The sequence below is a fragment of the Methylosinus sporium genome (assembly GCF_003113265.1).
Taxonomy (GTDB): Bacteria; Pseudomonadota; Alphaproteobacteria; order Rhizobiales; family Beijerinckiaceae; genus Methylosinus; species Methylosinus sporium.
The window spans coordinates 1-56,702 of sequence record NZ_PUIV01000022.1 but is presented as its reverse complement, the minus strand read 5'-3'; the positions used below and the strand labels follow the sequence as shown (position 1 = coordinate 56,702).

General features: G+C 65.8%; 48 protein-coding genes and 1 other RNA gene (1 of these 49 running past the window's edge). 19 read left to right on the top strand and 30 right to left on the bottom strand.

Annotated features, from left to right (window positions below; translation table 11 throughout):
• The 7 genes from mraY to rnpB all read right to left on the bottom strand — a co-directional run.
• Window positions 1–887, bottom strand: the 5' portion of a protein-coding gene (gene mraY / locus C5689_RS13375; RefSeq protein ID WP_108917772.1) for a phospho-N-acetylmuramoyl-pentapeptide-transferase. It extends 196 nt beyond the left edge of the window; the window shows 887 of its 1,083 coding nt (coding positions 1–887); its start codon is at window positions 885–887; its stop codon lies off the left edge, out of view.
• Between the two features lie 12 nt (window positions 888–899).
• Window positions 900–2,318 (bottom strand): UDP-N-acetylmuramoylalanyl-D-glutamyl-2,6-diaminopimelate--D-alanyl-D-alanine ligase, encoded by a 1,419-nt coding sequence (locus C5689_RS13370; RefSeq protein ID WP_108917771.1) that lies wholly within the window; start codon window positions 2,316–2,318, stop codon window positions 900–902.
• Window positions 2,315–3,766 carry a UDP-N-acetylmuramoyl-L-alanyl-D-glutamate--2,6-diaminopimelate ligase gene (locus C5689_RS13365; RefSeq protein WP_108917770.1) on the bottom strand — a complete coding sequence of 484 codons (1,452 nt, stop codon included), beginning with the start codon at window positions 3,764–3,766 and terminating at the stop codon, window positions 2,315–2,317. Before C5689_RS13365 ends, C5689_RS13370 begins: the two co-directional genes overlap by 4 nt.
• On the bottom strand, window positions 3,766–5,544 hold the full coding sequence (locus C5689_RS13360; protein WP_108917769.1) for a peptidoglycan D,D-transpeptidase FtsI family protein: 1,779 nt from the start codon (window positions 5,542–5,544) through the stop codon (window positions 3,766–3,768). Before C5689_RS13360 ends, C5689_RS13365 begins: the two co-directional genes overlap by 1 nt.
• Window positions 5,541–5,927, bottom strand: coding sequence for a cell division protein FtsL (gene ftsL / locus C5689_RS13355; protein WP_108917768.1), 387 nt, complete (start codon window positions 5,925–5,927; stop codon window positions 5,541–5,543). The genes C5689_RS13360 and ftsL overlap by 4 nt, the downstream gene beginning before the upstream one ends.
• On the bottom strand, window positions 5,927–6,937 hold the full coding sequence (gene rsmH / locus C5689_RS13350; RefSeq protein ID WP_108917767.1) for a 16S rRNA (cytosine(1402)-N(4))-methyltransferase RsmH: 1,011 nt from the start codon (window positions 6,935–6,937) through the stop codon (window positions 5,927–5,929). Before rsmH ends, ftsL begins: the two co-directional genes overlap by 1 nt.
• Window positions 6,938–7,336: 399 nt before the next feature.
• Window positions 7,337–7,729: RNase P RNA component class A (gene rnpB, locus C5689_RS13345), an RNA gene on the bottom strand.
• A 349-nt stretch (window positions 7,730–8,078) separates the two neighbouring features.
• Here rnpB and C5689_RS13340 point away from each other — a divergent pair.
• Window positions 8,079–9,308 (top strand): beta-ketoacyl-[acyl-carrier-protein] synthase family protein, encoded by a 1,230-nt coding sequence (locus C5689_RS13340; RefSeq protein ID WP_108917766.1) that lies wholly within the window; start codon window positions 8,079–8,081, stop codon window positions 9,306–9,308.
• A gap of 4 nt (window positions 9,309–9,312) precedes the next feature.
• Here the strand turns inward: C5689_RS13340 and C5689_RS13335 are convergent, their stop codons facing one another.
• Window positions 9,313–10,236 carry an alpha/beta fold hydrolase gene (locus C5689_RS13335; RefSeq protein ID WP_244594695.1) on the bottom strand — a complete coding sequence of 308 codons (924 nt, stop codon included), beginning with the start codon at window positions 10,234–10,236 and terminating at the stop codon, window positions 9,313–9,315.
• 101 nt (window positions 10,237–10,337) lie between these two features.
• On the opposite strand from C5689_RS13335, the gene C5689_RS13330 reads away from it, so the two are divergent.
• Entirely contained in the window at window positions 10,338–11,237 is a 900-nt protein-coding gene (locus C5689_RS13330) for a LysR family transcriptional regulator (RefSeq protein ID WP_108917764.1), read from the top strand.
• On the opposite strand, the gene C5689_RS13325 is transcribed toward C5689_RS13330, so the two are convergent.
• Both C5689_RS13325 and C5689_RS13320 read right to left on the bottom strand, forming a co-directional pair.
• Window positions 11,147–11,572 carry a TfoX/Sxy family protein gene (locus C5689_RS13325; RefSeq protein ID WP_158271809.1) on the bottom strand — a complete coding sequence of 142 codons (426 nt, stop codon included), beginning with the start codon at window positions 11,570–11,572 and terminating at the stop codon, window positions 11,147–11,149. The two genes, C5689_RS13330 and C5689_RS13325, sit on opposite strands and share 91 nt — an antisense overlap.
• An 82-nt stretch (window positions 11,573–11,654) precedes the next feature.
• Window positions 11,655–12,146, bottom strand: a complete 492-nt coding sequence (locus tag C5689_RS13320) for a hypothetical protein (protein WP_244594694.1) — start codon at window positions 12,144–12,146, stop codon at window positions 11,655–11,657.
• Between the two features lie 84 nt (window positions 12,147–12,230).
• Between C5689_RS13320 and C5689_RS13315 the strand changes: the two genes are divergently transcribed.
• From C5689_RS13315 to C5689_RS13300, 4 genes are all read left to right on the top strand, one after another.
• Window positions 12,231–12,629 carry a carboxymuconolactone decarboxylase family protein gene (locus C5689_RS13315; protein ID WP_108917762.1) on the top strand — a complete coding sequence of 133 codons (399 nt, stop codon included), beginning with the start codon at window positions 12,231–12,233 and terminating at the stop codon, window positions 12,627–12,629.
• Between the two features lie 36 nt (window positions 12,630–12,665).
• A complete protein-coding gene (locus C5689_RS13310) occupies window positions 12,666–13,202 on the top strand; it encodes a P-loop nucleotide/nucleoside kinase family protein (RefSeq protein ID WP_108917761.1) in 537 nt (178 codons plus the stop codon).
• Complete coding sequence (locus tag C5689_RS13305; protein ID WP_108917760.1) at window positions 13,199–13,414, top strand: hypothetical protein; 216 nt, start codon at window positions 13,199–13,201, stop codon at window positions 13,412–13,414. The genes C5689_RS13310 and C5689_RS13305 overlap by 4 nt, the downstream gene beginning before the upstream one ends.
• Window positions 13,415–13,645: 231 nt before the next feature.
• Window positions 13,646–14,788 (top strand): acyltransferase family protein, encoded by a 1,143-nt coding sequence (locus C5689_RS13300; protein WP_108917759.1) that lies wholly within the window; start codon window positions 13,646–13,648, stop codon window positions 14,786–14,788.
• A 395-nt stretch (window positions 14,789–15,183) separates the two neighbouring features.
• Here the strand turns inward: C5689_RS13300 and C5689_RS13295 are convergent, their stop codons facing one another.
• The 11 genes from C5689_RS13295 to C5689_RS13245 all read right to left on the bottom strand — a co-directional run bounded on the left by C5689_RS13295 (window position 15,184) and on the right by C5689_RS13245 (window position 27,119).
• Window positions 15,184–17,430, bottom strand: coding sequence for a primosomal protein N' (locus C5689_RS13295; protein WP_108917758.1), 2,247 nt, complete (start codon window positions 17,428–17,430; stop codon window positions 15,184–15,186).
• 74 nt (window positions 17,431–17,504) lie between these two features.
• Entirely contained in the window at window positions 17,505–18,197 is a 693-nt protein-coding gene (locus C5689_RS13290) for a hypothetical protein (RefSeq protein WP_108917757.1), read from the bottom strand.
• A gap of 117 nt (window positions 18,198–18,314) precedes the next feature.
• Window positions 18,315–18,656 carry a hypothetical protein gene (locus C5689_RS13285; RefSeq protein WP_108917756.1) on the bottom strand — a complete coding sequence of 114 codons (342 nt, stop codon included), beginning with the start codon at window positions 18,654–18,656 and terminating at the stop codon, window positions 18,315–18,317.
• 255 nt (window positions 18,657–18,911) lie between these two features.
• On the bottom strand, window positions 18,912–19,883 hold the full coding sequence (locus C5689_RS13280; protein WP_108917755.1) for a 2-oxo acid dehydrogenase subunit E2: 972 nt from the start codon (window positions 19,881–19,883) through the stop codon (window positions 18,912–18,914).
• Window positions 19,884–19,887: 4 nt separating this feature from the next.
• A complete protein-coding gene (locus tag C5689_RS13275) occupies window positions 19,888–21,327 on the bottom strand; it encodes a pyruvate dehydrogenase complex E1 component subunit beta (RefSeq protein WP_108917754.1) in 1,440 nt (479 codons plus the stop codon).
• Between the two features lie 268 nt (window positions 21,328–21,595).
• Complete coding sequence (pdhA, locus tag C5689_RS13270) at window positions 21,596–22,633, bottom strand: pyruvate dehydrogenase (acetyl-transferring) E1 component subunit alpha (protein WP_108917753.1); 1,038 nt, start codon at window positions 22,631–22,633, stop codon at window positions 21,596–21,598.
• A 150-nt stretch (window positions 22,634–22,783) separates the two neighbouring features.
• The gene (locus C5689_RS13265) at window positions 22,784–23,137 is read right to left on the bottom strand and encodes an FtsB family cell division protein (RefSeq protein ID WP_108917752.1); all 354 of its coding nucleotides are present in this window, start codon (window positions 23,135–23,137) and stop codon (window positions 22,784–22,786) included.
• Window positions 23,138–23,181: 44 nt separating this feature from the next.
• Window positions 23,182–23,934, bottom strand: a complete 753-nt coding sequence (locus C5689_RS13260) for a PopZ family protein (RefSeq protein WP_108917751.1) — start codon at window positions 23,932–23,934, stop codon at window positions 23,182–23,184.
• 188 nt (window positions 23,935–24,122) lie between these two features.
• On the bottom strand, window positions 24,123–25,547 hold the full coding sequence (locus C5689_RS13255) for a TolC family outer membrane protein (RefSeq protein WP_108917750.1): 1,425 nt from the start codon (window positions 25,545–25,547) through the stop codon (window positions 24,123–24,125).
• 143 nt (window positions 25,548–25,690) lie between these two features.
• The gene (locus C5689_RS13250; protein WP_108917749.1) at window positions 25,691–26,413 is read right to left on the bottom strand and encodes a protein-L-isoaspartate O-methyltransferase family protein; all 723 of its coding nucleotides are present in this window, start codon (window positions 26,411–26,413) and stop codon (window positions 25,691–25,693) included.
• A gap of 244 nt (window positions 26,414–26,657) precedes the next feature.
• The gene (locus C5689_RS13245; RefSeq protein WP_108917748.1) at window positions 26,658–27,119 is read right to left on the bottom strand and encodes an RrF2 family transcriptional regulator; all 462 of its coding nucleotides are present in this window, start codon (window positions 27,117–27,119) and stop codon (window positions 26,658–26,660) included.
• 350 nt (window positions 27,120–27,469) lie between these two features.
• Between C5689_RS13245 and C5689_RS13240 the strand changes: the two genes are divergently transcribed.
• Entirely contained in the window at window positions 27,470–27,982 is a 513-nt protein-coding gene (locus C5689_RS13240; protein ID WP_108917747.1) for an Lrp/AsnC family transcriptional regulator, read from the top strand.
• 47 nt (window positions 27,983–28,029) lie between these two features.
• Window positions 28,030–29,019: a cysteine synthase A gene (gene cysK / locus C5689_RS13235; protein ID WP_108917746.1), complete on the top strand. Its 990-nt coding sequence runs from the start codon at window positions 28,030–28,032 to the stop codon at window positions 29,017–29,019.
• Between the two features lie 86 nt (window positions 29,020–29,105).
• Here the strand turns inward: cysK and C5689_RS13230 are convergent, their stop codons facing one another.
• Entirely contained in the window at window positions 29,106–29,960 is an 855-nt protein-coding gene (locus C5689_RS13230; protein WP_108917745.1) for a ChbG/HpnK family deacetylase, read from the bottom strand.
• Window positions 29,961–30,064: 104 nt separating this feature from the next.
• On the opposite strand from C5689_RS13230, the gene C5689_RS13225 reads away from it, so the two are divergent.
• Complete coding sequence (locus tag C5689_RS13225; RefSeq protein ID WP_108917744.1) at window positions 30,065–31,045, top strand: glycosyltransferase family 2 protein; 981 nt, start codon at window positions 30,065–30,067, stop codon at window positions 31,043–31,045.
• A gap of 151 nt (window positions 31,046–31,196) precedes the next feature.
• Window positions 31,197–32,735 (top strand): murein biosynthesis integral membrane protein MurJ, encoded by a 1,539-nt coding sequence (gene murJ, locus C5689_RS13220; RefSeq protein ID WP_108917743.1) that lies wholly within the window; start codon window positions 31,197–31,199, stop codon window positions 32,733–32,735.
• 8 nt (window positions 32,736–32,743) lie between these two features.
• On the opposite strand, the gene ubiG is transcribed toward murJ, so the two are convergent.
• Window positions 32,744–33,517 carry a bifunctional 2-polyprenyl-6-hydroxyphenol methylase/3-demethylubiquinol 3-O-methyltransferase UbiG gene (gene ubiG, locus C5689_RS13215; protein ID WP_108917742.1) on the bottom strand — a complete coding sequence of 258 codons (774 nt, stop codon included), beginning with the start codon at window positions 33,515–33,517 and terminating at the stop codon, window positions 32,744–32,746.
• Between the two features lie 321 nt (window positions 33,518–33,838).
• Here ubiG and C5689_RS13210 point away from each other — a divergent pair, with 321 nt between their 5' ends.
• The 3 genes from C5689_RS13210 to C5689_RS13200 all read left to right on the top strand — a co-directional run bounded on the left by C5689_RS13210 (window position 33,839) and on the right by C5689_RS13200 (window position 37,185).
• Complete coding sequence (locus tag C5689_RS13210; RefSeq protein WP_108917741.1) at window positions 33,839–35,071, top strand: aspartate kinase; 1,233 nt, start codon at window positions 33,839–33,841, stop codon at window positions 35,069–35,071.
• A gap of 72 nt (window positions 35,072–35,143) precedes the next feature.
• Window positions 35,144–35,554, top strand: a complete 411-nt coding sequence (locus tag C5689_RS13205; protein ID WP_108917740.1) for a DUF2267 domain-containing protein — start codon at window positions 35,144–35,146, stop codon at window positions 35,552–35,554.
• Between the two features lie 134 nt (window positions 35,555–35,688).
• A complete protein-coding gene (locus tag C5689_RS13200; protein WP_108917739.1) occupies window positions 35,689–37,185 on the top strand; it encodes a methyltransferase domain-containing protein in 1,497 nt (498 codons plus the stop codon).
• 2 nt (window positions 37,186–37,187) lie between these two features.
• On the opposite strand, the gene C5689_RS13195 is transcribed toward C5689_RS13200, so the two are convergent.
• Window positions 37,188–37,607 (bottom strand): hypothetical protein, encoded by a 420-nt coding sequence (locus C5689_RS13195; RefSeq protein WP_108917778.1) that lies wholly within the window; start codon window positions 37,605–37,607, stop codon window positions 37,188–37,190.
• A 125-nt stretch (window positions 37,608–37,732) separates the two neighbouring features.
• Here C5689_RS13195 and C5689_RS13190 point away from each other — a divergent pair, with 125 nt between their 5' ends.
• On the top strand, window positions 37,733–38,587 hold the full coding sequence (locus C5689_RS13190) for an invasion associated locus B family protein (RefSeq protein ID WP_108917738.1): 855 nt from the start codon (window positions 37,733–37,735) through the stop codon (window positions 38,585–38,587).
• A 31-nt stretch (window positions 38,588–38,618) separates the two neighbouring features.
• On the opposite strand, the gene C5689_RS13185 is transcribed toward C5689_RS13190, so the two are convergent.
• The 3 genes from C5689_RS13185 to C5689_RS13175 all read right to left on the bottom strand — a co-directional run bounded on the left by C5689_RS13185 (window position 38,619) and on the right by C5689_RS13175 (window position 45,178).
• Window positions 38,619–39,626, bottom strand: coding sequence for a methyltransferase (locus C5689_RS13185; protein ID WP_108917737.1), 1,008 nt, complete (start codon window positions 39,624–39,626; stop codon window positions 38,619–38,621).
• 303 nt (window positions 39,627–39,929) lie between these two features.
• Window positions 39,930–42,068, bottom strand: a complete 2,139-nt coding sequence (gene ligA, locus C5689_RS13180; protein ID WP_108917736.1) for an NAD-dependent DNA ligase LigA — start codon at window positions 42,066–42,068, stop codon at window positions 39,930–39,932.
• A gap of 239 nt (window positions 42,069–42,307) precedes the next feature.
• Window positions 42,308–45,178 carry an EAL domain-containing protein gene (locus C5689_RS13175; protein ID WP_108917735.1) on the bottom strand — a complete coding sequence of 957 codons (2,871 nt, stop codon included), beginning with the start codon at window positions 45,176–45,178 and terminating at the stop codon, window positions 42,308–42,310.
• A 299-nt stretch (window positions 45,179–45,477) separates the two neighbouring features.
• Between C5689_RS13175 and ptsP the strand changes: the two genes are divergently transcribed.
• The 4 genes from ptsP (at window position 45,478) to C5689_RS13155 (ending at window position 51,201) form a co-directional block, all read left to right on the top strand.
• A complete protein-coding gene (ptsP, locus tag C5689_RS13170; RefSeq protein WP_108917734.1) occupies window positions 45,478–47,745 on the top strand; it encodes a phosphoenolpyruvate--protein phosphotransferase in 2,268 nt (755 codons plus the stop codon).
• Window positions 47,746–47,940: 195 nt separating this feature from the next.
• Complete coding sequence (gene prfA, locus C5689_RS13165; protein ID WP_108917733.1) at window positions 47,941–49,011, top strand: peptide chain release factor 1; 1,071 nt, start codon at window positions 47,941–47,943, stop codon at window positions 49,009–49,011.
• A gap of 122 nt (window positions 49,012–49,133) precedes the next feature.
• Complete coding sequence (locus C5689_RS13160) at window positions 49,134–50,786, top strand: outer membrane protein (RefSeq protein ID WP_108917732.1); 1,653 nt, start codon at window positions 49,134–49,136, stop codon at window positions 50,784–50,786.
• A 145-nt stretch (window positions 50,787–50,931) separates the two neighbouring features.
• Window positions 50,932–51,201, top strand: a complete 270-nt coding sequence (locus C5689_RS13155) for a hypothetical protein (protein WP_146188385.1) — start codon at window positions 50,932–50,934, stop codon at window positions 51,199–51,201.
• A 59-nt stretch (window positions 51,202–51,260) separates the two neighbouring features.
• Here the strand turns inward: C5689_RS13155 and C5689_RS13150 are convergent, their stop codons facing one another.
• The 3 genes from C5689_RS13150 to purH form a co-directional block, all read right to left on the bottom strand.
• A complete protein-coding gene (locus tag C5689_RS13150; RefSeq protein ID WP_108917730.1) occupies window positions 51,261–52,376 on the bottom strand; it encodes a sigma-54-dependent Fis family transcriptional regulator in 1,116 nt (371 codons plus the stop codon).
• 142 nt (window positions 52,377–52,518) lie between these two features.
• The gene (locus tag C5689_RS13145; protein ID WP_244594693.1) at window positions 52,519–54,042 is read right to left on the bottom strand and encodes a porin; all 1,524 of its coding nucleotides are present in this window, start codon (window positions 54,040–54,042) and stop codon (window positions 52,519–52,521) included.
• Window positions 54,043–54,648: 606 nt separating this feature from the next.
• Complete coding sequence (purH, locus tag C5689_RS13140; protein ID WP_108917729.1) at window positions 54,649–56,241, bottom strand: bifunctional phosphoribosylaminoimidazolecarboxamide formyltransferase/IMP cyclohydrolase; 1,593 nt, start codon at window positions 56,239–56,241, stop codon at window positions 54,649–54,651.
• A 202-nt stretch (window positions 56,242–56,443) separates the two neighbouring features.
• Between purH and C5689_RS19125 the strand changes: the two genes are divergently transcribed.
• Window positions 56,444–56,659, top strand: a complete 216-nt coding sequence (locus C5689_RS19125; RefSeq protein WP_108917728.1) for a GIY-YIG nuclease family protein — start codon at window positions 56,444–56,446, stop codon at window positions 56,657–56,659.
• Window positions 56,660–56,702: the final 43 nt, after the last annotated feature.

Here is a 56,702-nt window from a genome sequence, read left to right as displayed (position 1 = left end):
AGGCCGCCGATGATGACGAGCACGAATTCCTGCTTGATGGCGACCGATATGGTTCCGAGCATTCCGCCGAGCGCGAGCGAGCCGGTGTCGCCCATGAATATCTGCGCCGGCGGCGCGTTGAACCACAGAAAGCCGAGGCCGGAGCCGATCAGCGCCGCGCAGACGATCGTGAGCTCGCCGGTGCCGGCGACATGATTGACGCCGAGATAATCGGAGAAGATCGAATTGCCGACGAGATAGGCGATGATGGCGAAGGCCGCCGCCGCGATCATCGACGGCACGATGGCGAGTCCGTCGAGACCATCGGTGAGATTGACGCAATTGCCCGCCGCCACGATGACGAAGGCGCCGAAGGGAATGAACAGCCAGCCGAGCGAGAAAGCGTAGCCTTTCAGCAGCGGCAGCGCGAGCTTCGACATATTGTCGCCGCCGACCGTGGTGAGCGCATAGCAGGCGAGGCCGGCGACGGCGAATTCGAGCGCAAGCCGCGCCTTGCCGGAAAAGCCTTTGTGCGACTGCTTCGTCACTTTCAGATAATCGTCGTAGAAGCCGATCGCGCCGAAGGAGGCGGTGACGAGAATGACGATCCACACATAGGAGTTTTTCAAATTCGCCCATAGCAATGTGGCGACGAGCAGCCCCGAGAGGATCATGAGCCCGCCCATGGTCGGCGTGCCCTTTTTGGTGAGGAGATGCGAGGCCGGCCCGTCCTCGCGAATGGGCTGGCCCTTGCCTTGCTTGATGCGCAGCGCATCGATGATGGAGGGGCCGAAGAAGAAGACGAAGAACAGCGCCGTCGCCGCCGCGCCGGCGGCGCGGAAGGTGATGTAGCGGAAGAGATTCAGCGGACCGAAGAGATGCGAGTAGTCCGCGAGCAGCGTCAGCATTCGTATTTTCCTTTACGAGGCCGCTTCGGAGTCGGCCGGGAATTTCGTTCTGATCGCCTCGACGATGCGCGCCATGCGCGAGCCGTTCGAGCCCTTGATCATGACGACGTCGCCGGGCGCGAGAGCAAAGAGCACGGCCTCCTCGAGCTCGGCGGCGTTGGCGCGATGCGCGCCGCGCATATGCTCGGGCGCGGCGTAATAGAGCCGCGCCATCAGCGGGCCGGCGGTGAAGAGGAGATCGACGCCCGCCGCCTCGAGGTCCTTGGCGAGGCCGGCGTGCAATTCGGCGGCGCTCGGCCCGAGCTCGAGCATGTCGCCGAGCACGGCGATGCGCCGCCGCGCGCTTCTCTCGGCGCCGATCAGCTCGAAGGCCGCGCGCATGGACGTCGGATTGGCGTTGTAGCTCTCGTCGACGAGGGTGAGACGCCCGTCGCCGATCGCGAGCGTTTCGCGACGGCCGCGCCCCTTGGGCGGCGCGAAATCGGCGAGCGTCTCCGCCGCCTGCTCCAGATCGATGTCGAAGACATGGGCGATGGTCAGCACGGCGAGCGAATTGACTGCGAAATGCTTGCCTGGCGCGCCGATGCGATAACGCAGGCGGCGGCCGAAAATCTCCGCCTCGGCGACATGTTCCTCGCCGTCATAGGAGAGCAGCCGCGCCTGCGCGGCCTCGCTCTCGCCGAAGGAGAAGACATGCGCGGCTTTGGAGGCGGCGGCGCCTTCGAGCAGCGCCTCATAGGTCTCGTCGTCGCGATTGATGATGGCGACGCCGCCGTCGACGAGGCCGGAGAAAATCTCCGCCTTGGCCGCGGCTATGGCGTCGAGCGACTCGAAATGTTCGAGATGCACGGGCGCGACGCGCGTCACCACGGCGACATGCGGCTCGACGAAACGCACGAGCGAAGCGATCTCGCCCGCGTGATTCATGCCGATCTCGAAGAGACCGAAACGCGCCGAGGCCGGCATTCGCGCGAGCGACAGCGGCACGCCCCATTGATTATTGTAGGAGGCGGCAGAGGCGTGCGTCTCGCCGAAATGCGAGAACATCGTCTTCGCCATGTCCTTAGTCGAGGTCTTGCCGACCGAGCCGGTGATCGCCGCGACATAGGCGCCGGAGCGCTCGCGCGCGCGGGTGCCGAGATATTCCAACGATTCCTGCACATCGCGCACGACATAGAGCGGCGAAAGATCGCGAAATTCTCCGGCGTGCGCGTCGTCGATCACCGCGCCCGCCGCGCCGCGCTCGAACGCCATGCGCACGAAATCATGACCGTCGCGCGCCTCGCCCTTTATGGCGAAGAAGAGATCGCCCGGCGCCAGCGTGCGCGTGTCGATGGAGACGCCGGTGACATCGCGCGGCAGGCCGCCGCTGATGCGCGCGCGCAGCGCGCCGATCAGCCCGAGCCCGCTCCATAGCGCTTGCTGCTTCATTCGCTCTCACCCTGCAAGGCCGCCTCGACCGCCGCCCGGTCTGAGAATGGCAGGACCTGATCGCCGATGATCTGGCCGGTTTCATGGCCCTTTCCGGCGACCACCAGCGCATCGCCCGCGCGCAGCCAGGAGACCGCGGCGCGGATCGCCGCGGTGCGGTCGCCGATCTCATGCACCTGCGCCGCGCCGACGCCGCGCGCCGCCTCCAATATCGCCGCGCGGATCGTCGCCGGCTCCTCGCTGCGCGGATTGTCGTCGGTGACGACGACGACATCGGCCGCGCGGGCCGCGATCTCGCCCATCAATGGGCGCTTGCCTCGGTCGCGATCGCCGCCGGCGCCGAAGACGACGACGAGCCGTCCTTTCGCCAGCGGCCGCAGCGCAGCGAGCACCTTGTCCAGCGCATCGGGCTTATGCGCATAATCGACGAAGACCGGAGCGCCCGCGCGCGCGCCGATGAATTCGAGCCGCCCCGGCGCGCCGCGCAATTTTTCCAGCGCCGCGAAAACCTGCGCCGGCTCCTCGCCGCAAGCGATGGCCATGCCGGCGGCGACCAGCGCATTGGAGATTTGAAACGCCCCGGCGAGCGGCAGAGCGACGGCGAAAGTCTCGTCGCCGCAGCGCAGCCGCAGCTGCGAGCCGAGCGCATCGGCCTTCGCCTCCAGCAGCGATATGGCGCGGCCCTTTTCGCCGACGTCGAAAATCGTCAGCCCGCGCTTCTCGCAAATCTCGATCACCCGCGCCGCGACGGAACTGTCGGCGTCGATCACCGCAGTCCGGCCGGGCGCCAGCAGCGTGTCGAAGAGCCGCATTTTGGCGACGAAATACTCCTCGAGATCGCGATGATGATCGAGATGGTCGCGCGAGAAATTGGTGAAGGCGCCGACTGTCAGACGCACGCCGTCGAGGCGGCGTTGGTCTATGCCGAGCGAGGACGCCTCCATGGCGAGATGGGTGACGCCGCGCGCGGCGAGCGCATCGAGAGACTGATGCAGCGCCACCGGCCCCGGCGTCGTCAGCGAGCCGTAATGCGCGCCGTTTTTATCGACGATCCCGATCGTGCCGAGCGAGGCCGCGTCGCGGCCGAGCGTCAGCCAGATCTGGCGTAGGAAATCGACGACCGAGCTCTTGCCGCTGGTACCCGTCACCGCCGCGACGATGTCCGGCTGGCGTGGGAAAAACCGCGCCGCCGCGCGCGCCAGCGCCGCGCGCACGTCGGCGACGACGACGAGCGGCAGCCCGACCTCGGCCGCGCGCGGCGCCACGATGACGCGCGCCCCGCGCGCGCGCGCATCGGCGGCGTAAGCGAGACCGTCGCCGGCATGGCCCGGCACGGCGAAGAAAGCATAGGCTTCGCGCACGTCGCGGCTGTCCGCGGTGACGCCGGCGATATCGAGATCGTCGCAATCCGCCGCCGTCGCTTCGTCGAGAAGCTCGGAAAGTCGCATCAATGCCCTCCCCCGCCATGGGCGGGACTATTGGCTATGCCGTAGCCGAGCCTGGCGAGCAGCGGGAAAGGCTGCGTCGGCAATTCGAAGCGCGGCGGCAGGCCGAGCAGCGGGCCGACGCGCTCGATGATCTGCGCCGTCACCTGGCCCGAATTATAGGCGGCCGTGGCGTAGCCTCCGGTCTCCGGCAGGCCTTGCGGCTCGTCCATTATGGTGAGGAACAGATACTTCGGTTTGTCCGAGGGCGCCACCGCCATGAAAGTGGTGAAGAGGCGCGTCTTGGAATAGCGGCCGCCGATCACCTTCTCCGCCGTGCCGGTCTTGCCGCCTACATAATAGCCGTTGATATTGACCTTCTTGGCGGTGCCGATCTCGGCGTTGAGCCGCATGAGATAGCGCATCGCCTCGCTGGTCTCGGGCTTCACCACTTGCACGGCGCTCTTGCGCGCTTCTTCCTCGCTGCGCTTCAGAAAAGTCGGCGCCATCAGATAGCCGCCATTCATCAGCGCGGAAACGGCCATCATCGCCTGCAGCGGCGCGACGGCGAGGCCGTGGCCGAAGGCGATGGTCATCGTGTTGAGCTCGCCCCAATTCTTCGGCACGATCGGCTCGGCGCTCTCGGGCAGCTCGGTGCGCATACGCGAAAGCTGGCCCATCTTGCGCAAGAACGCCTTGTGGCGTTCGACGCCCTGGCCAAGGGCCATGCGCGCGGTGCCGATGTTGGACGAATAGGTGAACACTTCCGGCACGGTGAGCGCGCGGTTCTGCGCGTGATAATCGTGAATGCGGAAGCGACCGAAGCTCAAGGCGCCGCGCGCGTCGAGACGCGAGCCGAGATTGACCTTGCCGGAGTCGAGCGCCATCGCGATGGTCAGCGCCTTGAAGGTGGAGCCCATCTCATAGACGCCGACATTCATGCGATTGATGATCGACGGATCGCGCATGTCGCCGGGCATGTTGGGATCGTAATCCGGCAGCGAGGCGAGCGCGATCACCTCGCCCGTATCGACGTCCATGATCGCCGCGGCGCCGGCCTTGGCCTTGTAATGCGTGACGCCTTTTTCCAGCTCGTCGCGCACCGCATGGGTCGCCTTTATGTCGATCGAGAGCGAGATAGGCTTCAGATCCTCGGGCGTGAGGCTGAAACCCGCATCATGCAGATCGGCGAGGCCCTGCCCGTCGATATATTTCTCGATTCCGGCGATGCCGCCATTGTCGATATTGACATAGCCGAGCACATGCGCGCCCGCTGGCCCGTTGGGATAGACGCGCTTGTTCTCCGGCGCGAGGCCGACGCCAGGCAGGCCGAGGTGAAACACCTCGTCGCGCTGCTTGGGCGTCACCGAGCGCTTCACCCACACGAAGCCCTTCTTCGAGGCGAGCTTGTCGCGCAGATCGCGCGCGTCGACATTGGGCAGAACCGCCGTGAGCAATTCCGTCGCCTCGTCCTTGTCGATGAGACGGCGCGGCTCGGCGAAAACGGAGACGGTCTTCACATCCGTCGCGAGAATTTCGCCATTGCGGTCGAGCACGTCGGGACGCGAGGCGGCGATGGTCTCGCCGGAGGCGCGGCGCATCGTCGTCGGATCGGGCTTGAAGCCGATGACGACGAGCCGCGCGCCGATGCCGACATAGAGGCAGACGAATCCGGCCGCGACCATGCGCATACGCGCGCCGGTCTTGCCGAGCGAGGTGGAGAACAGCCCGTCGAGCCGGCGGCGCAGGCCTTTCTTCGAGCCTTTGCTCGCGTCTCGCGTCACAGTGTCGGCGGCGGTCATCGCGGCTTTCCTTTCGGCGTCGTCGGCGCTTCGCTCGCGGCCGGCGTCGTCGCCGCGCCGCCGAGGCCGAGCGCGTCCAGCTTGCGGCCGATCGAGTCGATGCGCTCGGGCTTTTCCGGCAGCGACTGCGCCGTCGCGATCTGCGTCACGGCGAGCGGCTTCAAATCGAGATATTTGTCGGCGAGATCCTGCACGCGCTCGGGTCGCGTCAAAAAGGCCCATTCGGCGCGCAGCACGGCGATGGCGTCGCGCTCGCTCTTGGCCTCGCGCGTCATCTTGCTGATTTGCTCGGCGCGCAGCATGGTCTGATATTTGATCGAATAGGCGTAGAAGCCCGAGCCGATCAGCGCGAGAATGGCGACGACATTGAGAAAGCGCAGCATCAGCGTCTCCCTTTGACGCGTTCCGGCAGGCGCGCGAGACGCGCCAGCGCTTCGTCCATGGCGCGCGCCGGCGCCTCCGTGCGCGTCGCATAGCGCAGCTTGGCGGAGCGCGCGCGCGGATTTGCGGCGATTTCGCGGTCCGAAGGCGTCACCGGCTGGCGCCCTTCGCTGACGAAAGTCGGCGGCGGCGGAATCGGCTCGCCCGGCAGGCGGCGCGAGCGCGTCTCGCCGCGACCCGAGCGCTCGGCCAGGAATTGCTTCACGATGCGGTCTTCCAGCGAATGAAACGTCACCACGGCGAGCCGCCCGCCGGCTTTCAGCGCGCGCTCGGCGGCGCCCAGCGCCGCGACCAATTGGCCGAGCTCGTCATTGACGGCGATGCGCAGCGCCTGAAAGCTCTTCGTCGCCGGGTGAATGTCGCCCGGCTTTCCGGGCGCGGCGCGCTCGATGATCTGCGCCAGCGCGCGCGTCGTCTCTATGCGACCGGCCTCGCGCGCCTTCACGATGGCGCGGGCGATGCGGCGCGAGGCGCGCTCCTCGCCGTAATGATACAGAATATCGGCGAGCGCCTCTTCCTCGGCATCCGCGATAATGTCGGCGGCGCTCGGCCCGCGCCCCTCCATGCGCATGTCGAGCGGCCCGTCGTTGCGGAAGGAGAAGCCGCGCGCCGCCTCGTCGAATTGCATGGAGGAGACGCCGATATCGGCGACCACGCCATCGAGCGGCGTGAGCTCCATGCGCTCGGCCACCTCGGCCAGCTCGGAAAAGCGCGCCTCGACCAGCGTCAGCCGCCCGCCCGCCGCCTCCACCAGAGCATAGCCGGCGCGTATGGCGCTCGGATCGCGGTCCAGCGCCAGCACGCGCGTCCCCTCACGCGCCAGCAAGGCGCGCGTGTAGCCACCGGCGCCGAAAGTGGCGTCGAGATAGACTCCACCCGCACAGGGCGCGAGGGCGGCGACCGCCTCCTCGAGCAGCACGGGAACATGCCGCTCGGCGCCGCTCGTCGTCATCTCGCCTCCGATTCGAAATTTGCGTCGCATGGCCGCGCAGCGCCCGCTGGACGCGCCCGCCGCAGCCGATATTTGGCGTCGTCGCGGCCGTCCGCCGAGCCCCCGCGCGCGCGAGAAATCGCCGGCGCGCGCGAGGCGCGGGCGCGCCTTGTCCCTGAAAGACGTGTCATCGCTCTGAACAACAACGCATATCATGAAGAACCACGGGCGACGGAGCGGCGCGGGCGGCGCGGCGCTGGCGATTATTAGCCGTCGTCAGGGTTAAGGGAGCGTTGACGCGGGCGCGGGCCGCGCATCGCGCGTTAGGCAAGGCGGAGGCGGAGGTGATGAATAATGCGTCCGAGCGGGGGATAGACGACCCGCTCCCTACTCCCCACTGCCCGCCCCTCACGCGATAAAATCGCCAGTCGGCCTATAAGCCGGGTTCTGTATGGCGCGGCTTGGTTTCCCCGCCCACGCGCGATGGCCATTCCTCTGGGACGACGCTTGCGCGCCGCCTCTAGCGACCAACCCGGGCGACGGCCCGGAGACGGGCCGGGAAATATCGCTATTTCCAGTCGCCCCTATTCGGTCTTGCTCCCGGCGGGGCTTGCCATGCCTCGAACGTCGCCGCCCGAGCGGTGCGCTCTTACCGCACCCTTTCACCCTTGCCGCGGGCCCGAGGGTCGCGGCGGTTTGCTTTCTGTGGCGCTTTCCCTGGGGTCGCCCCCGCCGGACATTATCCGGCGCCGTGTCTCCGTGGAGCCCGGACTTTCCTCTATCCCGAAGGACAGCGGCCATCCAGCCGACTGGCTGATGAGGGAATAGGTAGCCGAGGGGGGAAGGTCAAGACAGCCGCCGCCGCACGAGAAGGATGCTCGATAGACCACTACGCGGGAGAGTGTGGGCCCCTTCGGGGTCTCGATTTCGAATGACGCAGGCGGGCCGAGGGGCGCGCAAGGACCGTAGACATACGTAACGCAGCGAAAAAGTTCCTGCAAATCTATCACTTACGCGCCTGTGCGACGCCGCGCCGCGCGCCTTTGCGGGGAAAATGCCGGCCTCCGGCTTGCGCCCGAGGCGACGGTGACGGCAAAAAGAGCTATCGTCCGAGCTGTCGGATAACAGGCCGGGCGCGGCCGCAGCGGAGCGACTATCCACATTGGCCACAGCGGTGAGACAGGATGTGAGACGCGTCGTCGTCTCGGGCATGGGCGCAGTTTCGGCCGCCGGCGTCGGCGCGCAGCCGCTCTGGGAAGCGGCCCGCGACGGCCAATGCCAGGTCCGTCCTCTTAAGCTCGAGCGCCCCTATGGCGGGCGCATCAAAATCGCCGCGCAAGCGATGAATTTCGACCCGCTCGCCTATCTCGAGCCCGATATCCTGCCCTATTGCGACCCCTTCACCCAATATGCCATCGTCGCCGCCGACGAGGCCATGGCGCAGGCGGGCTTCGGCCGCAAGGATATCGCCGGGCCGCGCACGGCGGTCGTCATCGGCTCCGGCATAGGCGGCTCCAAGACGATCGATGACGAGGCCCATAAGGAATACAACTCCCGCGAGCGCGCCGATCCGCTGACCGTGCCGCGCCTCATTCCGAGCGCCGCGCCGACCATGCTCGGAATGCGCTATTCCTGCAACGGGCCCACTTTCGCCATCGCCAGCGCCTGCTCCTCGGCGAGCCAGGCGATCGGCGTCGGCCTCGAGATGATCCGCTCCGGCGCGGCCGATCGCGCCATCGTCGGCGGGGCGGAGGCGGCCGTCATCAATGGCTCGCTGCGCTCCTGGGAGGCGCTGCGCGTGCTGACGCCGGATTTCTGTCGCCCCTTCTCGGCCGGCCGCAACGGCATCGTGCTCGGCGAAGGCGCGGGAATTTTCGTGCTGGAGACCGAGGAGCTCGCCCATGCGCGCGGTCACGCGCCTTTGTGCGAGCTCGCCGGTTATGGCACGTCGAGCGACGCTTTCGATCCGCTGCGGCCCAATGTCGAGGGTCCCTCGGCCGCCATGCGGCAGGCGCTGGAGAGCGCCGGCCTCTCGCCCGACGATATCGACTATCTCAACGCCCATGGCACCGGCACCTACGCCAATGACATCACCGAGTCGGAGGCGATTCTGCGCGTCTTCGGCGAGCGCGGCGGGCGTCTGCCGGTCTCCTCGACCAAGCCGATCCACGGCCATGCGCTGGGCTCCTCCGGCGCGCTCGAGCTCGTCATCACGATAAACGCGCTGCGCGCCCAGCTCGCCCCGCCGACGATCCATTTCAAGGGCCCGGACCCCAAATGTCCGATCGACCCGGTGCCGCACGAGGCGCGCCGCGTCGCGATCCGCGCGGCCATGTCCAACTCCTTCGCCTTCGGCGGCATCAACGCCGTGCTGGTTGTGCGCCAGGCCTGACGCGTCACGCGGAGAGAAACCGCTCCGCCTCGCGCCAAAAAACCTCCGGCGCCTCGTCGGCGACGAAATGGCCGCTCTCCTCCACGATGATCGAGGAGAGCGCGCGCGCCTTCGGCCGCAGCGCCTCGGCGAGCCGCTCGCCGACGCCATGACGGCCGGCGATCGCCAGAACCGGCATATCGAGCCGGCGATCGGCCAGCGCGGCGACCGATCGCGCATCCTCCGGCAGCGCGCGATAATATTCGAAGCCCGCGGTCATGCCGCCCGGCGTCGCATAATGACGCGCGAATTCGTCGATCGCCGCCGCGCTCACCGCATCCTCGCGAAACGACCACGCCCGGATCTGCGCGGCGATATAATCGCGCTCGCGCCCTTTGGTCAGCAGTTCGGGAATCTCGCGCGCCATGTGAAATCCGTAATGCCAGGCGCCGCCGCGCCGGGCGTCCATATTCTCGGTCCCTGGAACGAGGCAATCGACCAGGACGAGCCGAGCCACTTTCTCGGGATGCAGCAGCGCCAGCATGAAGGCCGCCTTGCCGCCCATGTCATGGCCGACCACATACGCCCGCCCGCCCGCGGCGCGATCGATGAGCGCGGCGATATCCTCGGCAATTCGACGCTTGTCATAGCCGGAAGGCGGACGGTCCGATAATCCGACGCCGCGCAGATCGGGCGCGATGACGGTGAAGCGGCGCGCCAGCCGCTCCATCGTCGCGGCCCAGGCGAACCATGTTTGCGGCCATCCATGCAGCAGCACGACCGCAGGCCCGGCGCCGAGCGTGACGAAATGCAGCCGCAGCCCGTCGACCTCGAGGAAGCGGCTCTCCGCGCCCGCCGGCGGCAGCCTCGCCGCGCGCGCCCGCTCCGAAATCCCCTGCGTCGCGGCCGCCCCGGCGGCGGCCAGAAATGCACGCCTGTCGATCGTCATCCTCACCTCCCGAGCCGAAACCATCGCTCGGGAGAGTTGCCGATCGCCCGCCATGCGTCTATCGACAGGAATGACAAGCTTATCATAACCAATGGTTATAGATGGACCTCGCCGCCGCGCTTCGCGCCTTCCTCCGCATCGTCGAGCGCGGCTCGATGACGGCGGCGGCCGCCGATCTCGGCGTCTCACAACCGGCCGTCAGCAAGCTGCTACGCAATCTCGAGGCGCATGTCGGCGCGCGCCTCCTGGAACGCGGCCCACGCGCGCTGCGCCCGACGGCGCGCGGCCTCGCGCTCTATGAGGCCGCCGGCGGCCCGCTCGCAGCCATAGACGCGGCGCTCGAGAACCAGCGCGGCGAAGGCGCCGAGATCGCCGGCGAATTGCGCCTGCACGGGCCGAGCTGCATCGGCGAAGTCCATTTGCGCCGCATAGTGACCGCGTTTCAGGACGCGCATCCTCACGTCTGCGTGTCTCTTTCGCTCGAAAATCGCCCGGTCGATCTCATTTTCGAGAATATAGACGTCGCGCTGCGCATGGGCCGGCCGAGCGAGCGCTCGCTCATCCAAAAGCGCATCGGCTTCAGCCGGCGCATTCTCGTCGCTTCGCCCTCTTACCTGTCGCGCAGCGCGCCTCTGCGCGACGCCGCCGATCTTTCCGCGCATGACCTTCTCGTCACCGACGCCTCGCTGCGCAATGGCGCGCTGCGCCTGCGCAAGGGCGAGACGGCCGAAGATATTCCGGTGCGGCCCAAGCTCGTCACCAATAGCGCGCAGGTTCTCGTCTCGGCGCTGCGAGAAGGACGCGGAATCGCCACGGCGCAATTGCTGCTCGTCGCCGAGGAGCTGCGCAGCGGCGCGCTGGTCCGCGTGCTGCCCGATCACGAGATCGAGCCGAGCGAATTCTTCCTCGTCTATCCTTCGGCGCGTTTTCTACGCCCCGTCGTGCGCGCCTTCGTCGATTTCGCCGCGCCGGCCCTTCGCCGCGTCGAGGGGATTTTCTGATCCGCCGCGGCTCGCTGGAGCGTCTCGACGAAAGCGACCGCGAGGCCGACCAATTCGGCCAGCGCCGCATCGCTGCGCAGCGCCGCGGGCGCGGCCGTCGCCCAGCCTTTCATGACGCGCCCGCCGAGAATCGCCGGCGCCACATGCTCCCGCGTCGCCGCCAGCCGCGCGCCCTCCTCGCCGAGACGCAGGATGAGGCTGTCGCCCCGCACGGCGACGCACATATTACCCTTCAGCAGGAAGCAGAGGCCGCCGAACATGCGGCGCGGCTCGACATCATCACGCGCCGCGAAGAGCGCATGAAGCCGCGAGACGAGATCGGGATCATAAGCCATGTGCGGTCTCCTTTCGCCGCCTCGCATCGGCGCCTGCGCTCCGGCTATGATAGACCCGGCGCGCAGACGAAAAGCTCGAAGCTCACTTCTTCCTGCAAGCCTCGACGAATTTCTCGACCTTGCCCGCGACGCCTTTCAGCGGCGCGGATTGCTTCGAGCCGCCGATCGTCACGACGAGCGTCTCGCCGCGCGCCATGGCGGCGAAGATCGGATCGTCGGCGGCGATCCGCCCCTCGAAGCTCGGAACGCCCGCCTCCTCATTCGGCGCGAGCTTTCCGGCGATCTTCGTCTGCGTCTCGCCCACGGCGAAAATCGCCGTCGCGGCCTTGCCGGCCTTCTGCTTGCCGTCGGTTTCCGAAATAAAGACCGTCACCGCGCCGCTATGCGCTGCGCAGTGAAAGCCGCCGAGCGAATCGTCGGTTTCGGGAACGCCATAGTCGAGATAGGCCATCGGCGGCTCACCTGCGTCGAATCTGTAGTCCCACACGCGCCCCTGCGCCGTAGCTGGCGACGCCGCGCCCGAGAGAGCGGCGAAGAGCGCGGCCGTCCTCGCCCGAAGCATTGCGCTGATCATCTCTCTCTCCTTTTCGAGCCATGCGGAAAGCGCGCGCGCGATCTATGATAGGCCGAGCGCAACCAAAAGAGAAAGCGACACGCCATGGCCACTGTGACATTGCTCGCCGACGACGAGCTCTCCGACGAAGCCCGCGCGGTCTTCGACGACATACGCGCGACGCGCAAAAGCGATTTCGTCAATAATTTCTGGCGCGCCCTGGCGCATGATCCGGTCACGCTGAAACGCACATGGGAGAGCATAAAGGCGGTGATGGGCCCCGGCGCGCTCGACCCCAAAATGAAGGAAATGCTCTATATCGCCGTCTCCATCGCGCATGGCTGCTCTTATTGCATCCACTCCCACACGGCGAGCGCCCGCGCCAAGGGCATGAGCGAGGCGGAGTTCCACGAGCTTCTCGCCATCGTCGGCATGGCCTCGGAGACGAACCGCCTCGTCACCGCGCTCGGCGTCGAGGTGGATGCGGAATATGAGGTGAGGTGAAGGCGAGAGCCCAAACAGCGATCGGGAGACGAGGGCATGACGATAAAGCCGGCAGCCTTCCTGCTTCACGGTTTCCTCGGCGCGGGCAAAACCACACTCGCGAAGCGACTGGAGCTGGAGCAAAATGCGCTTCGCTTCACCCATGACGAATGGATGAGCCGGCTCTACGGCGCCGACCCTCCGGAGGCCGAATTCGAGGAGCGCGCCCGCCGCGTCTACGCGGTGATGGAAGACCTTTGGACGCGCAGCATCGATCTCGGGACGAATGTCGTTCTCGATTTCGGTTTCTGGTCGCGAGCCGAGCGAACGCGCGTGCGCGAGCTTGTCGCCTCGCGCGGCGGCAAGCCGGTTCTTTGCCGCCTGAGCTGTCCCGACGATGTCGCCTGGCGGCGGATCGCGCAGCGCAACGAACAGCCGGCGGGAAGTCTCTACATCGCTCCCGCCACGTTCCAGTTGCTGAAAAGCCGGTTCGAATCGCTCGAGCCGGACGAGGATCGCGTGGAGATCGCATCGACGACCGCCGACGGGCGGAGCGCATCGCGGCCGACGAGGCCGCCGCACCCCGCTATATGAAGCTCATTCGCGCCCTCGTCGCCGAGGCGGGCCAGCGGCTCGACCGCGTGACCGCCGGCGATCCGACGCACGAATTCGCCGGCGCGCTCACGACCGCTTGGTATTTCCTTACCGATCAGGGCCTGTTCCACATGGTCGACGCCGGCGGCAAAGCCATCATGTTCCGCGGCCGTTCGACCACCGATCACGTCTGCGAGATCGACGCGCCGTGAGCGACGGGAGCATGGAGTCTCACGCGACGACAATCCCCGTCGAAATGGCGTGGGATGGCCGTATCGCGCACAAGTGACAGGCCGGGAAATCGCGGCGTAGGATCGTATATGGCGGGCGTGGCGGTCTTGAATCGCGCGAGTCGGCTCGGACACGAAACCCTACGCTAAATCAGACCTTTGTACCGCTTCCGCCAGCCAACCGTGCATTTCTCGGGCTAAAGGCGGCTCCAAATGACGAGCTTTAAGAAAGACATTGACCGCTTTGGATATCACAATAATATTTTTGGCTTTATCAGACTTCTATTCGCGTCTTTTGTCATCATCGCCCATACTCCCGAATTGATAGACGGCGACAATAGCCGAGAATTGCTCAACCGCCTCTTCGGAACCATATCGTTTGGAACCTTGGCGGTCGACGGTTTTTTCATCGTGAGCGGATACCTCATCGTTGGAAGCTTTTTGAAAAATCCGCATCCAATACCTTATCTAAAAAAACGTATCGCAAGAATATATCCGGCTTTTATAGCGTCAACTTTGTTTTGTATTATCATTGTCGCGCCATTGGCAGGCGCTACGGCCGCCGACATATGGTCATCATTAGGCGGCAACCTTCGTGGAATAATAATATTGCGACCGCCTTCAGTGCCCAATGTATTTTCTGGCTCCCCATATGCGGCCTTGAATGGCGCGATGTGGACGATAAGCTATGAATTTCAGTGCTATCTTCTCGTCTTGATTCTCGGCCTGATCGGAGCGCTCCGTCGTCCCTGGATGCTCTCGGCGCTGGCGGTCATATGCTTGATCGGCTATGAGCAAAGCTATATACACGGCCAGAATCAGCAGTTGCGTCTTACAGGCATTTTTCTGTTCGGATCGCTATTTTATCTTTGGCGTGATCGGATTGTTCTTACCCCTGCGTATACGGCGATGGCGCTCGCCGCTCTGCTCGGCTTCCTGTTCATTCCGACTTTAGCCGAGCCGGCAATCGCAATATTCGGCTCTTACGTTATTTTTTCAATCGCATCCTTCGGCGGCTCTTGGGCGATCGCTCGGATCAACAACAGCGACGACATTTCCTATGGCGTCTATTTATATGCTTGGCCGATCGAGAAATTGATTTTGTGGTATTTTCCATCAGCGAATCCGCTCCTGGCCGGAACCGCGACGTTTCTTATCGCCTGCGGCTTCGGCTGGCTGAGCTGGCGCGGACTCGAGAAACGCGTCATGCGCCTGAGCGAAAGCTGGAACCCGCCACTTTTATTGGAGCGTAAAGGCGCCGAAATCCTCCGCGCGCTCGGTTCGAGGCAAAATCAAGCGGCAACTCCAATCGAGCGGAATATTCGACCAAACCGTCGCCACCTTGATAATGTCTGAAAATATTCCCATATCCCTGCCACTCCCTCCCACGAATGGCGCGTTCCTCGGGTTGTGGGGCGCGGGCGGCTCCATCCGGGATGGCGATCCCCGTCCCTGGACAGGCAGCGCCTCGCGGGGCGGCGTTCTTCTCCCGTCCATAGGGAGAAAAAAGAACCGCTCCGTGATCCCAGGCCGTCGGACTCGATCGCGTCTTGATCGAGAAACCCCAGGATTCGCGGGTTCGACCAAGCCTCGGGATGTCGACGAGAACGACAACCGCGTTTCGGAACGCTCTGGACCCGATCGAATTTTTTCGCGCAACGGCCGTAAGGGGCCGGAGCGTCCCGAAACGCCCTTTACCATCCCCCGCGCAGCAAAGCGCCGGGACGCGCTCGCGCGCTCTGAATACTTTCTTACCAAAAGCTCTGCGGATCGACATCCACCGCCACGCGCACGCCGCCGCGCTCTTTGGGCGCCGCCGCCAGCATGGCGCGCAGATAGGCCTGCAGATCGGCGCTCTTGGGCGCCTTCACCAGCAGGCGGAAACGATAGCGCCCGCGAATGAGCGAGATGGGCGCCTCGGCTGGGCCGAGCACCACGATCTCGTCGGCCTCCGGCAGGCCGCCGGCCGGGGCGACGCGATAGCGATCGGTCGAGGGCAGCGAATGCCCCGCCCGCGCCAGAGCGCGCGCATGGGTCTCGGCGGCGCCGGCGTCCTTGGCCGAGACGATCAGCGCCGCGAGGCGCCCGAAGGGCGGCAGGCCGGCGCGCTCGCGTAATCGCGTTTCTTGCGCGTAGAACGCCTCCGCCTCGCCGGAGAGAATGGCGCGAATGACCGGATGGTCGGCCTGCCAGCTCTGGATCAGCGCACGGCCTGGCTTGTCGCCGCGGCCGGCGCGGCCGGTCACCTGATTGAGCAGCTGAAAGGTGCGCTCGGCGGCGCGGGGATCGCCGCTGCCGAGCCCGCTGTCGGCGTCCACCACGCCGACCAGAGTGAGAAAGGGGAAATTATGCCCCTTCGCCACCAATTGCGTGCCGATGACGATATCGAAAGCGCCAGCCGCGATCTCGGCGAGCTCGCGGCGCAAGCGCTCCTGCCCGCCCGGAAAATCCGAGGAGAGCACCAGAGTGCGGGCCTCGGGAAAGAGGATCGCCGCCTCTTCGGCGAGCCGCTCGACGCCCGGCCCGCAGGCGGTGAGCGAATCCTCCGCCTCGCATTCCGGGCAGATGTGCGGGCGGCGCTCGACATGGCCGCAGTGATGGCAGACCAGCGCGCGGCGAAAGCGATGCTCGACCAGCCAGGCGTCGCAATTCTCGCAGCGGAAGCGATGGCCGCAGCTGCGGCACAGAGTGAGCGGCGCATAGCCGCGCCGATTGAGGAAGAACAGCACCTGCTCGCCGCGCGCGATCGTCTCCTGCGCCTCCGCCACGAGGCGCGGCGCGAGCCAGCGTCCGCGCTCCGGCCCATTGGCGCGCATGTCGATCGCCTCTATGCGCGGCATTGGCCTCGCGTTGGCGCGGGCGGTGAGGCGCAAATAGCCATAGCGGCCGGTCTGCGCATTGACGCGCGTTTCAATGGAAGGAGTAGCCGAGGCGAGCACGATGGTCGCGCCCTCGAGCCGCGCGCGCACCACCGCCATGTCGCGGGCGTGATAGGCGACGCCGTCCTCCTGCTTATAGGCGGCCTCATGCTCCTCATCGACGACGATGAGCCGCAAATTCGAGAATGGCAGGAACAGCGCCGAGCGCGCGCCGGCGACGACCTTCACCTCGCCCATGGCGACGCCGCGCCACAGCCGCGCGCGCTTGCGCTCGGAGACGCCGGAATGCCATTCGGCGGGCTTGGCCCCGAAACGCGCGGCAAAACGCTCGAGGAATTGCGCGGTGAGCGCGATCTCCGGCATCAAGACCAGCGCCTGCCCGCCAGCGCGCAGAGCCGCCGCGACGGCCTCGAAATAGACCTCCGTCTTGCCGGCGCCGGTGACGCCCTCCAGCAGAAAGGGCCGATAGCCGCCCTGCTCCACCGCGCTCGTCAGCGCCTCGGCGCCCGCGAGCTGCTCGGCCTCCAGCGGCGCGCGCGCGAAATCGGGATCCAGCGCGCCGGCGACGGGCTCCGGCGGCAGAGCGACGGCCTCGAGCGCACCGGCGTCGACCAGCGCATCGACGACGCCATTGGAGCAGGCCGCCGCGCGGGCGAGCTCGCCCTTGGAAAATGTGAGGCCGCCCTCCGCCGCCTCTATGACGCGCGCCCGCGCCGCCGTCATGCGCTCGGGCGGCGGGCCGGCGAGCCGATAGCCGACGCGGGGCGTCTCCGGCGCCGCCTCCTCCACCGCGCGGGTGGCGAGGCGCAGCGCCATGCCGCGCGGCGCCAAGGTCCAGCGCGCCACCCAATCGACGAAGCCGCGCAATGTCTCGCCCAGCGGCGGCCGGTCATATTTGGCGATGACGGATTTGAGATTGCCCGGCCCGGCGCCGCCCGCCGGCGCGACCGACCAGACGACGCCAAAAGATTTGCGCGTCGCCAGCGGAACCTCGACGCAATCTCCCGGCGAAAGCCGCAGCGCCGGCGGCGCGTAATAGGAATAGGCCATATCGACGGCAACCGGCAGCAGGATCTCGACGATCTGCGCCCCTTCCCTCGTGTCCGCCTCGCCGCTCATGGGCGCTGTCTTAAAGTGTTTTCGAGCGAGGTGGGAATTGGTTCGCGTGAAGAAAACACGATTTTCGTGAGCGCTCAGCGGGCGGCGATCCGCTCCACCGCGTCGCGGCGGGGCTGGGCGAATTTCGTCCGGCTCCTCTCGCTCACCGGCCTCTCGCTCACAGGCTCGACGGCGGCCGGAGCCGTTCCCACATCCAGCTCGCTGATGAAATAGCGAGTCAATTCGGAGACGATCATCGACTTCACATCGGCGCCGAGCGCGGTGACGACCGCACGATAGCAGGCGCTCGGAGGGCCATAGACCTCATGCGTCTTTTGATCGATCAGATCGTCGCGCCGCGTGATCTCGATCAGCTTTTTCTCTTCCAGCGATTTGTCGATGACGGCGAAGAGGCGCGTTCGCGCATCGGCTTTGCCGTAGTCGCATTTGATCGCATCGGCGCCGAGCTTGTCCATGCTGGCGGCGTCGAGCGGAAGGAGATGGATCAGCCGCTCCACCTCGCGCGGTCCGAGCTTTCGCGCGAGGGCGGCGAAATCGTCCGTGGAATTCTTTTTCGCGCCGAGATCGGGATTGATCTCGAAAGCCTTTTGTCCGAGCGCGAGCTTGAAATCGCCGATCTCGACCGACTGCACTCTGGAGAGAAGCATCAGCGCCGAGTCGGGCCGCTGATAGACGATGACCCCGGCTGCGGCGCTCGGCGCGCCGATCGCCGTCGCCAGGGTCGCAGTCTTGAGAAAATCGAACAGTTTCTTGGCAAAATCGCTCATCGCAATGCTCCGTCCCAAAATTTCCGAGCGTTCGATCGCTCGCTTCCAACGCCGAGAATATTGCGGGACGGAGCGGCGCGTTTCTGTGTGTCGACGCACAAGTCGATGAACAATTCGTCAACAAATCTCCGCGGGCCGGCGGACGGCGGCGGGATCGCGCGAGAGCCGCGCGCGCAGGAGATCGATCTCCTTCGACAGCGGACCGGCGCGATCGAAAGCGAGCTGGCCGAGCGGCGCGATGACGGTCTGATGGGCGCCGCCGACGGCGAATTGCGTGACGCACATCACGGCTTCTCCCGTCTCGAATATGGAGGTGACGATACAGTCCGGCGAAAGATCGCCTCGGTGAACGAGGGATTGAGCCTTGCGTCGCAATGTGGGGCGCATCCGCGCCCGGGCCGGAAGAAAATGCGACAGGTCGCGCCAGGCCCCCTGGACGCCGCGCGAAACATTGTCCATCTCGAAATCTCCTCTGCGCAAAATTTTCGTGATTCGGCCGTAGTCGCCGACTGTATGGCGACGATCATAGGCCGAAAAGTCTGCCGCCGTCCTGACGGCAAAACGTCTCGGTCGGGGATTTTTTGGAAAAAACAAACAAAAAAGCATGTTACGCCGAGGTTACGCGACCTTCGTGTGACCTTCATGAAATATTCGCGTTATGTATTATGTATTTATACAAACCGAGGGGAGAGATCGCGGGGGCGAATCCGCCGCTCATGCGAGCATGGCGGCGGGATGCTCGATCAGCCGCTTGAATTCCGCGAGCAGGGTCGCGCCGAGCGCGCCGTCGACGGCGCGATGATCGACCGAGAGGGTGACGCTCATGATCGTCGCGACGACGGGCGCGCCATTTCTGGCGACGATGCGCTCCTCGCCGGCGCCGACAGCGAGAATAGTCGCGTGCGGCGGATTGATCACGGCGGCGAAATTCTTGACGCCGAACATTCCGAGATTGGAGACGGCGGTGGTTCCGCCCTCATATTCATTGGGCTTCAACTTGCGCTCGCGGGCGCGCCGCGCCAAATCCTTTAGCTCGATCGCGATCTCGCGGAAATTCTTGGTCTCGGCGTTGCGCACGATGGGCGTCACCAGCCCGCCGGGGATGGAGACGGCGACGCCGACATCGGAAGATGTATGCTTCAGCATCGCCGTCTGCGTGAAGGTGACATTGGCGTCGGGAACCTTCTGCAGCGCCAACGCCATGGCCTTGACGATGATGTCGTTGACCGAGACCTTCCACTCGGGCTCGCCATTCGCGCTCTTGGGCGCGGCGCTATTGTAATCCTCGCGCAGACGCAGCAGCGCGTCGATCTCGCAATCTGTCTGCAGCGCGAAATGCGGAATCGTGCGCACCGCCTCGACCATGCGCCGCGCGATCGCCTTGCGCATCGAATCGTGCGGGATTTCGGTGAAGGAGCCAGGCGCGAAGAGCTGACGCACCACAGCATCCGACATTCCGACCGGCGCCTCGATCACTGGGGCGGAGGACGCCGTCGCCACGGGCCGCGCGCCGGAGCCGAGCGCCGATTTCACATCGCGCTCTATGATGCGGCCATGCGGGCCGGAACCCTTCAGCGCGGAAAGATCGAGTCCGCCTTCCTTGGCCAGCCTGCGCGCCAAAGGGGAAGCGAAGATGCGTCCGTCGGCTCCGCCCGGGGCGAGCCGCTCGTCTCCAGAGAGCGCCATGAGGTCACCTATAGAGAACGGCCTTCGCCGCCGCGATCACATCGGCGACGGAAGGCAGAGCCAGCTTCTCGAGATTGGCGGCATAGGGCATGGGTACGTCCCTGCCGGTGACGCGCAGCACGGGTGCGTCGAGATAATCGAACGCCTCCTCCTGCACGCGGGCGGCGATCTCCGCGCCTATGCCGCATTGCGGCCAGCCCTCCTCCACCGCGACGCAACGGCCGGTCTTCTTCACCGATTCGATGATGGCGGGAACATCCATCGGCCGCAGCGTGCGCAGATCGACGACCTCTGCCTCTATCCCCTCCTTGGCCAGCGCCTCGGCGGCCGAAAGACAATGTGTGACGCCGATGGAGAAGGACACGAGCGTCACATCCGTTCCCGGCCGGGCGATGCGCGCCTTGCCGATGGGAATGAGGAAATCCTCGAGCATGGGTGTGTCCCATTGCTTGCCGTAGAGAATCTCGTTCTCGAGGAAGACGACGGGATTGGGATCGCGAATGGCGCTCTTCAAGAGCCCCTTGGCGTCGGAGGCGTTGGAGGGTGCGACGACCTTCAGCCCCGGCACTTGCGAGAACCAGGCCGCGTAATCCTGGCTGTGCTGCGCGGCGACACGGGCGGCGGCGCCATTGGGGCCGCGAAAGACGATGGGGCAATTGATCTGCCCGCCGGACATATAGAGCGTCTTGGCCGCGGAATTGACGATGTGGTCGATCGCCTGCATGGCGAAATTGAAGGTCATAAACTCGCAGATCGGCCGCAGCCCAGCGAAGGCGGCGCCGACGGCGAGGCCGGCGAAGCCATATTCGGTGATCGGCGTGTCGACGACGCGGCGCGGACCGAATTCCTGCAGCAGGCCCTGCGTGACCTTATACGCCCCCTGATATTCCGCGACCTCCTCGCCGATGACGAAGACATTTTGGTCGCGGCGCATCTCCTCGGCCATGGCGTCGCGCAGAGCTTCGCGCATGGTCATGGGGAGGAGCGTCGTATCGGCGGGAATTTCGGGGACGGCGACTGCGGGCGAAGGAGCGGCGGGCTCGGCCGCAGTCGCGGCCGGCGCAGCGGGGACGGCGGCGGCAGCCGCCTCCTGCGGAGCGGAGGCTGGAATATCCGGCGCCTTGGCGGGCGCAGGCGCGGCGTTCTCGGTGGGGGCGGCGGCCGGCGTCGAAGGCGGAGCCTCCGCGGGGCCGATCTCCTCGCCCTCCTCGGTGATGACGGCGATGGGCGTGTTGACGGCGACATTCTCGGCGCCGCCCGGCACGAGGATGCGGGCGAGCACGCCCTCGTCCACGGCCTCCACCTCCATCGTCGCCTTATCGGTCTCGATCTCGGCGATGACATCGCCGGCCTTGACCTTGTCGCCTTCGTTCTTGAGCCATTTGGCGAGCTTGCCCTGCTCCATCGTGGGCGATAGCGCGGGCATGAGGACATTCACGGTCATGGATTTATCCGCCGGGTGAAAGGCGCGGGCTCTTCCTTCTCCCACTCGTGGGAGAAGGTGGCCTCGCCATAGGGCGTCCGAGAGGACGCCCGTCGCGGGCGCAGGGCTAATGGCGAGGTCGGATGAGGGCTGTCGCTACGACGACCGGCTCTGAGCATGTGTCTCGAACGAGCAAAAGAACTATGGACCCTCATCCGACCCGGCTGCGCCGGGCCAACTTCTCCCGCACGCGGGAGAAGGAGAAGAGCGCGATGAGCCCGCCCCTCCCTCATAGAACCACATCCGTCCACAATTCGCTCGGATCGGGCTCTGGATCATTGGTCGCGAAATCCGCCGCCTCGGACACGATGCGGCGCACGGCCGCGTCGATCTGCTTCAGTTCGTCCTCGCCGATCCCGCCGGCCAGCAGACGGGCGCGCACCTGCTCGATCGGATCATGTTCCTCGCGCACGCGCTGAACTTCTTCCTTGGAGCGATATTTCGCGGGATCGGACATTGAATGGCCGCGATAGCGATAGGTCTGCGCCTCTATGAGGAAAGGCCCCTTGCCGGCGCGGCACCAGTCGAGCGCCTCGCGCGCGGCGGCGGCGACGGCGCGCACATCCATGCCGTCGATCTGCCGGCCGGGAATGTTGAAGGCTGTGCCGCGCATCGAAAAATTCGACTGCGCAGAGGAGCGCTCCACCGACGTCCCCATGGCGTAGCGGTTGTTCTCGACGATGAAGACGATGGGCAGCTTCCAGAGCTCCGCCATGTTGAAGCTCTCATAGACCTGGCCCTGATTGGCGGCGCCGTCGCCGAAGAAGGTCAGCGAGACGGAGCCGTCGCCGCGATAGAGATCGGCGAAAGCGAGGCCGACGCCGAGCGGGGCCGGCGCGCCGACGATGCCATGGCCGCCATAAAAATTCTTCTCGCGCGAGAACATGTGCATCGAGCCGCCCTTCCCCTTGGAATAGCCGCCCCTCCGCCCGGTGAGCTCGGCCATCACGCGCCTCGGCTCCATGCCGCAGGCGAGCATATGGCCGTGGTCGCGATAGCCGGTGATGAATTGATCTGTGGATTTCGCCGACATTCGCGCGCCGACGACGACCGCCTCCTGGCCGATGTAGAGATGGCAGAAGCCGCCGACGAGACCCATGCCATACATCTGGCCGGCCTTCTCCTCGAAGCGGCGGATCAGCAGCATGGCCCGATAGGCGGAAAGCTCCTGCTCGCGCGTGAAGGCCAAGATGCCGCCCTCGGCCTGCGCGCCTTCGGCCGCGCCGGCGACATCGGCGAGTTTCGCATTCTTATCCGCTGCCGGCATGTCCGCCCGTCCTCGTGGTCGTTCGACACTATCTGGGAGCGCGTGAGGCGAAGAGCGAGCCCTCGTCCCTCCCGCGTCGCGGCAAGGGCTCCGCCTCCGGCAGAATAGCTCGAGCACGCGCCGAAAACGAGCCGTCTCGCAGCGCTGTCCTCAGCGGCGCGTGGACGGCGCAGGCGGCGTGAGAATGACGATGTCGTTGCGATGCGCGCGCCCGAGCACCAGACGCGCCTCCTCGTCCAGAATATCGGCGTCGACGACGTCGCCGCGCACCAGCGCCAGCTTACGCTCCCATTGCGCGCGCTCGGCCTTCAGCCCGGCGAGCTCGCCGCGCAATTCGGCGATGCGCTGCTCATATTCGACGCCGGCCTTGAGTCCGCGCTGACCGTTGACGCCGTGCCAGACGAAATAGCTCGCCACGAGCCCCGCCGCTCCGTAGAGCAGCAGGGGGATCACAAAGGAGCGCAGAACATGACGAGCGAACATGCCGCCACTTTGCGCGAACATTGTATAAGCGCCGTTAACGGCCTGGGTCTCGCCGAATCGGGCTGTCAGCGCCGCCCGCGCGCGACCCGCTCGATCTCCGCGCGCACGAGGCGCTCGACGAGATGCGGCAGATTGTCGTCGAGCCATTGCTTCAGCATCGGCCGCAGCATGTCCTGCGCATAGCGCTCGATGAGATCGGCCTCGCTGATGACGATGCTCGCCGCCAGCGCCTGGAAATGCGCGCCGATGGACATGGCCGCGTCGGTCGAGACGAGCGGCGTCGGCTCGCTGTCATTGGCCGGCTCGGCCGGGCTCGGCTCGATGCTCGCCGTCATGGGCTCGTCCTCGGCGCCCTCCTCGTCCATATCCTGAACATAGGGCTCCTCGGCCGCCGCGAGAGGTTCGTCGAGCGTTTCGTCCACCGCTTCCTCGGCCGTATCTTCCGACCAGCGGCTCTGATCCGCGGATACGGGCGCGGACGCCTCCGGCTCGGGAGCAGCGCTCGGCCGCAGCCAGAAATCGGCGGGCTTCGCCGGCTCCACCGCCGGGATGGGAGCGGGAGCGGCGACGACAGGCGAAGGCGCGGCCGGACGCGCGGCCACAGGCGCGCGCGCGGCGGGCGCAGGCGGCGTCTCTTCGTGCTGCTGCGGCTCGGCCGGACGCTTCTCCTTGTCGCGCTCGCGCCTCGCGGCCGGCAAAGCGTCGTCATCGGCGATAATGCGCCGGATCGATGCGAGGATTTCCTCCATCGACGGCTCGTGCGACCTGCGCTCGGCGTCGAGCGCCGGCGCGGTGATCGAAGCGTTCACTGCGCTCATGAGATGTGCTGCTTCCCGTCTCGCGGCGACGGCTTTCGCGATATCGTCGCCGCTCGCTCTCCTCTCCGCTCTTTGCGAGCGTCGATTCGCATCATCGGACGATTCCCCCTTTGGGTAAAACCGCGGGGGTTGTGCGTACGGGAGTTTTCACACGAATTTTTAACGATCGGCGCCGCGCGGCGCTCCGCTCAATGCGCAGCGGACGCGTCGAGGCCGAGCCACATGCCTCTCACTTGCTCGAAATGCGCCGTCGGATCATAGGCGACGACATCGAGCTTCAGATTCGCGGCCGACAATCGGCCGATCGCGCCGAGCGCAGCGTAAGAAGCGACGACGCGGTCGCGTTGCGCGATGATCAGAGCGACGCGCGCATTGAGCAGCGCATATTGCGCATTGAGCACGTCGAGCGTCGTGCGCTGGCCGACCTGCGCCTCCTCGCGCACGCCGCGCAGAGCGATTTCCGCCGCTTTGACAGCGGCTTGGCCGGAGAGAATCGAAGCGCGCGCCGTGTCGAGCTGCGCATAGCTGGAGACGACGCTGGCGCGCACGCTGTCGCGCTGCAGATCGGCGTTGAAGCGCGCCTGGCCCAATTGCTCTTTGGCCTGGCGGATAGAGGCGTATTCGGCGCCGCCCTGATAGATCGGCACGTCGAGCCGTCCGCTCGCGCCGGCGGAGAATTGCCGCGTCGCCGGCGAACCGAGAAAGGAATCGTATTGCTGCGAGAGCTGCGCGGCGACAGAGAGCGTCGGCGCCAGCGCGCCCTCCGCCACTTTCACCGCGGAGGCGGCGACATCCACCTGATGCTGCGCGGCGACGACGCCCGGATGCTCGACGATGGCGACTGTGATCGCCTGATCGAGCGACTTCGGCAGCAGCGCCTCGACCGATTGCGCCGGCTGCAGATTTTTCGCCTCGACGCCGATGATCTGCCGATAATTGGCGACGCTGGTCTTCAATTGGCCTTGCGCGCCATAGAGTTCCGTACGCGCCTGGGCGAGCGTCGATTCGGCCTGCGCGACATCGGTGCGCGTCACCTCGCCCACTGCGAATCGGTCGCGCGTGCGCAGAAGCTGCTGCTCCAGCACGGCGACATTGTTCTTGCGCAGATCGAGCACCGCCGTGTCGCGCAGCACATTCATATAAGCGGCGGCGCCATTCTGCAGCGTCGCCTGTTCGGTGAGGCGCATAGCCTCGCGCGCGGCGTAGACGCCCGATTCGGCCTGCCGCACGGAATTGCCGGTGCGGCCGCCGTCATAGACCGTCTGCGAGAGGCTGAGCGTCGCGCCGCGCGGATAGCCGACATATTCGTCGTACATATAGGTGCGCTGGCCGGTCAGCTGGCTGCGGCCCGCCGGGATCTTGATGTTGGAGTTCTGCGGCCCGACGCTCGCCGAAATGCTCGCCTTGGGACGCATTCCGGCGGCGGCCTTGGGCGCCTCCTCATCTCTGACGCGCACATTGGCGCGCTGCTGATTCATGTCGGGATTGCCGTGGTAGGCGCGCGCCAGCGCCTCTTTCAGAGTCTCCGCCGCGGCCGACGACGAATGAGCGAGGCCCATGACCAAAAGCCACAGCCCGAGCCAGAACGACGGACGCAATTCGACGATACGCATTCCACAAAGACCCGCTCTGCGACACGGCGCGCTCGGCGCTCGACGAGCCCTACGGCCTACTCACGGAACACGACGCTCGAAACAGGGAATCCGAGCCAGAAGATCGAAGACTTGGATATCGTCGACTTGGGAAATCGCCGCCGTCAGAATACGAAGCCGGGCGCCTTCTCGAAGCCTTCGAGAACGGGCGCAGAGGCGTCGAACAAAGCGCGCGCGCCGGCCGGAGCGCCGCCGGAACGATCGTAACGGGTGACGGCCCAGCCGGCGTCCGGCTCCGCCTTGGCGATGGCGAGAAGACGGCCTTCGGGGGCGAGCTGCTCGAAAAGACGCTCGAGACCGGCCTCCACCGCGCCTTGCACGAGGATGACGTCGAAGGGCGCAGCCGAGGGAACGCCGGCGGCGAGCGGGCCGATCTCGACGCGGACATTCCCGACGCCGACGAATTGCAGATAGGAGCGCGCCGTCGCGGCGAGGCGGGCGTCGTCCTCGAGGGCGACGATCTCGCGCGCCAGCGGCGCGAGCAGCGCCGAGGAGTAGAAAGTGCCTCCGGCGATATCGAGCACGCGGTCGGTCTCGCGGATCTCGGCGTCCTGGAGCAGACGCGCGAGCACCAGCGGCGGCAACAGCGCGCGCGCAAGGCGGCCGTGCTCGTCCTTGAGGGTCAGCGCGAGATCGGAATAGGCGAGCGGGGCGAGATCGTGCGGCAGGAAAATCTCGCGCGGCACGGCGAGGAAGCGCCGCAGCAGCGGCAGATCCGTCACATCGAATGTGCGCAACTGCCGCTCGACCATCGTCTGGCGCAGGGCGGCGGTCGCCGCGCCTTGTTGCGAATTCGTCTCTGCGTGGAGCTCAGCAGCTTCGGCCATCGACCTTCCGGCGTCGCGCCGGCCTCTCGCGGGGTCTCGACGACGGCCGCCGGTCCGCCGCGGGCGCCCCGCATATTGAAAAGACGCCAAAATTCCAAAGAAGGCGTTCGGACGGGCCGGCTCCTCTCGCCGAACGCTTTCGCTCGCGCCGCGCTGCAAGAGCTCGGCCGTGCGCTTTATAGGTTCGCGCCGCGCGCATGTCCATGGCGACCGGACGCCCTCCCCCGATTCCGCGCGAGCGCCGTCAGTTTCGCTCGAGTTCGGACACGAGCGCGCCGGCCGGGCCGTCCTCGCCGAGCGCCCGCATCTGCGCGAGCGTGCAATTGTCGAGCACGCTGGCGATGGCGTCGCGCGCCTCGAGCATCAGGAGCCGCACCGTGCAATGGGCCTCGTCCTCGCAATCGTCGCAGCGGCGATAGACGGTGCGGCTGGCGCATTGGATCGGCGCGAGCGGTCCGTCCAGCACTCTGATGACGGCGCCGACGCGTATCTCCTGCGCAGAACGGGCCAGCGTGTAGCCGCCGCCCTTGCCCTTCTTGGAGTGGACGAAGCCGGCGTTGCGCAGCTCGCCGAGAATGGCGTCGAGAAACTTCTTGGGGATCTGATTCGCCGCGGCGATATCGGTGACGAGCGAGGTCCGCCCCGGCTCGAAACCGGCCAGATAGACCATCGCCTTCAATCCGTATTTCGCTTTCTTCGTCAACATGAAGCGGCGTCTCCTCGGGTCCGCATAGCCGGCGTGTAGGGTGAAATTTTCTCCGGCGAGCAGATTCTACAGCAAATTGGCGCCATTTTGCGCCGCTTGTCCACTGGCGGCCCGGCGGCCCTCGACGCCGCGCAAAGCGGCGAGTTTCTTCTACAGCCTATGTTATTCGTAGACAAATCAGCGATTAAGCCGCGCTCACCGCAGCGCGGCGGGCAATTCGACCGCGGTCGCGCCATTTCCCGCCGTCATGGCCGTCGGGCCGCGAGCCGCCTCGGCCGTCGCTTCTATCTTGACATGTTATAGTATTTTTGTGGACTATAGGAAAATCTTTCTCGAACGCCGGAAGCGCCATGGACGCCATCGACCGCCACATTCTCTCGATTCTCCAGGAGGACGCCTCTCTCTCCATCGCCGACATAGCGGCGCAGGTCGGGCTGTCGCAGACGCCCTGCTGGAAGCGCATCCAGCGGCTGGAGGCGAGCGGCGTTCTGCAGGGGCGGGTCGCTCTGCTCTCGCCCGAGAAGCTCGGTCTCGGCCTCAGCGTCTATGTCTCCATCGTCGCCGGCGAGCATTCCGACGCCTGGCTCGATCGCTTCACCCGTTCCGTCGCCGCCATGCCGGAGGTGGTGGAGTTCTATCGCATGGCGGGCGACGTCGATTACATGCTGAGGGTGGTCGTCTCCGACATGATCGCCTTCGACGAATTCTATAAGCGCCTCATCGCGGTCGCGCCTCTGCGCAATGTGGTGTCGCGCTTCGCCATGGAGCGAATCAAGGCGACGACGGCTCTGCCGCTCGAAACCGCTCCGCCGATCGCCTTTCCCCGCGCGCGCCGGGTGGCCGAAGAGGCCGTTGCAGGATAAGCTCGCGACAAGCGCGTCAGCGACCGACATAATTCGAGGAGCAACCCATGTCTGAGGCAGTAGCAGCGCCGATTTTCATCCGATCGGAAAAACCCGGCCGCGGCCGTATCTATGATTCGATCACGCAGACGATCGGCGATACGCCGCTCGTGCGTTTCGACCGTCTCGCCAAGGAGAAGGGCGTCAAAGCCAATCTTCTCGGCAAGCTCGAATTCTTCAATCCGCTCGCCAGCGTCAAGGATCGCATCGGCGTCAATCTGATCGACTCGCTGGAAAAGAGCGGCCGCATCGCGCCCGGTCGCAATCTCTTGATCGAGCCGACCTCCGGCAATACGGGCATTGCGCTCGCCTTCGTCGCCGCCGCGCGCGGCTATCGCCTCGTTCTGGTGATGCCGGAATCCATGTCGATCGAGCGTCGGCGCATTCTCGCCGTGCTCGGCGCCGAGCTGGTGCTGACGCCGGCCGCGCAGGGCATGAAGGGCGCCGTGGCCAAGGCCACCGAGCTCGCCGCGGAAAATCCCGACGCGGTCATTCCGCAGCAGTTCGAGAATCCGGCCAATCCCGAAATCCATCGCGTCACCACGGCCGAAGAGATTTGGAACGACACCAAGGGCGAAATCGATTATTTCGTCTCCGGCGTCGGCACGGGCGGCACCATCACCGGCGTCGGCCAGGTGCTGAAGCCGCGCCGCCCCAGCCTCAAGGTCGTCGCCGTGGAGCCCGAGGATTCGGCGGTGCTCTCCGGCCGTCCGCCGGGACCGCATAAGATTCAGGGCATCGGCCCCGGCTTCGTGCCGCCGATCCTCGACCGCACGATCATCGACGAGATCGTCACCATCGGCAATCAGACCGCTTTCGAGACCGCGCGTCAGCTCGCCAAATTCGAAGGCATTCCGGTCGGCATCTCGTCGGGCGCAGCCGTCGCCGCCGCGCTCGAAATCGCCGCGCGTCCAGAGGCCGAGGGCAAGAATATCGTGCTGATCATCCCCGACTTCGCCGAGCGCTATCTCTCGACCGCTCTGTTCGAAGGCGTCTGACATAATTGCATCGCGGGACCGGCTTCTGTTCGCATCGGAAGCCGGTCTTTTCGCTCGTGATCAGCTTTGCCGCCGACGAAGCTGTTTCACGCTTCCCGTCTCAACCGGCCGAGCGCGGCGCTGCGAACGAGCAGCACCTCTTCGAAACGCGGCGAGAGCAAAAAGGCGAGCTCCTGCTCGCGTGTCACGGTCACCGGATCTTGCGCGCGCAAATCCTCGTCGACACGGCCGGGATGGCACATCACGAGATGCCGCTCGCCGGGCGCGCGCAAATAGGTTTCGAATTGCGCGGCGTAATCGCTCTGCGGATCGAAATCGGAAAAGCCAGCGAAGCCTTCGTTGAGCAGAAAGCCGCGCGCCACCGCCTCGCGCCGATAGCCGCGCCCGATGGCGCGCACCGCCAGAGCCTTGCGCATGTCCGAGCCGCGAATCACGATGCGATGCATTCGATCGCCGGCGTCGCGCAGCCACAGCTTCTCGCCGGTGAGGCCGCGCTTCTCCAGCGCGTCGAACAGCGCCGTGCGCACGCCGGGCAGCGCATGAACATGCTGATGCCCGTCGAGATGGTCCGGCGCGCGGCTCATCACCGCATAGAATCGGTCGATCTGGCGGTCGATCTCGGCGCGGATCTCCTCCATCGGCAGCTTTCCGCGCATGGCGGCGCGAATCACCTCGCGCAAAGGCGGAAACACGCCGCCCGGAGCGAATTTCGGCATATTGGCGAGCGGACGCCCGAGGGTCAGATTGAAATGCACGCCGATATCGGCGTCATGGCGGCGGCGCGCCAGCTCCCGCCCCATGGCCGGCCAGCGATCGACATTGGTGAGCGCGGAGACCGCCGTCAGCCGCCCGGCGTCCAGCGCCTCGAGAATGCCGAGGCTGACGCCCATGGAGAGACCATAATCGTCCGCGCAGAGCGCGACCGCACGTTGCGCCGCCATCTTCTGTCCTGCCCTTCCCACGCCGCGGCGCGCTTGCGCATTTTCGCGCGCCCGCCTAGGTCTTGCCCGTTTCTCTTGCCCGGTTCGAACCTATAAGGCGAGCGATGGACGATAAAGCCGAAAATCCGCCTCCGGAGATATCCGTAGCCATTCCGGTCTTCAATGAGGCGGCCAATCTTCGCCCGCTCGTCGCCAGGCTGAAGCCCGTGCTGGAGCGCTGCGCCACCTCTTTCGAGATCGTCTTCGTCGACGACGGCTCCTCCGACGAAACGCTCGCGGGATTGCGCGAATTGCATGAGGAGGACCCCCGCGTCAAAGCAGTCTCCTTCAGTCGCAATTTCGGCAAGGAGATCGCTATCGCCGCCGCTCTCGACCACTCCCGCGGCGCAGCCGTGGCGCTGATGGACGCCGACCTCCAGCATCCGCCGGAGACGATCGCCGAATTCGTCGCCAAATGGCGCGAGGGCTATAAGAACGTCTATGGCGTGCGCCGCGACCGCGCCGGCGAGCCGCTGCTGCGAACGCTCTTCGCCAATCTCTTCTATGGCCTGTTCGATCGTTTCGGCGAGACGCCTCTGCCGCGCGGCGCCGGCGATTTCCGCCTGCTCGACCGCCAGGCGATCGACGCGCTCTCGCGAATGCGCGAGCGGGCGCGCTTCTCCAAGGGCCTTTTCGCCTGGATCGGCTTCAAATCGATCGGCGTGCCCTTCGAGGTGGAGGAGCGCGCCTCCGGCCGCTCCAAATTCAATTACGCCAAGCTCATCCGCTTCGCGCTCGACGGGCTGATGTCCTTCTCCTCCGTGCCGCTGAAGGTCTGGGCCGTGGTGGGGATCATCGTCTCGACCTTCGCGCTCGCCATGGCGGCCTATTATTTCTGGCGCACGGTGTTCTATGGCGTGGATGTGCCCGGCTACGCCTCGCTGATCGTCTCCATCGCCTTTCTCGGCGGAATGCAGCTGTTCTCGCTCGGCGTGCTCGGAGAGTATATCGCGCTCATTTTCGCCGAGGTGAAAGGACGTCCGCTCTATCTCGTCGCCGAACGAGTGGGCGTGGAAGACGATGAGCCTGCGAGACCACTCAAATGAATATAGGGCTCCCGAGTCACCCTCATGCTGAGGAGCGCCTGAAAGACGCGTCTCGAAGCACGCCGCATCCCACGGTTCCGCCTTCTGGAGCCCCTCGTGCTTCGAGACGCGGCCTGCGGCCGCTCCTCAGCATGAGGAGTGTGGTTGCTCCATGATTCGTAATCTCCTCTCCGTCGGCGGCTTCACGCTGCTCTCGCGCATCACGGGCTTTCTGCGCGATGTGATGCTGTCGGGCATTCTCGGCGCCGGACTCGCGGCGGACGCTTTCTTCATCGCCTTTCGACTGCCCAATCATTTCCGCGCCATTTTCGGCGAGGGCGCCTTCAACGCCGCCTATGTCCCCTGCTATTCCAAGGCGCTCGAGCAGCAGGGAAAAGACTCGGCGAAAGAATTTTCGAGCGAGGTGTTCACGCTTCTGCTCGCCTCGCAGATTCTGCTGCTCATCCTCGCTTACGCCTTCATGCCGCAATTCGTCGCCCTGCTCGCGCCGGGCCTCGACGATCGGCCGGAAAAATTCGCGCTCGCCGTTTCGCTGACGCGCATCACCTTTCCCTATCTGCTCTGCATGACTCTGGTGACGCTGCATCAAGGCACGCTCAACGCCAATGGCCGTTTCGCCGCGCCCGCCTTCGCGCCCAATCTGCTCAATCTTTCCATGATGGCGGCGCTCGCCGTCGCCTTCCTGTTTCCGAGCGCGGCTTTCGCCGCCGCCTGGGGCGTGACGATCTCCGGCGTCTTGCAGCTCGCGCTGCTGATGGCCAACGCACGCTTGATCGGCGTGATGGAAGGCCTCGCGCGGCCGCATTGGAATCGCGTGCGCGAATTCTTCCTGATGCTGGGGCCGGCGGTGATCGGCTCGGCGAGCGGGCAGATCGCCATTTTCGCCGATACAATCATCGCCTCCATGCTCCCGGACGGCGGCGTCTCCTCGATCAATTACGCCGACCGCATCTATCAGCTGCCCAATGGCGTCATCGGCCTCGCCGCCGGCACAGTGCTGCTGCCGGAGATGAGCCGCCGCATCGCCGCTGGCGACGAGGACGGCGCCCATGCGGCGCAAAATCGCGTGATGGCGCTGACCATCGCGCTGGCCGCGCCTTTCTTCATTGCTTTTGTGACGATCCCCGAACTCATCATGAGCGGCGTCTTCCTGCGCGGCGCCTTCACCCACGCTGACGCCGCCGCGTCGGCGGATGTGCTCACGGCCTATGGCGGCGGGCTGATGGCGCTCGTGCTGATCGCCTCGGCGCGCGCCAGCTTTCAGGCGCATGGCGACACCAAGACGCCCATGTATGTCGCGCTCGGCGCCGTCGTGGTGAATGTGGGGCTGAAGATCGCGCTCTATGAGCCCATGGGCGCGCCGGGCCTCGCCACCGCGACCTCCGTCGGCCTCTGGCTCAATCTCGCTGCGCTGATCGGCCTCGCGCTGCATCGCGGGGCGATGCGCTTCGACGAGACGTTTTTGCGCGTCTCGATCGCAAGTCTTTGCGCAAGCGCGCCCCTGCTGGCGACGGCCATCTATGGCTATGGGCCGGCGATGGCGCTGGCGGGGCGCCTCGGCCCCTTGCGCGATATCGCCGCTCTGCTGCTGCTGGGCGCGGCGGGAGCACTCGTCTATGGAAGCGTTCTCGCCGTCTGCCTGCGCCTCTTCGGCCTGCGCCTGTCGCAGCTGAGACGGGCAAAACGCTGATCTGCGCGTCAGCCGGACTTTTTCGCCGCCATCATATAATTCACATCGGTGTCGTGGCTCTTGCGCCAGCTGCGCGTCAGCGGCTGGAAGCTCATGCCGGAGCGGTCGATCTCGCGCAATCCGACGCGGCGCAGCCAGGCGGACAATTCGTCGGGCCGGACGAATTTGTCGTGGTCGTGCGTGCCGCGCGGCACCCAGCCCAGCACATATTCGGCGCCGAGAATCGCCAGCGCATAGCTCTTCAGCGTGCGGTCTATGGTCGCGAGAAACAGCATTCCGCCGGGCTCGACCAGCGAGGCGAGCGTCGCGACGAAATCGCTCTGTCCTTCGACATGCTCCAGCACCTCCATGGCGACGACGATATCGAAGCGCGCGCCTTCCGCAGCCAGCGCCTCGGCGGTGCTGTTGCGATAGGCGATGTCGAGGCCAGAGCGCTCCGCATGGCGACGCGCCACCTCTATATTATTGGGCGCGGGATCGACGGCCGTGACCTTCGCGCCCAGTTCGGCCAGCGATTCGCTCAATATGCCGCCGCCGCAGCCGATATCGACGAGTCGCAGCCCTTCGAGCGGTCGCGCGTCATGACGGTCGCGGGCCGCGCCGTCCGCGCGGAAATGACGGCAGGCGAGATCGCGGATGTAATGGACTCGGACCGGATTGATCTCGTGCAAAATGCCCATCTTGCCCGTGGCGTCCCACCACAGCTCGCCGAGCCGGTCGAAACGTTCGACGTCTTTCGGGTCGACGCTGGCGGAATGGGGGCGGTCATGATGCTGCGGCACGCTTGTCCTCTTTTGTTCGGCCTTCCGGGCTCCGAACCGCAGGCCGGAGGTTTCCTCATCCTGAGGAGCCTGCGAAGCAGGCGTCTCGAAGGACGAGGAAACCGTCGGCCCCCGCCTTCTGGAGCCCTCGCGCTTCGAGACGCGCCTTTCAGGCGCTCCTCAGCATGAGGGGTAGCGGGGTTTCGGTTCGCCTAGAGTCCCGTCCCCGCCGCGGCGTTGACACCGGCGGCGGGGGCGTCACATATACGCCCGCTTTTGGTCGGATGCGAGCGGCCATCCGGCTCGCCCGAGCCGGGCCCGTGTTTCCAATCTAGGTCGGTCATGGCTCGTCTGGTGATGAAATTCGGCGGCACCTCGGTCGCCAATGTGGAGCGCATCCGCAATGTCGCGCTCCATGTGAAGCGCGAGGTGGAGGCGGGATATAAGGTCGCCGTCGTGGTCTCGGCCATGTCCGGCAAGACCAATGAGCTGGTCGCCTGGTGCAAGGACGCCGCCGCCCTGCACGATCAGCGCGAATATGACGCTGTCGTCGCCTCCGGCGAGCAGGTGACGGCCGGTCTTCTCGCCATTGCCCTGCAGAATATCGGCCTGTCCGCGCGCTCCTGGCAGGGGTGGCAAATCCCGATCCTGACCAGCGACGCCCATGGCTCTGCGCGCATCCAATCGATCGACGGCTCCGCTCTGCGCGCCGGCTTCGATCGCGGCGAGGTCGCCGTCATCGCCGGCTTTCAGGGAATTCACCAGCCGAGCGGCCGCATCACCACGCTCGGCCGCGGAGGCTCGGACACCAGCGCCGTCGCCGTCGCCGCCGCCATAGAAGCGGATCGCTGCGACATTTATACGGATGTCGACGGCGTCTACACCACCGATCCGCGCGTCGTGCCCAAGGCGCGGCGCATGGAGCGCATCGCCTTCGAGGAGATGCTGGAGATGGCCTCGCTCGGCGCCAAGGTGCTGCAGGTGCGCTCCGTGGAGGTGGCCATGGTGCATGGGGTCCGCACCTTCGTCCGTTCGTCCTTCGACGATCCGGCCCGTCCCAACAGCGGCACGCTGATCTGCAAAGAGGAGGATATTGTGGAAGCCCAGGTCGTGACCGGCATCGCCTTCTCGCGCGACGAGGCGCAGATCACCCTTCGCGGCGTCGCCGACAAGCCGGGCGTGGCGGCCGCGGTCTTCGTGCCGCTGGCCGAGGCCGGCGTCAATGTCGATATGATCGTGCAGGTCGCTTCCGACGCGACCATGACCGACATGACCTTCACCGTGCCGGCGGCCGAATATGAGCGCTGCCTCTCCATTCTCGAGAAGGCGAGGCCTTCGATCGGTTATGCCGGGCTCGCCGGCGCCAAGGATGTGGCGAAGGTCTCGGCCATCGGCATCGGAATGCGAAGCCACGCCGGCGTCGCCGCCCGCGCCTTCAAGGCGCTGGCCGAGAAGGGCGTGAACATTCGCGCCATCACCACTTCGGAGATCAAATTCTCCGTGCTGATCGACGCCGCCTATACCGAGCTCGCAGTGCGCACGCTGCATTCGCTCTATGGCCTCGACGCCGAGTGAGGCCGCTGCGAAGTCGTCGCAATCGCCGCGTAACTGTCGAGACCGAGCATATTTTAAAAGTAGGAGCCGAGCATGGATGAATTGATCGCCCGCATTTCCGCAACGCTCGGCGTCGAGCCCGAGACGGCGCGCCTCGCCGCCGGCCATGTGCTCGGCTTTTTCCGCAAGGAGTTCCCGGACGGTCCGGCGGCCGATCTCATCGCCAAGCTGCCCGGCGCCGAGGAAGCGATCGCCGCGGCCGAGGCGGCTCCGGCGGCGGATGGCGGGCTGCTCGGCGGTCTGTTGGGCGGGCTCGGCGGCCTCGTCGGCGGCTCCAAGGGCGATCTGATGGCGCTCGCTGGACGGCTCTCCAGCGTCGGCCTCTCCATGGATCAGAGCCAGGCGTTGGCCAAGGAGTTCTTCGCCCATGCCGAGGGGCTGGTCGGCAAGGAAAAGCTGAAGCAAATCACCGATTCCGTGCCGGGGCTGTCGCAGTTTTTATGAGGTCGTTTTCGTCCGGCGGACAGACGCGAACCTTCCGGCTCGCACTTCGGCTCCGATGAAGGAGACCGCCAGGCAAGCCTGACGACAGCTCGGCGCGGCAAAACATGTCCCGTTTGTTTCGGGAGCATAGCCGCATGAGTCTGCATATTTCCCCTCCGTCGCCGCCGGACCTCGTCGACACGCTCGCTGTCTGGCGCGCGCGCTTTCCTCGTTTCGCTGAAATGATGGACGCCGGCGAATCGCCGGTCAAAGCTTTGCGCTATCTCGGCCTCGGCCTCTGGCAGGAGGGCGATGTGACCGGCGCCGTCGCCGCTCTGACGACGGCGGCCTCGCTGACGCCCGAGGACGCCGATCTCCTCGCCGATCTCGGCGCTGTGCTCTGGCTCGACGGCCGCAAGGCCGACGCGCTGCAATGTTTCATCGCCTCGCTGGAGCGCGATCCGAGCCGCACTCAGGTCTGGCTCACCGTCGCCAGCCTCTGCAACGAGATCGGCGAGACCGCCACCGCCGAGCATTCCTATCTCGCGGCGCTCGATCTCGACCCCGCCTGCACAGAGGCGGCGACCGGGCTCGGGCTCATCTGCCTCGAGAGCCGCCGCTATGACGAAGCCGTCACGCTGCTGCGCGGCGCGCTGGATCGTGGCGTCGCCACCCCGGGCCTCTACGCCTGCTATGGTCAGGCGCTCTATCTGATCGGCGAGTTCGCGGCCGCGCGCGCGGCATTGCAGCGCGCCGCCGAGGCGCTGCCCGAAGAAGCGCCGATCGTGCGCAAATATGCGCTCGCGGCTTTTGTGGAAACGACGATCGCAGCGTCGCCGGAAGAGGCCTTCGCCGCCTATCGGCGCGCCGCCGGCCTCCACGCGGAGGAGGACGAGCGCGTCGCTCGCTCGGGCTTCCAGGCGCTCTGCGGCTTCGGCCGAAAGGAAGCGGCGATCCGCCTCGGCGAAGCGCTGCTGCGCGGGGCGCCGGACGATCCGATCATCCCCCATCATCTCGCCGCATTGCGCGGATTGCGGAGCGAGCGCGCGTCGCGCGCCTATATCGCCGCCTGCTTCGACAAATATGCGCCGGACTTCGATCGGCATCTCGTCGAGACGCTGGGCTATCGCCTGCCCACGACATTACAGCCGCTGCTGGCCGAGACCGCGCGCGCTTTCCCGCGCATTCTCGATCTCGGATGCGGCACCGGCCTCGCCGCCGAAATGCTCGCCGGCTTCGGCGAGGAGATCGTCGGCGTCGACCTCTCCCCGCGCATGTTGGAGAAGGCGCGCGAACGCCGGATCTATGCGCGGCTGGCGGAGCAGGATGTCGAGGATTTCCTGGTAGCCGATGGCGAGCGCTTCGATCTCGTCGTCGCGCTCGACCTGCTGATCTATTTCGGCGACCTCTCCGCTCTGTTCGCCAGCGTCGCGGCGCGCCTCGCCCCGGGCGGGGTCTTCGCGTTCAGCATAGAGACCGGGATCGAGGCCGATTATACGCTCACGCCGACAGGCCGGTTCACGCATGATCCGGCCTATGTCGAAAAATCGTGGGAGAAGTATTTCGCCCCGCTGGTCTCGCGGGCGACGACGATCCGCATAGAGGCCAACCGGCCGGTCGATGGCCGGCTGCTCCTGCTGCGGCGGCGTTGAACCTATAGCTCGTCCTGCGCCGCCTTCGCCTGTTTCAGCAGCGCGTCGGCGGCGATGATCTCGTTCTTGTCGGGATCATGCGCCACGGCGCCGAAATCCTTCGCCAGCGCGGCGCTGAACGCCAGGGCCGCGATCTTCTCGCGGGGATCGCTCGACCATTTGATCGCGACTTGCGCATCGCGGCCGCCGATCGCCTCGGCGATTTCCGCCGGCAGGGCCACGGCGGGGTCGCGCTCTGCGAAGCGAATGTCGAAGCCGGCGTCCTCGCCGTCGAATGTGCAGGGCAGATAGCCCTCGACGGCGAAAGGGGCGTAATCGTGATCCAGCGAGACGGCGATCTTGGTCGCGTCGATCGCCTTTTGATGAGCGGCGCGGTCCGGCAGCTTGCCGCGCTCGATATAGAGAATGTGCCGTCTGGCCATGGAAACATCCTGTCTCGCGCGCCTCATTCGCGCGCTTGCGCCAAGCAGGAAACATTCCACTATGACAATGTCGCAGCCTTCGCCGCCACTGGTTCGCCACAGGCTCGGGCGATAGACTTCGCTCTATGATTCGCCCTTCTTTCCTTCCTCTCCTTCTCGCCGCCGGCCTCGGCCTCACAGTCGCGGCGCCGGCGCTCGCCAAAGAAAAGCCGGCGGCCGAGGATGCGGCCTCCGACGCCAAGGCCGACAAGAAGAAGCCGGCCAAGCCAGACGCCAGGAAAACGGATCCCGCCAAGAAGACGGAGCCCAGCGACGCGAAGAAGCCGGCCGACGCCAAGAGCCACAAAGACAAGAAGCCGGCCGACGCCAAGAAAGGCGCTGAGGCGAAGAAAGGCGCCGAAGCGAAGAAAACCGCCGAAGCGAAAAAGCCCGCGGCGGCGGAGGAAGAGCCGGACGCCAAAAGCGGCAAGGACAAGAACGGCAAGACCGCCAAGGCCGGCAAGGAAAAGCCGGCCGAGAAGGAGAAGGCCGGCGCCAAGACGCCGACCGCCGTCGGCTCCTATGGCGATTGGAACGCCATGACCGCGCATGGGCAAGGCAAGGACAAGACCTGCTATGCGCTCGCCGAGCCGAAAGACCGCCAGCCGGGTAAATTGCAGCGCGACAAGGCCTATGTCTTCATCTCGACGCGGCCGGCCGAAGGCGTGCGCAATGAGGTGGCGATCATTCTGGGCTTTGCGGCCAAGGACGGCGGCGCCGCCAGCGCCGACATAGACGGCGACAATTTCGAGCTCGTGACCAAAGGCTCCAACGCCTGGGTGAAGAATCCGGCGAAGGAGAAGGAATTCGTCGAGGCGCTGAAGAGCGGGACCAAGCTCACCGTCAAGGCGCCCTCCGCCAAGGGCAATGTCACGACCGACGTCTATTCGCTGAAAGGTCTCTCCGACGCGCTCGGCCGCGTGCAGAAGGAATGCCCCTGAGCCGCGTAAGCCGCGCCATATCGGAAACGCCTCACCTCACGCCGATGACCATCGAATCCGGCCCCAGCAAATGTTCGACGCGCGTCTGCGCGAAGCCGGCGTCGCGCATCCAGCCCTGGCAATCCGCGCCTGTGTAATCGAAGCCGCCGGGCGTCTCGATCAGCATGTTGAGGCTCATCAGCAGACCGAAGGCGTTGGTCTTGCGCTCGTCGTCGATCAGCGCTTCATAGACGATGAGCGCCCCGCCCTTCGGCAACGCCTCATAGGCTTTCGCCAGCAGCAGGCGCTTCTCCTCGAGATTCCAATCGTGGAGAATATGCCCCATGACGATGACGTCGACCTTGGGCAGCGCATCATCGAAGAAATCGCCCGGATAGAAGCGCAGCCGATCGGAGAGCCCGTTCTGCGCGATGAAATCGTCGAACACCGGCCGCACTTGCGGGAGATCGAAGCCACCGCCGGTCAGATGCGGATGCGCGCGCGCGACCGTGACGGGAACCATGCCCTGCGCGCAGCCGACATCGACGAAAGTCTTGTAGTCCCGCCACGGGAATTTCGCGGCGATGGCCTGCGCCGGACCGGCGCTTATGCCGCTCATCGCGGTGAGGAAGCCGCGCAGCTTTTCCGGATCGGCGTAGAGCGCGCCGAAGAAATCCCCTTCGGCGGCGTTCTCGCTCTGCGCCGCGCCGGTGCGCAACGCCTCGGTGAGGCGGTTCCAGCTCGAGAACAAGCGCAGATTGGACATTTCCAATATCTGCCCGACATAGCTCGGCTTGGCGCGATCGAGGAAGAGGTCCGTCTCCGCCGTATTGCGATAGAGGCCGTTCTCGCGCTCGAGCATTCCGAGCGCCACCAGCGCATCGAAGAAATCGCGCGCCGAACGCTCATGCAGGCCGAGGCGGACGCGCAGCGTTTCGGCGTCGGCCGGGCCTTCGGCGAGAACGGTGAAGAGGCCGAGCTCGACGGCCGAGAGCAGAGCCTTGGAGTTCCAGAAGCCGAGACCGAGACCGAGGATTTTTTCCGGGGAGAGCTGGCTCATCTTTGTCCTCACAAACGAGAATCTCGCCACGCGCATCCTTCTCCCGCTTGCGGGAGAGGCCCGGCGCAGCCGGGCCGGATGAGGGCGGCTGCGGTTGGCGGCGCTTCAAAAGCTTTCCGAGATCGCTGCGGCGGGTCGGTCCCTCATCCGACCTCGCAATAGCCCGTCTCTTGAGACGGGCGTCCTTACGGACGCCCTATGGCGAGGCCACCTTCTCCCACAAGTGGGAGAAGGAGATGCGCCCTTGCTTTTAAAATAGCGGCTCGTCTTATCATTTCGCGACGCGCCGGTCGATTTCGTCCCCTACTGTCCCGTTCGCGCAAACCATTCCTCTTCGCTGATGACCTCGACGCCCAGTTCCTCGGCCTTGGCGAGCTTGGAGCCGGCGCCCGGCCCCGCCACGACGAGATCGGTCTTCTTCGACACGGAGCCGGAAATCTTCGCGCCGAAGCGCTCCGCCTGCGCCTTGGCCTCATCGCGCGTCAGGCGCTCCAGCGCGCCGGTGAAGACGACCGTCTTGCCGGCGACGGGCGAGGCGCTTTCGATCTGCGGCATGGGCTCGAGCGTCACATGCGTCAAAAGCGCATCGATCTCGCGCTCATTATGCGGCTCGGCGAAGAAATCATAGAGCGCCTCGGCGACGACGCCGCCAATGCCTTCGATCGATTCGATGCGCTCGCGCGCTTCGCTTCCCGGCGCGGCGTCGCGCGCCGTGTCGCGAAGGCTGGCGAAATCGGCGAAATGCCGCGCGAGGCGCTTGGCGTTGGTCTCGCCGACATGGCGAATGCCGAGCGCGAACAGGAAACGATTGATCGGCACGCTGCGCCGCGCGTCGATCGCGGCGAAGAGATTGCGCACCGAGGTCTCGCCATAGCCCTCTCTGTTCTCGAGCTTGGTGAGGCTCGCTCGGTTTCGTTCGGCCAAAGTGAAAATTTCGGAGGCCGTGCGAATGAGGCCTTCCTCGAAGAAAGCCTCGATCTGCTTGTCGCCGAGCCCTTCTATGTCCATAGCGTTGCGCGAGGCGAAATGCTTCAAGCGCTCGATGCCTTGCGCCGGACAGACCAGCGAGCCCGTACAGCGGCGCACCACATCCTCGACGCCCTTCTCGTCGATCTCGCGCACCGCCGCCGAGCCGCAGGCCGGGCAGACATGCGGGAATTCATAAGGCTTCGTCCCCTCCGGCCGCTTATCGAGAACGACCTCGACGATCTGCGGAATGACATCGCCGGCGCGCTGCACGACGACAGTATCGCCGACACGAATATCCTTGCGCGCGATCTCGTCCTCATTATGCAGCGTGGCGTTGGAGACGACGACGCCGCCGACCGTCACCGGCTCCAGCCGCGCGATCGGCGTCAGCGCGCCGGTGCGGCCGACATTTATGTCTATGCCGCGCACGATGGTCTTGGCCTGCTCGGCCGGGAATTTATGCGCCACCGCCCAGCGCGGCGCGCGCGAGACGAAGCCCAAGCGAGTTTGCAGGCCGATATCGTCCACCTTGTAGACGACGCCGTCTATGTCATAGCCGAGCGTGGCGCGGCGCGCTTCTATGTCGCGGAAATGCGCGAGCATCTCCTCGGCGCCCGCGCAAATTTTGGTGAGCGGATTGGTCGGCAGGCCGAAGCTCGCCAGCGCCTGCACCATCCCATATTGCGTGTCGGACGGCATGACACTCACCTCGCCCCAGCTATAGGCGAAGAAGCGCAGCGGCCGGCTCGCCGTCACCTTGGGATCGAGCTGGCGCAAAGAGCCTGCGGCGGAATTGCGCGGATTGGCGAAGAGCGGCTTATTCGCCGCCGCCTGTCTTTCGTTGAGCGCGAAAAAATCCTCGCGCCGCATATAGACCTCGCCGCGCGCCTCCAGCACATCCGGCCAGCTCTCACCATGGAGGCGCTGCGGGATTTCCTCGAGCGTGCGGATATTGGCGGTGATGTCCTCGCCCTCATAGCCGTCGCCGCGCGTCGCGGCATAGACGAGCACGCCTTTCTCATAGCGCAGCGAGCAGGAGAGGCCGTCGATTTTCGGCTCGGCGGTGAAGAAGAGCGGCGCCTCGTCCGCAAAGCCCAGAAAGCGCCGCACGCGCGCGACGAATTCATGGACCTCTTCGTCCGCGAAGACGTTGCCGAGCGAGAGCATCGGCACGACATGTTTTATCTTGGCGAATTTCTCCGCCGGTGCGGCGCCGACCTTCTTGGTCAGCGAGGCGTCGGAGGAAAGCTCGGGAAAGGCTCTTTCCAAAGCCTCATAGCGCTGGCGCAGCGCGTCATAGTCGGCGTCGCTGACCGCGGGAGAGTCTTCCTGATAATAGCGGCGGTCATATTCGGCGAGCTCTTCCGCGAGCCGCGAATATTCGAGCTTCGCCCGCCGCGGCGAGATATCTTCGATCGGCGTGGGCTTTCTCTCGGCGCGTTTGCCCGAGGGGCGACCATCATCAGCGCTCATGATGACTTCCGAACTTGAAAACCAGCGCGCGCCCCTTCTCCCACTCGGGGAGAAGGTGGCCCTCGCGTCAGCGAGGGTCGGATGAGGGCTCGCGCCGCTTCAGCCGTTTACGATCATTTGCGCGATGACGCAAAGCGTATGGATATTCGAAAGGACCCTCATCCGACCCGACTTCGTCGGGCCTCCTTCTCCCACGCGTGGGAGAAGGAGAAAGCGCCCTTCCTTAACGAGCCCCCGCCCTACGCCGCCTCGGGCGCTGCCCCCACCAGCCTTCGCGCCTCCATCGGGCTGATCGGGCGGCCGAAGGCGTAGCCCTGCGCATAGGCGCAGCCGAGCTGATAGAGCTCGATGGCGTCCGATTCCGTCTCCGCGCCCTCGGCGACGACATCCATGCCGAGATCATGCGCCAGCGAGATCAGCGAGCGCAGGATCACCGCGCGCGAGCCCTTGCCGGTCTGGCGCGTGAAGGAGCGGCCGATCTTGATCGTGTCGAAGGGAAAGCTCTGCAGATAGGCGAGCGAGGAATAGCCGGAGCCGAAATCGCTCATCGCGAGGCCCGCGCCGAGCTCCTTGATTCGCCCCAGCATTTGCGCGGCGTATTCGGGATTTTCCATCACCAGCCCCTCGCCGAGCGCGAGCTTGAGGCTGCCTTTGACGATGTCGTTGCGCATCAGCACGCTTTTGACGTCGCGCAGCAGATCGTGCCGCAGCAATTGCCGCGAGCCGATATTGACGCAGGCGAAGATCGGCGGATCGACGGCGAGCGCGCGCTGCCAGGCGGCCAGTTCGCGCGCCGTGCGCTCCAGCGCCAATAGGCCGAAATCGACGATGAGGCCGGTCTGCTCGGCGACCTGTCCGAACTCGCTCGGATCGAGCTGGCCGAGGCGCGGATGATCCCAGCGCAGCAGCGCCTCGAAGCCGGCGATGGTGCGATCCTCGAGCCGCACCACCGGCTGGAAGAACACCTTGATCTCGCCGCGCTCCAGCGCGCGTCTGAGATCGGCCTCCAGCGTCAGCCGGTCGGAGCGCTGCGCGCGCATCGCCGGGCGGAACACTTCTATGCGATTGCCGCCGAGCTTCTTGGCGTGACGCAGCGAGATTTCGGCGTCCTCGAGCATGTCGTGGCGGTCGGGATGCAATTCCTTGTCGAATAGCGCCACGCCGATCGACACCGACAGCGAAATCTCGCGATCGGTGAAGCGCACCGGCGTCGCCAGCGTGCGCCGCACCGAATCGGCGAGCGCGATCACATGATCGACGTCGGTCTCGGAGACGAGGATGATGGCGAAGCGATCGCCATCCAACCTCGCCAGAGTGTCCTGCGGCTGCAACAGCCGCGTCAGGCGATGGGCGATGGTGAGCAGGATCGAATCGCCCGTCGCGACGCCCACCTGCTCGTTGATCTGGCGGAAACGGTCGATGTCGACGGCGAGCACGGTCGGCCGCACGCCGGCCTCGAGCCCGGCGAAGACCAGCGCCGCCTCCAGCCGATCGAAGAACAATTCGCGATTGGGCAGGCCGGTCAGATTGTCGTGGACGGCGTCATGCAGCAGCCGCTCTCTCGCATTGCGCTCGTCGGTGACGTCGGTGAGCGTGCCGACGACGCGAATGACTTCGCCATCCTGCCCGATCACCGGCCGCGCCCGCAGCCGATAGCAGAAATAATGGCCGTCGGAGGCGCGCAGCCGGAACTCCTGATTGATGCGTCCGCGTCGCTGCTCGAGCAGCGAATCGAGGCAGGCGCGATAGCGGTCGTGCTCGAAAGGATGCAACAGCGCGAGCCAGGAGGACGCCGCCCCCTCGAGCCCGCCGCGATCGAGCCCGAGTTGTTCCTCGACCTCCGGGCTCACATAAATGTAGTCGGCCGGCACGTCCCAATCGAAGACGATCTCATTGGCCCCGGTCAACGCCAGCGCCTTGCGCTCCGTGTCGGAGATCGCGCCATGGGCGAGGCCGCCGCTGGCGAAGGCGTTTTGCATAACGGTGAAGCCGATCAGCATCACGATCAGCACCAGGCCGCCGACCAGCGCCGGCGAGACCAGATCATTGGTCAGCCAGCCGGAGACGGTGAAGCCCGCCGCGCAGACCCAGAGCAGCAGCAAGAACCAAGTTGGAATCAACATGATGGCGCGGTCGAAGCCATGCGTCGCCAGATACAGGACGAGCACGAATCCGACTGCAGAGACCGTGGCGAGCGAGATGCGCGCGACGCCCGCCGCCACTGGCGCGTCGAAAATGGCGAGACCGACGAGATCGGCAAGAATCAGCAGCCAGAGCGCCGCCACGTGCCAGGCGCGCACATGCCAGCGGTTGAGGTTGAGATAGGCGAAGAGGAAGACCACCAAGGTCGCCGACAGCACCGTTTCGGCTCCGGCGCGCCAAATGCGGTCGGCGTTGGGATCGACGCCGAAAATCTTGGCCCAGAAGCCGAAATCGATGCAGACATAGGCGAGCACAGACCAGGCCAGCGCCGCCGCCGCCGGGAAGATCACCGCGCCTTTGACGACGAAGACGATGGTGAGGAACAGCGCCAGCAGGCCGGCGATGCCGATGACGATGCCCTTATAGAGGGTGAGGCTCGTCACCTTGTCCTTGTAGGATTCGGGCTCCCACAGATAGAGCTGCGGCAGATTGGGCGTGCGCAGCTCGGCCACATAGGTGATCGTGGTGCCGGGATCGAGGGTCAGGCGAAAAACATCGGCGTCCCCGCTATCCTCATGTTCCGGCGGAAATCCCTGGCTCGCGGTGATCGCCGAAATGCGCGTCGCGCCGAGGTCCGGCCAGATCACTCCCGACCCTTGAAGGCGGAAATGCGGGGCGACGATCAACCGCTCCAATTGCTCGTCCGTATCATTTGTGAGCGCGAAAACGATCCAGCTCGGGCGCGTGCCCGCTTCTTTGGCGCCCACTTCTATGCGTCGGATGATGCCGTCGGAGCCGGGGGCGGTCGAGACCTGGAGGCGGTCGCCCTCGGAGGAATATTTCTCCACCGCATGGGTGAGGTCGATGGCGGCCGCATCCTGCGGCACGCGCACGGAATCGATGGCGAGGGCCCGCGACCCGCAAAGGACGAGAAAAAGGAGAGCGATCAGATATCTGGATAGCGGCACGAATCTCGTCTCTGGCGCGCAGGCCCAAAAAGTCCGATTGTCGCGAGGGCGGCCGGTCGGCTTTCGGATTTCTTCTTGTCTGAATTTTGACTGGTACCGGCTAAGTCGCCGGTCTGCAAGCCGGTATGGTCTTTGCGTGTCGCGGGCGGCCGAGCGGCCGCGCTTGCGGAGGCCGGACGGGCCCAATATACGCTGAAACGGGAACAGGGCAGAATTTTAGAAGTTCTCTAGATTTGGGCGATGCGGCCTCGCAGAGCCCTCGTCTGGCGGATATGGCCTGTCGAAACTAAGGAAACTGGATGCGTAGCGCTCTCGGCGGACCCCGCTTGCTGCTCCGCCGGCTTCGCGAGGTCATGGCGGAGCCGGTGAGCGCGCAGGCGCGGCTCGACAAGATCGTCGTGCTGATCGCGTCCAATATGGTGGCGGAAGTCTGCTCGGTCTATGTGCTGCGCGCCGACCAGGGGCTCGAGCTCTACGCCACCGAGGGCCTCAATCGCGAGGCGGTGCATCTCACCACCATGCACGCGGGCGAAGGCCTCGTCGGCCTCATCGCCAAAAACGCCGAGCCGCTGAACCTCTCCGAGGCGCAGGAGCACCCGTCCTTCTCCTACAAGCCGGAGACGGGCGAGGAGATCTATCACTCCTTCCTCGGCGTGCCGATCTTGCGCGGCGGCAACACGCTCGGCGTGCTCGTCGTGCAGAACAGGGTGCGGCGCATCTATTCCGAGGAGGAGATAGAGGCGCTGCAGACGACGGCGATGCTGGTCGCCGAGATGATCGCCTCGGGCGAATTGCGCTCCATCGCCAAGACGCCGGAGAGCTTCGCGCTCGACCGCCCCGTCGTGGTCAAGGGCGCGCCCATGTGCGAGGGCGTCGGGCTCGGCTATGCGGTGCTGCACGAGCCGCGCGTCGTCGTGAAGCAGCTGATCGCCGAGGATATCGCCGCGGAGGTCCAGCGCCTCGACGCGGCGATCGAGGCGATGCGCGTCTCCATCGACGAATTGGTCGCCCATGGCGACCGCATGGGCGCCGGCGAGCATCGCGAGGTGCTGGAGGCGGTGCGCATTTTCGCCAATGACCGCGGCTGGGTGCGCCGGCTGCACGAGGCGGTGCTGAGCGGCCTCACGGCAGAGGCGGCGGTGGAGCGCGTGCAGAACGACGCCCGCGCCAAGCTGCAACGCCAGACCGACCCCTATCTGCGCGATCGGCTTCACGATCTCGACGATCTCGCCAATCGGCTGCTGCATCAGCTCACCGGGCAGAGCTATGTCGCCGATCGTGAATCGATCCCCGAGAACGCCATTCTCATCGCCCGCAACATGGGCCCCGCCGCGCTGCTGGACTATGACCGCTCGCGGCTGCGCGGCCTAGTGCTGGAGGAAGGCGGGCCGGCGAGCCATGTCGGCATCGTCGCCCGCGCGCTCGGCGTCGCCACTGTCGGCCTCGCCGCCAATGTGACCGATCTCGTCGAAGCGGGTGACGCCGTCATCGTCGACGGCGTCACCGGCGACGTGCATATCCGCCCGCCGCCGGACGTGCAGACCGCCTATGGCGAGAAGGCGCGGCTGCGCGCCCGCCGCATGGAGCAATACGCCAAGCTGCGCGATGTGGCCGCCGTGACCAAGGACGGCGTCGAGATCGCGCTGCATATGAACGCCGGCCTCATCGTCGACGTGCCGCATCTGCACGAGACCGGCGCGCGCTCCATCGGCCTGTTCCGCACCGAGCTGCAATTTATGCTGGCGCCGCGCTTTCCGCGCATGAACGAGCAGTTCCTGCTCTACAAGGCGGTGTTCGACGCGGTGCAGGACCGCCCCGTCACCTTCCGCACGCTCGACATCGGCAGCGACAAGATCCTGCCCTATATGGCGACGATCGACGAGGAGAATCCCGCGCTCGGCTGGCGCGCCATCCGCATCGGCCTCGATCGTCCCGGTCTGCTGCGTATGCAGATCCGCGCCATGCTGAAGGCCGCGGGCGGCCGAGACGTGCGCATCATGTTTCCGATGATCGCCAATGTCGCGGAATTCGAGGCGGCGAAGACGATCGCGCACCGCGAGCTCGCGCATCTCGAGCGCCATGGCCATCGGCCGCCGACCAATATGCAGCTCGGCGCCATGGTGGAGGTGCCCTCGCTGCTGTGGGAGCTCGACGCCATCGCCGCGCGCGCCGATTTCCTGTCGGTCGGCTCCAATGATCTCGTGCAATACATGTATGCGGCCGATCGCGACAATACGCGCGTCTCCAAGCGTTACGACACGCTCTCCACGCCGGTGATGCGGGCGCTGGAGCGCATCGCCGCGGCGGGCAAGCGCGCCGGCAAGACGGTGACGCTCTGCGGCGAGATGGGCGGCCGCCCGCTGGAGGCGCTAGCGCTGCTCGCTCTCGGCTATCGCTCGCTGTCCATGTCGCCCTCTTCGATCGGGCCGGTGAAGGCGATGATCCTCGCCGTCAATCTCGAGGAGGCGGAAGTGTTTCTCGCCTCGCTGCTCGCAAAGGAGGACGGCGCGCCGAGCCTGCGCGAGAATTTGCGCGAATTCGCCGCGGCGCGCGATATTCCGGTTTGACCATGCGTCGATTCGAGAAATCTCGCCGGGAAAGGCGTTTCCGCCGAGTCTTCCTCGTGGACCGCGGTCCGACCCTCACCCTGATGGGGAGGGTGAGCGCGTCGATTTCGGCATTCGCCACGAAAGACCGGGGACGCTAGCGACGCTCACACTTCGCTTCTCGCCGTCCCCTATATTCTCTCGCTCGGCAGCCCCATGTTCGCCCAAGACAAGCTCGACCTCATTTTGCGTCGTCACGAGGAGATCGCCGACCGGCTCAGCGCCGGGCCCGACGCGGCGAGCTTCGTCGCGCTCTCACGCGAACTCGCCTCGCTCGACGATGTCGTCGCCAAGATCAAAACCTATCGCGCGACGCTCGCCGAGATCGACGGACTCGGCGAAATGCTCGCCGATCCGGCGATCGATCCCGACATGCGTGAATTCGTCGATGGCGAGCTGAAAGTCGCGCAGGATGCGCTGACCCGCGCCGAGCATGAGCTGAAGCTCGCTCTGCTGCCGAAAGACTCCGCCGACGAAAAAGGCGTCATTCTAGAGGTGCGCGCCGGCACCGGCGGCGACGAGGCTGCGCTCTTCGCCGGCGATCTCTTCCGCGCCTATCAGCGCTACGCCGCCGTCAAAGGCTGGAGCGTCGAGATTCTCTCCGCCAGCGAAGGCGCGCTCGGCGGCTATAAGGAGATCGTCGCCGAGATCGCCGGCCGCGGCGTCTATGCGAAACTGAAATTCGAATCGGGCGTGCATCGCGTTCAGCGCGTGCCGGCGACGGAGACGCAGGGGCGCATTCACACTTCGGCAGCGACGGTCGCCGTGCTGCCGCAGGCGGAGGATGTCGACGTCGCCATAGACGACAAGGACTTGAGCATCGAGACGATGCGCTCGGGCGGCGCCGGCGGCCAGCATGTCAACAAGACCGAATCGGCGATCCGCATCACCCATATTCCATCCGGCATCGTCGTGATGATGCAGGAGGAGCGCTCGCAGCATCGCAACAAGGCCAAGGCGATGGAGGTGCTGCGCTCGCGCCTCTATGACGCCGAGCGCCAGCGCCTCGACAGCGCGCGCGCCGCCGATCGCAAGGCGCAGGTCGGCTCCGGCGATCGCTCGGAGCGCATTCGCACCTATAATTTTCCGCAAGGCCGCGTCACCGACCATCGCATCAATCTGACGCTCTACAAGCTCGATCGCGTGATGGAAGGCGAGATGGACGAGATTTTCGACGCGCTAACGACGGATCATCAGGCGAAATTGCTGGCGCAGAGCGAGAGCTGATGCTTCGATTTCAGTTCCGAGTTGAATGCGACAGCGGATGCGCCTAGGGTGCGCCCGCACTGAAATTAGTCATTCGCTTTTTCGACAGTCGACTCGAAATATATCTTCGAGGAGCGCGCATCATGCGTAAGATATTCGCTTTCGCGCTCCTGGCTTCTACGTTCTCGCCGCCGGCCTGCGCGGTCGAGACCACCACCCTTCGCGATCTGCCGCCGTTCGCTGCGCCTCCACGTCCATTCGACTGGACAGGGGTCCATTTCGGGACGACCGGGGGATATGGCGGCGGATACGGCCCGGCCAATCGCGGGCGGCTCCAATATTCGAACGCCCACGCCGAGGCGAGCGCGAGCGCGTCGAGCGAGAATGCGACCGTCGGATTCGGCTATTTGTTCGCCGGCGCCGCGCTCGGATACGACTATCGACCGGCCGGAGAGCTGATCGTCGGGCTCGAAGCCGACTGGTCGCGGATCGTCGCGGATGTCACGCCGGGGGTCGCCGTCGCGGCGGCGCGCGGCCTATCCGCGAGCGATCCAGGATGGTTCGCGACATTGCGGGCGCGCATGGGCTATGGGCTGTTCGACCGTTTCCTGCCCTATCTCACCGGCGGCGTCGCCTATTCGAGAATCGGCGCCGATATGGTCGCGAGATTTCCCGAGACGAGCCTCGCCGCCTCGACGGCGATCGGGACGGGGTCGGGCGCGAAGCTCGGCTGGACCATGGGCGCGGGCATGGAATATGCGATCACGGACCAGATCAGCGTCAAGACCGAGTATCTCTATTCGGAATTCGGCGGCTCCGCGCTCCCCATCATCACCGCTTTCGCTGCCGCCGAGCCGGCCGTAGGCGTCCTTTCGACACGGAAAGTCGGCGTTCATACGGTGCGCGGCGGCGTGAGCTGGAGGCCGCGTCGGCAGGACGCCGATTCTGCGCTCCCGCCTCCCGATCTCGGCGCCGGAGCGCCGCGCCCCGCCTTCCCGAGGAGCGGCCTCTATTTCGGCCTGGGCGGAGGCTTCGCCGGCGGCGGCGGCGTCGCCGATCTGAACAGATCCCAGCCGCAGGGCGCGGGGTTTTCAGGCGCTTCCGTCAAAACGAGGATCGGATACGGCGATCGTCTCATCGGCGCTCTCGCGGGATATGATCATATCGTCGGCGACCGGATCATCCTCGGCCTCGCGGCCGATTTTTACGGCGGCGTCCTCGGAACGCATGTCGTCGACGACGGCGCCCAATCGGAAACGACGAGCGCGGACGGCCTCTATCTGCTTCAGACGGGCAATCTGTCCCAAAGCGATGCGCGCATCGAACGTCGCTGGTTCGCGACGACGAGGGCGCGCCTCGGCTATGCTCTGCTCGAACGGCTCGCCCCCTATGTCACGGCGGGCGTCGCCTTTTCGAAGATCGAGGCGAAATTCGCCTCGTCGACCCTATCGAGCCTTTTCGCGAAATCGCTCGATCCCGTCGGCGTCTACGCCAGCGACGGATGGAGCGCCTCGCGCGGCGCCGCGAGCGAGGTCGAGGTCGGCTGGACGGCGGGCGCGGGAGCCGAATATGCGCTTACCGAACGGATCGCGCTATGGACCGAATATCTCTATTCGAAATTCGGCGGCGCGACCATTCCGATCGCCACGCTCTCGTCGAATGGCGCGCTGTCCGTCAGCTCGTTGTCGACGGCGCCGGTCGGCGTCCACTTGGTCCGCGGCGGCGTCAGCTGGAAATTCTTCGAGCCCGAACTGAGCGCGCTCCTCGGCGGCTGGAGCCTTCTCGCATTTCGTTGAAGCCGACGCGCCTCCGACGCCGGATCGGCGTCTTTTCCCGCGAAGAGACCAGCGCTGTGCGCCGTCGCACGAACATCCGGCGTGGCGCGTCGTAGCGTGCGAAGGCTCGCCGATGAGAGCGAGCGCAACGCAAACGGAGTTGGTCATGAGCAAAAACGCCCTCGCCGCCGGACTTCTGGCCCTGACATTGACCGGTTCGACCATTCTCGCCTCCACCGCCGAGGCGAGCCCCTATCGGCGCCATCACCACGGCCATTATTGGGGCGGCGTCGCCGCCGCGGGCGCGCTGACGGCTCTGACGCTCCGCGCCATCGCCGCGTCGCAAGCGCCGAGCGATTGCTATATGACCCGCCAGCCCGTGACCGACGATTGGGGCAATGTCCTCTATTTCCGCCGCGTGCGCGTCTGCGAGTGAGCCAGCGCGGATGAATGAGCCCGAAAAGGCGCGGCCCTTCGACCTCGAAGCGGCCGCGCCTAGCGAGCCCCCGCCCGTTCATTCAGACGTCGATAGAGCGTGCTGCGATGCACGCCGAGCACGCGAGCGGCCTTGCTGAAATTGCCGTCGCAGGCGTCGAGCGCCGCGCGCATCGCCGAAAGCTCGGCGTCGCGCAGCCTGTGCTCGGCGAGCCGCGCCGAGAGCGGCTCGAAGCAGATGTCGTGCAGCTCCAAAGGACAATCCGTCGGCCGCGCGCGGCAGGACGAGGGCGTGTTGGCGAGGCCATAATAGCGCCGGCCGTCGCTCCCGATGATCTCCGCCATTTGCGGCGCGGCTCTCAGCGGCTCGAACAATTCGTCGAAACTCACACAATCGAGCGCGCTCCAATCGCGCTGCACGAAGGAGAGGCCGCGGCGATTGGCGGCGATGAGCCGCTTGTCGTCGTCGAAGGCGAGGAGCCCCTCGCGCGGCGCGCCGACGACGGCGGGATCGGTGTGGAAGCGCAAGACTGTCGCCGCTGAAAAAGCATTGCCGCCAAAGAAGCGATGCTCGATCTGCTCGACCGCGAAGCGAACGAGCCCCAGAGCATGGACGCGGTGCACGCCGGCGTTGGCCGAGAGGGCCAGCGCGCCGACGACGACGCCGCGCGGATCGACGATGGGCGCCGCCGCGCCGCTCAAATTGGCGTGGCTCTCGAAGAAATGCTCGCCGCCATGCACGGCCACCGCCCGCCGCTCGGCCAGAGCCGCGCCGATCGCATTGGTGCCGGCGGCCGCCTCGCTCCAATGCGCGCCGGGCCTGAGCGAGATTTCCGCCGCCTGAGCGGCAAACCCAATGTCGCCGACAGCGTCGACGATCACTCCCTGCGCATCGGCGAGGATGACGACCGCGCCGGTCTCATGCGCCTCGGCGTTGAGCGCGTCGAGCTCCGGCCGGCAGAGGCGCCGCAGCCGCTCGTGGCGCGCAAGAAAAGTCTGCAGCTCGGTCCGCTCGAGCGCGGCGGCGCGGGGCGGTTTGGCGACGTCGAGGCCGAGTTCCGCGCAGCGCAGCCAGGACCGCAGGATCGGCTGTTTGAGCTCGACGGTCGGCAGCTCTCCGCGGCCGAAGAATTTTTCACGCGCCGCCTCCGTCAGGCTGGCGGAATAGAGGGGCATTTGAGACGCCTTTTCGCGGCCGTCCGATACGCAACGGCTGGCGGCCGGCTCGTCGCCGAGCCGACTGCAGCTCGTTAATATGAGAATACGTCCGGTTTGTGCACTGCACCAATTGTCGCATCCCCTCCCCTATCCCATGGGATCAGAAGGAGAAAATCGTTCCTGCGACGAGCGCGTTGGTCCGCACGCCCTGCCCCAGCAGATTATGCGAGACCGAGCGCACGAATTCGCTCTGAAACGTGACCCAATCGGTGAAGCGATATTTCACGAAGCCGATGGTCGAGGCGTTGGAGGCGACGAGCGCGCCATCGCCGAGACGGCCGGGATAATCGTTGAGATTGGCGTCGAGATAGCTGACGCCATAGCTGCCGCCGAAAGTCAGGCGCTCGAAGATCGTATAGCCGGCCTGGGCGTAATAGCCCGAGGATTTGCGCCGCTCGCCGTCATAGCCGACGCCGTCGAAATAGAGCCCCGTCGTGCCGAGGCCGACGCCCTTATAGCCATAGCCGACCAAAGTCACCGGGCCGAGGTCGAGACGGCCGCCGGCGTCGATCGCCATGGAGCGCACGCCTGCTCCGCGCGGCAGCAGCACGGCGTCGCCGGATTCGACGCGATGGCGCTGGGTGAGGCCCGATGTCCACAGGGTCAGCTTCGTCCCCGGCGCGAGCTCGCCCACATATTTGAGGCGCGCCTGAAAGCCCGGCTGATCATGCCCGGTGATCACGCCCGAATAGGGAAGGACGCCGGAGGCCGACACATAGGACCCGGCATTGTCGAATTGCTGATACGGCGAGAAGACGCCGACCGAGACGGTCACGCCATGGAAATCCGGCGTCGTATAGGTGAGCTGCGGAATCCAATCCGCATAGACATAGCCGAAACCGATGCGGCCGAGGCTGGTGTTGGACGGGCTGGCGTTGGCGGCGATGGTGCCGGCGCCGAACAAAGTGAAATCATTGAGAATGGCGTCGGCGGCGAAGAGGCCGAGATCGCGGCCGACCTTCAGCGTGCCATAATCGGCCGAGCTGATTTCGCCGAATACCTGGCGCAGATCGACGCCCGGCGTGCCGAGCGCCACCGAGGCGCCGGAACTATTGCCATTGAGCAGGCCGACGCGAATATTATTGCCGCCCGCGTAGAGGCCGAGCGAGAAGGACACCTTATAGCCCTCCTGCTCGGTCGAGAGACTGAGCGCCAGCGCGCTCGGCAGCAGACCGGAGCGAATGGCCGAGGAGTTGTTATAGACGCTGCCGCCTCCGAGCCCGCCGGCGACGGTCGCCGTTCCGGCCTGCTTGAATTGCTCGGTCGCGAAAAAGGCGAGCTGGCCGGAAAGGCGCACGTCGACCGCGCCGACGCGCGCGCCGATCCCTTTGTCGAGGCGCGTGATGAAGCGATCCGAAGGCGTCGCGAGCGGCTGCGCGGCGGCATGGCTCGCCACAGCGGCGCGGGCCGGCGCGGCGGTCTCGGCCGCATGGCGCGCCTTCAGCTTGCGATATTCGCCCTTGGTCAGAATTCCCTTGGCTTTCAGCTGATCGAGCAGTTGATCCGTCGTATCCGCGCGCGCAGCTCCAGTGAAGAGCGAAACAAAGGCCAGCCCCGCCGCCATCACATTCGTCGCCTCGTGCCGCATTGGACGCGGAACGGCCACATCGCCGGTTCTTGTCATTGGCGTTTCCGTCGTTTCTTCTCAGGAAAAGTCCCGGCCGCCCTTCGAAGAGACGGCCGGGAAAGTTAGGGAGGATTGAGTGACCGCTCGTCATCGACCCAGCGGCGCGGGCCTCTTTCCCTGGGAAGGAAAGTCTCGTAACGGCGCGACCCGGCGCCGCCGCTCTAAAGAGCAGCGCGACGAAATCGGACCGAATCTGCTTGGGGAGGCGCGGCGTCAGCCGTCGTTCACGAAGAACAGGCCGTCAAAGCCGCAGAAGAATGATCGAGTCTTCGTCGATCAGATTCGATATCGTCTCTTGTACAATTACAGCCCCTGGATCTTCGCTCGCCTTCAGCAGGAGAGCGCGTGGTCTTTCGTGGGGTCATTAGGCGACGTGCGTCGCACAATGGCAATTAGAACATCTCGAAATCGCGACAGATTTCGCTTATTCGCCAAACTGTCGTGACAAAAACTGCCGCAGACTGCGACAGTCGCGCTCGCGACGCCGCAAAATGCGACAGCGCGACAATACGCCTCGCCCGGAAAGCGCGGCACGATGTCGCGCATCCCGTTCTAGATCAACAGATTACATGCGTATATTGCAGCGCAGCAGCGCGCGCCGGCTCAGTGCCGGAAATGGCGCACGCCGGTCAGCACCATGGCGAGGCCGGCCTCGTCGGCGGCGGCGATCACATCCTTGTCATTGACCGAGCCGCCCGGCTGAATGACCGCCGTCGCGCCGGCCGAGGCCGCCGCCAGCAGCCCGTCCGGGAAGGGGAAAAAAGCGTCGGACGCGACCACGGAGCCGACGGCGAAGCTCTCCCGCACGCCGGCCTCGCGCGCCGCCTCCTCCGCCTTGAAGGCCGCTGTGCGCGAGGAATCGACCCGCGACATCTGCCCCGCCCCGACGCCCACCGTCGCGAGATCGCGCGCGTAGACGATGGCGTTGGACTTCACATGCTTGGCCACGCGGAAGGCGAATTTCAAATCCGCCAGCTCCTTCTCCGTCGGCGCGCGCTTGGTGACGACGGACAGCGTCAGATCGTCGACGACGCTATTGTCGCGCGACTGCGCCAGAAAGCCGCCCGCGACGCTGCGGAAGCCGAGCCCGGCCGCGCGCGGATCGGGCAGGCCGCCGGCGAGCAGCAGACGCAGATTCTTCTTCGCCGCGATGATGGAGACGGCCTCCTCGTCCGCCTCCGGCGCGATGATGACCTCGGTGAAAATCTTCACGATCTCGCGCGCCGCCTCGGCGTCGAGCTTGCGATTGAGCGCGACGATGCCGCCGAAGGCCGAGACGGAATCGCAGCGCAGCGCCTTGCGATAGGCCTCGGCGAGGCTCGCGCCCTCGGCGACGCCGCAAGGATTGGAATGCTTGATGATGGCGACCGCCGCCGTGCGCGCGGGATCGAATTCCGCGACCAGCTCATAGGCCGCGTCGGTGTCGTTGATATTATTATAAGAGAGCTGCTTGCCCTGGGCCTGCCTCGCCGTGGCGACGCCGAAACGCTTCTCGCCGGTGAGATAGAATCCCGCGCTCTGATGCGGATTCTCGCCATAGCGCATGGGCTCGGACAAATGGCCGCCGATGGCGCGCCAGGGCGGGGTCGCCTCGCCGAGCGCGCCGGCCAGCCAATTGGAGATCGCCGCGTCATAGGCGGCCGTGCGGGCGTAGGCCTTTTGCGCGAGGCGCCTCCGCGTCGCCAGAGTGGCGGCGCCGGAATTTGCGGAAAGCTCGGCCAGGAACCCGTCATAATCGGCCGGCTCGACCAGCACGGCGACATCGTCGTGATTTTTGGCGGCGGCGCGGATCATCGCCGGCCCGCCGATATCGATATTCTCGACGCAGGTCTCGAAGGGCGCGCCTTTGGCCAGCGTCGCCTCGAAGGGATAGAGATTGACGACGAGCAGATCGATCTGCGGAATGTCATGGGCGAGCATGGCCGCCTCATGCTCGGGATTCTCGCGGATCGCCAGCAGGCCGCCATGCACCTTGGGATGCAGCGTCTTGAGCCGCCCGTCCATCATCTCGGGAAAGCCGGTGACGTCGGCGATATCGCGCACAGCGAGCCCCGCCTCGGCCAACGCCTTGCGCGTGCCGCCGGTGGAGACCAGCTCGACGCCGAGCGCCGCGAGAGCCTTCGCCAATTCGACCAGCCCGGTCTTGTCGGAGACGGACAGCAGAGCTCTCGTGATACGGCGCAGATCGACCGGCATTCAGGTCCCTCGTTGTGGAGCGAAAACGTCGCGGGGAAAGGATATAGACCCGGCGCTTAGCATAGATCGCCGGGGGGAGAAACCGACTGTGTCCCACCGGGTCGACCGGCCGAGCCGGAAGCGCAGCCTTCACCCTCCCCTTTCCAAAACGCAGCGTCCTGGCCGGGCTTGTCCCGGCCATCCACGCCTTGCAAACTGCGGCATGGGTGGAGGATGGGTCTACATCATGACCAACCGACCGAACGGAACGCTCTACACCGGCGTGACGAACGACCTCTCGCGCCGAGCCTTCGAGCATCGGACGAGCCCGGCCAAGACGGCCGATACGATGTTAAATTGCTGGTTGTTTAGCAAAATTTACTCAGACTGTGCGGAAACTCTCGTTGAACGGATTCCATCGGCGCATGCGTTGCCTTAGAATCGCGTCATGGCGCACATATCCGGAACCGACCGTTCGCAAA

What these genes read in the sequence shown, in the direction of transcription:
- C5689_RS13330 (WP_108917764.1), top strand. Translation starts at nt 10,338, where the DNA reads ATGGACCTCGCCGCCGCGCTTCGCGCCTTCCTCCGCATCGTCGAGCGC.
- C5689_RS13320 (WP_244594694.1), bottom strand. Translation starts at nt 12,146, where the DNA reads ATGATCAGCGCAATGCTTCGGGCGAGGACGGCCGCGCTCTTCGCCGCT.
- ligA (WP_108917736.1), bottom strand. Translation starts at nt 42,068, where the DNA reads ATGAGCGCTGATGATGGTCGCCCCTCGGGCAAACGCGCCGAGAGAAAG.
- C5689_RS13200 (WP_108917739.1), top strand. Translation starts at nt 35,689, where the DNA reads ATGAGTCTGCATATTTCCCCTCCGTCGCCGCCGGACCTCGTCGACACG.
- C5689_RS13265 (WP_108917752.1), bottom strand. Translation starts at nt 23,137, where the DNA reads ATGTTCGCGCAAAGTGGCGGCATGTTCGCTCGTCATGTTCTGCGCTCC.
- C5689_RS13360 (WP_108917769.1), bottom strand. Translation starts at nt 5,544, where the DNA reads ATGACCGCCGCCGACACTGTGACGCGAGACGCGAGCAAAGGCTCGAAG.
- C5689_RS13185 (WP_108917737.1), bottom strand. Translation starts at nt 39,626, where the DNA reads ATGAGCCAGCTCTCCCCGGAAAAAATCCTCGGTCTCGGTCTCGGCTTC.
- ptsP (WP_108917734.1), top strand. Translation starts at nt 45,478, where the DNA reads ATGCGTAGCGCTCTCGGCGGACCCCGCTTGCTGCTCCGCCGGCTTCGC.
- C5689_RS13335 (WP_244594695.1), bottom strand. Translation starts at nt 10,236, where the DNA reads ATGACGATCGACAGGCGTGCATTTCTGGCCGCCGCCGGGGCGGCCGCG.
- ftsL (WP_108917768.1), bottom strand. Translation starts at nt 5,927, where the DNA reads ATGCTGCGCTTTCTCAATGTCGTCGCCATTCTCGCGCTGATCGGCTCG.
- C5689_RS13365 (WP_108917770.1), bottom strand. Translation starts at nt 3,766, where the DNA reads ATGCGACTTTCCGAGCTTCTCGACGAAGCGACGGCGGCGGATTGCGAC.
- rsmH (WP_108917767.1), bottom strand. Translation starts at nt 6,937, where the DNA reads ATGACGACGAGCGGCGCCGAGCGGCATGTTCCCGTGCTGCTCGAGGAG.
- C5689_RS13285 (WP_108917756.1), bottom strand. Translation starts at nt 18,656, where the DNA reads ATGGACAATGTTTCGCGCGGCGTCCAGGGGGCCTGGCGCGACCTGTCG.
- C5689_RS13190 (WP_108917738.1), top strand. Translation starts at nt 37,733, where the DNA reads ATGATTCGCCCTTCTTTCCTTCCTCTCCTTCTCGCCGCCGGCCTCGGC.
- pdhA (WP_108917753.1), bottom strand. Translation starts at nt 22,633, where the DNA reads ATGCCGGCAGCGGATAAGAATGCGAAACTCGCCGATGTCGCCGGCGCG.
- C5689_RS13310 (WP_108917761.1), top strand. Translation starts at nt 12,666, where the DNA reads ATGACGATAAAGCCGGCAGCCTTCCTGCTTCACGGTTTCCTCGGCGCG.
- C5689_RS13240 (WP_108917747.1), top strand. Translation starts at nt 27,470, where the DNA reads ATGGACGCCATCGACCGCCACATTCTCTCGATTCTCCAGGAGGACGCC.
- C5689_RS13250 (WP_108917749.1), bottom strand. Translation starts at nt 26,413, where the DNA reads ATGGCCGAAGCTGCTGAGCTCCACGCAGAGACGAATTCGCAACAAGGC.
- C5689_RS13280 (WP_108917755.1), bottom strand. Translation starts at nt 19,883, where the DNA reads ATGGCGCTCTCTGGAGACGAGCGGCTCGCCCCGGGCGGAGCCGACGGA.
- C5689_RS13305 (WP_108917760.1), top strand. Translation starts at nt 13,199, where the DNA reads ATGAAGCTCATTCGCGCCCTCGTCGCCGAGGCGGGCCAGCGGCTCGAC.
- purH (WP_108917729.1), bottom strand. Translation starts at nt 56,241, where the DNA reads ATGCCGGTCGATCTGCGCCGTATCACGAGAGCTCTGCTGTCCGTCTCC.
- C5689_RS13300 (WP_108917759.1), top strand. Translation starts at nt 13,646, where the DNA reads ATGACGAGCTTTAAGAAAGACATTGACCGCTTTGGATATCACAATAAT.
- prfA (WP_108917733.1), top strand. Translation starts at nt 47,941, where the DNA reads ATGTTCGCCCAAGACAAGCTCGACCTCATTTTGCGTCGTCACGAGGAG.
- C5689_RS13155 (WP_146188385.1), top strand. Translation starts at nt 50,932, where the DNA reads ATGAGCAAAAACGCCCTCGCCGCCGGACTTCTGGCCCTGACATTGACC.
- C5689_RS13260 (WP_108917751.1), bottom strand. Translation starts at nt 23,934, where the DNA reads ATGAGCGCAGTGAACGCTTCGATCACCGCGCCGGCGCTCGACGCCGAG.
- C5689_RS13195 (WP_108917778.1), bottom strand. Translation starts at nt 37,607, where the DNA reads ATGGCCAGACGGCACATTCTCTATATCGAGCGCGGCAAGCTGCCGGAC.
- C5689_RS13275 (WP_108917754.1), bottom strand. Translation starts at nt 21,327, where the DNA reads ATGACCGTGAATGTCCTCATGCCCGCGCTATCGCCCACGATGGAGCAG.
- C5689_RS19125 (WP_108917728.1), top strand. Translation starts at nt 56,444, where the DNA reads ATGGGTGGAGGATGGGTCTACATCATGACCAACCGACCGAACGGAACG.
- C5689_RS13230 (WP_108917745.1), bottom strand. Translation starts at nt 29,960, where the DNA reads ATGGCGGCGCAACGTGCGGTCGCGCTCTGCGCGGACGATTATGGTCTC.
- C5689_RS13315 (WP_108917762.1), top strand. Translation starts at nt 12,231, where the DNA reads ATGGCCACTGTGACATTGCTCGCCGACGACGAGCTCTCCGACGAAGCC.
- C5689_RS13295 (WP_108917758.1), bottom strand. Translation starts at nt 17,430, where the DNA reads ATGAGCGGCGAGGCGGACACGAGGGAAGGGGCGCAGATCGTCGAGATC.
- murJ (WP_108917743.1), top strand. Translation starts at nt 31,197, where the DNA reads ATGATTCGTAATCTCCTCTCCGTCGGCGGCTTCACGCTGCTCTCGCGC.
- cysK (WP_108917746.1), top strand. Translation starts at nt 28,030, where the DNA reads ATGTCTGAGGCAGTAGCAGCGCCGATTTTCATCCGATCGGAAAAACCC.
- C5689_RS13325 (WP_158271809.1), bottom strand. Translation starts at nt 11,572, where the DNA reads ATGGCTTATGATCCCGATCTCGTCTCGCGGCTTCATGCGCTCTTCGCG.
- C5689_RS13290 (WP_108917757.1), bottom strand. Translation starts at nt 18,197, where the DNA reads ATGAGCGATTTTGCCAAGAAACTGTTCGATTTTCTCAAGACTGCGACC.
- C5689_RS13150 (WP_108917730.1), bottom strand. Translation starts at nt 52,376, where the DNA reads ATGCCCCTCTATTCCGCCAGCCTGACGGAGGCGGCGCGTGAAAAATTC.
- C5689_RS13205 (WP_108917740.1), top strand. Translation starts at nt 35,144, where the DNA reads ATGGATGAATTGATCGCCCGCATTTCCGCAACGCTCGGCGTCGAGCCC.
- C5689_RS13210 (WP_108917741.1), top strand. Translation starts at nt 33,839, where the DNA reads ATGGCTCGTCTGGTGATGAAATTCGGCGGCACCTCGGTCGCCAATGTG.
- C5689_RS13225 (WP_108917744.1), top strand. Translation starts at nt 30,065, where the DNA reads ATGGACGATAAAGCCGAAAATCCGCCTCCGGAGATATCCGTAGCCATT.
- C5689_RS13370 (WP_108917771.1), bottom strand. Translation starts at nt 2,318, where the DNA reads ATGAAGCAGCAAGCGCTATGGAGCGGGCTCGGGCTGATCGGCGCGCTG.
- C5689_RS13255 (WP_108917750.1), bottom strand. Translation starts at nt 25,547, where the DNA reads ATGCGTATCGTCGAATTGCGTCCGTCGTTCTGGCTCGGGCTGTGGCTT.
- C5689_RS13245 (WP_108917748.1), bottom strand. Translation starts at nt 27,119, where the DNA reads ATGTTGACGAAGAAAGCGAAATACGGATTGAAGGCGATGGTCTATCTG.
- C5689_RS13160 (WP_108917732.1), top strand. Translation starts at nt 49,134, where the DNA reads ATGCGTAAGATATTCGCTTTCGCGCTCCTGGCTTCTACGTTCTCGCCG.
- C5689_RS13145 (WP_244594693.1), bottom strand. Translation starts at nt 54,042, where the DNA reads ATGACAAGAACCGGCGATGTGGCCGTTCCGCGTCCAATGCGGCACGAG.